This window comes from Agrococcus sp. GW821-FHT14H11 (assembly GCF_058803545.1).
In genome coordinates, this window is record NZ_JBXAPA010000010.1 from 1 (window position 1) to 56,089 (window position 56,089).

The following is a 56,089-nucleotide window of genomic DNA, read 5'->3' on the forward strand; positions in this document are numbered from 1 at the left end:
CGCTACATCGCCCGATCCATCTTCCGCCAGCTCAACGCCACCATGGCTTGACAGACGACCATAGAAGCGTCGACTCGCCGGCCTGCGGCCGGCGGCTCGACCAGCGGAGGTGGGGTGAGCCGGCGGCTCGACCAGCGGGACGCGGGGGTCGACCAGCGGGAGCGGGGTCAGCGGAGGGCCGACTCCAGGGAGACGACGCCCTCGCCGTAGATGTCGTCGACGGCCGCCTGCATCGAGCCGTCGTCGTAGAGCACCTGCAGCACCACGATGCCGTCCAGCCCGAAGTGCCCCAGCACATCCGGCCGGTCGAGCGTCATGAGGTCCTCCTGCACGGCGGCGATCGTCGCCTCGTCGAGGTCGCCGGTCGGGTGCTCGATCGCCGGCAGCGTGATCGCGGCGAGGTCGAGCAGCTCGCCGACCTGCGTGACCGTCTGCGACTCCGCGTCGTAGGTCGCCTGCATCGCGACGCCCTGCACCCATCGCACGCCCGACGTCTCCTGGTGCTCGACCGCCGCCCAGTCCCAGCCGGCGAGCGCCGGCCCGGCGCACTGGGGCGGTGCCGACTCCGCGACCGCGCCGAGGCACAGCATCGGCGTGCCGTCGGCGCCCTCGAGCACGGTGCCGATCGCGATCAGCGGCTCGACGGCGCTCGGCATGGGCAGGTCGGCGAGGCGGGCCTGCGCCTCCTCGCCCGTCACGACCGGCGGCGCGGGCGCGGTGGGGGAGTCGGATGCGGTGGGCTCGGTGCCGGGGCTCGCCCCGGGGTTCGCCGCGCAGCCCGCGACGGCGAAGACGACAGCGGCGGCGACGCAGCCGGCCAGCACGATGCTTCTCATGGCATCACGGTAGGTCTGCGGTGCCCGAACCACATCCCAACGTTCGGCGCGATTCGCGCGTCCGCGACCTGGGAGGATCGACGACGTGACCGACCGCGACGCCCTCTTCGCCCGCCTGCGCCGCAGGCCCGACGTGGAGGATCCGACGCTGCAGGCCCACGACGCATCCGACGCCCTCATCCTCGACGAGGCGATGCGCGGCGGCCGGCTGCCCGCGGACGTCGTCGTGATCGGCGACCGCCACGGGGCCCTCACGCTCGGCGCGCTGCAGGCGGGCGCCGAGCGCGTGCGCGTGCACCAGGACTCGATCGTGGGCGAGCGCGCGCTCGACGCCAACGCGGCCGAGCTCGGCATCGCCGGCTTCGCGCACCACGGCCTCGACGCATCCCTCGTCGAGGGCGCCCGGCTCGTGCTCCTGCAGCTGCCGCGCTCGCTCGACGCGCTCGACGAGATCGCCGAGCTCGTCGCCACCCACGCCGACGAGCGGGTGCGCGTCGTCGCCGGCGGCCGCGTCAAGCACATGACGATGGGCATGAACGCGCTGCTGGGCCGCAGCTTCCGCAGCGTGCACGCGTCGCTCGGCCGCCGCAAGTCGCGCGTGCTGCACGCCGAGGACCCCACCCGCCCCGGTATCTCGTGGCCCCGCACCAGGCGGCACGACCTCGACGGACTGCCGCTCGCCGTGGTCGCGCACGGCGCGGCGTTCGCGGGCACCGGCATCGACATCGGGGCCCGCGCGCTGCTCGCGCACCTCGACGCGATGCCGGATGCGCCCCACGCGATCGACCTCGCGTGCGGCACGGGGGTGCTCGGCGTCGCGCTCGCCCTGCGCCGCCCGCACGTGCGGGTGCTCGCGCTCGACGCCTCCGAGGCGGCGATCGCCTCGACGCGCGCGACCGCCGAGGCGAACGGCGTCGCCGACCGCGTCGGCGCGCACCGCGCCGACGGGCTCGAGGGCGTGCCCGACGCCTCGGCGCCGCTCATCCTGCTCAACCCGCCGTTCCACATCGGCGCCGCGGTGCACACAGGCGCGGCCGAGCGCCTCATCGCCGACGCCGGCCGCGCCCTCGCGCCGGGAGGCGAGCTGTGGTGCGTCTGGAACAGCCACCTCGGCTACCGGCAGCAGCTCGACCGCATCGGCCCGACGCGGCAGGTGCACCGCGACCCGAAGTTCACCGTCACGGCCACGCGGCGCGCCTGACCCCGGCCCGATTCACCGCGCGTTCACCCGCCCGTCACCGACACGCCGACCGCGCTCCACCGCGCAGTCGCATGCGCCTGCTCGAATGGAGGCACAGGAACCCGGCCACGTATGAGGTGGCCGGGCTTCGTGCTTCCGGGGGCTGGTGGGGCGTCCCCGAACAGGCGGAGGCCCCGAGCAGTATGAGTGCTCGGGGCCTCCGATCCTCCGAAGAGGATCCCCTTCCGAAGAAGGTGGGTTCATCATGCGCCCGGCCGAGGCGCGGCGCAAGGGGCCCCGTGGAAGTGGGTTCAACCTGCGGTCGAAGGTCTGGCGGCGGCGGCCCAGCAGCGCAGCATGAGCGCCGACCGGTGGCCGGCGCAGTCGGCCGCGAGCGCGGGCAGGTCGGCGACCCCGAGCCTCCCCGCGCCCTTCCGCACCGCGACGTCGCCGAGCAGCAGCACATCCGGGTCGCCCAGTCGCAGCGACAGGTACCCGACCGTCCACGGGCCGATGCCCTTGAGCCCCAGCAGCTGCCGCCGCATGGCATCGAGGTCGGATGCGGGGGAGACGTCGATCGCGCCGCTCGCGACCGCCTCCGCGGCCCGTCGCACGGCGGCCGTCTTCGCGGCCGGGCCGCGCAGCACGTCGGCCCCCGCCGCCACCTGCGCTATCGTCGGGAAGCAGCGGTCGACCCCCTCCTCGGCGAGTGCCGGCGGCAGCGGGTCGCCGAGCGCCGCGAGCAGCCCCAGCTGCAGCGTCGCCGCCGCGACGGTGATCTGCTGGCCGACGATCGCGCGCACGAGCATCTCGTGCGCGTCCGCGCAGCCGGGCTGCGCCAGCGCGGGGGCGGCCGCGATCGCGGCCGTCAGCGCCGGGACGCCGTGCCGCGCCGCGGCCCACGCGAGCCGCTCGTCGGCCTCCCGTCGCGCATCCGCCCCGCCGGTGCCGTCGGCGCCCAGGTCGAACACGCGCGCGAGGTCGGGATCGTCGGTGCGCGCGACTCCGTCGACGACCTCGGCGCGCGCCACCCGCGGGCCGGGGAGCGCGCGCCGGTAGCCGTCGGTCGCCACGGCCTCGACGCCCGGCACCGCGCGCGGCGCGAGCCACGCGAGGATGCCGGGCGCTCCGGTCACGGTCGGGTCAGACGTTGCGGTCGTCGCGCTCGTCGAGCTCGCGCTCGCCGAGGATGTGGCCCTCCGCGAGGCGCCGGCGCACCTCGTCGATGGCCTCCGGCTCCATGTCCTCGTGCGCCGCCTCGCGGAGCACGTCCTCGTGGAAGTCGGCGGCGGGCGCCTCCTTGCCCTTCGCGTCGACGACCTTGAGGCCGCCGGTGTGCGTCGACTCGACGCGCAGCGGGCGGTAGAACGTCGTGCCGGTGGCGTCGACGATGTGGTAGTGCCCGTCGGCGCCGAGCTCCGCCTCGGAGAGGCCGAGGTGCAGCGACGCGTCGCCGGTCTCCTTCGCCGCCACGCGCATCCGCACGAGCGATGCGACGGTCGCGATGACCATCGACGCGAGGATGACGATGAGCGAGTGCCAGGTCTCGATGTGGGGCACCCACTCGATCGGCTCGCCGTTGTTGAGGAACGGGAGCTCGTTGACCTCCATGGCGTGGAAGACGAGCTTCACGCCGATGAAGGCGAGGATCGCGGCGATGCCGTAGTGCAGGTACACCAGGCGGTCGAGCAGGCCGCCGAGCAGGAAGTAGAGCTGGCGCAGGCCCATGAGGGCGAAGATGTTGCAGGCGAAGACCAGGAACGGGTCGGTCGTCACCGAGAAGATCGCCGGGATCGAGTCGATCGCGAACAGCAGGTCGGTCGTGCCGAGCGCGATGATCACCATCAGGAACGGGGTGAAGTACTTCACGCCGTCGATCTGCATCGACGTCTTGCCGCCGTTCCACTGGTCGGTGAAGTTCACGCGGCGCTTCAGCAGCCGCACGATGAGGTTGTCCTTCTCGCCCGACTCGTCCTCGTCGCCGAAGGCCTGCTTCCAGGCGACGTAGACCAGGTAGGCGCCGAAGATGTAGAACACCCACGAGAACGACTCGATGATCTGCACGCCGACGAGGATGAAGATGCCGCGCAGCACGATCGCGATCATGATGCCGATCATGAGCACGCGCTGCTGCATCTCCTTCGGCACCGTGAAGCGGCTCAGGATGATGATGAAGACGAAGAGGTTGTCGATCGAGAGCGAGTACTCGAGCAGCCAGCCGGTGACGAACTCGCCGGCCTTGACGCCGTCGCCCATCACCCACAGCACGCCGGCGAACACGAGCGCGAGGCCGACGTAGACGCCGACCCAGGTCGTCGCCTCCTTCATGGAGGGCACGTGCGGCCGCTTCACGACGATCAGCAGGTCGAAGATGAGGATGGCGACGAGGATCGCCATGGAGGCGATCTCGAAGATCTGGTACGGAGTCAAGCGGAACGCCTCTCGGGTGGGGTGCGCGAACGGACGCGAACGTCTCTCCCGCGCAAGCTGCTGCGCCTCCGCGACCGGGAGCCCGAGGGCTCCGTGATGACGATCGCGGCGTGACGGGATACTCCCCTTCGCCAGGGGACGAGTCTACCCGGCCCGCCGCCTAGCATGGAGCCATGGCAGCGAAGTGGTCTCTCTCCGGCGCCCTGCGGGGCATGTTCCAGCGCGAGACCATCACGGAGGAGACCTGGGACGACCTCGAGACGGCCCTCATCACCGCCGACTTCGGCCCCGACATCACCGAGCAGCTCGTCGCCGCGCTCCGCGCCGACGTCGAGCGCCTCATGGTCGACGACCCGCAGGACCTCCGGCGCATGCTGCGGGAGCGGCTCGAGGAGCGGTTCGCGGCGTACGACCCGACGCTGTCGCTGCAGGAGCGCCCGGCCGTCATCCTCGTCGTGGGCGTCAACGGCGTCGGCAAGACCACCACGATCGGCAAGCTCGCCCGCTTCCTCGTCCGCAACGGCCAGTCGGTCGTCGTCGGCGCCGCGGACACCTTCCGCGCCGCCGCGGTCGAGCAGCTCGCCACGTGGGCGCAGCGCGCCGGCAGCGCGATCGTACGCCCCGAGCGGGAGGGCCAGGACCCGGCATCCGTCGCCTTCCAGACGGTCGAGGCCGCGAAGGCGCACGGTCACGCGATGTGCATCGTCGACACGGCGGGCCGCCTGCACACCAAGGGCGGGCTCATGGATGAGCTCGGCAAGATCAAGCGCGTCATCGAGAAGCAGTCGCCCATCTCGGAGGTGCTGCTCGTGCTCGACGCGACCACGGGCCAGAACGGCGTCAGCCAGGCGCAGGCCTTCATCGAGCACGCCGGCATCACGGGCCTCGTGATCACGAAGCTCGACGGCTCGGCCAAGGGCGGCTTCATCCTCGCCGTGCAGGAGCGCACCGGCATCCCCATCAAGCTCATCGGGCAGGGCGAGGGCATCGACGACCTGACAGGCTTCACGCCGCACGTGTTCGTCGAGCAGCTGGTCGGTTGAGCCTTCAGTCCGCCGTGTCCGGCCGCGTGAGCGGCCCGACGATCGTCAGCATGCCGTCCTCGATGCGCGCCTGGTCCTCCGTGATGACGGTCGCGTGCGCGCCCCGCACCCACAGCAGCCCGGTCGCGTCGCCGCGGCCCGCGTGCCCGACGATGCCGAAGTCGCTGCCCGGGAGGCGCCGGCCCGCGGTGCCCGGGTGCGACGAGAGCACCTCCGGCGTCGCGAGCGCGACCGTGCCGGTCTGCACCGATCCGTAGGCGGTGAGCACGATCGGCCCCCACACGGCGTGCAGGCGGCGCACGAGGTCGGCGTCGAGGTCCTGCCCGGCGACCAGGATGCGCCGCAGCCGGGGCGGCGCCTCGCCGGTGCGCTCGAGCTCGTCGAGGATGCCCGTGAGCTGCCCGGGCGACGCCGAGACGACCGAGACGAAGCGGTCGCGGATGATGCGGATGCGGTCGGCCGGCGGCGTGTGCGCGGCGCTCACGAGCGTCGCGCCGGTGAGCAGCGCCATGCCGAGCAGCTGCAGCCCCTTGCCGCGGTGGAGGGGAGCGCACGCGAGCATCACGTCGGTGCCCTCGACGCCCAGCCTGTCGTGGATGCCGGCGAGCTGGCGCAGGCCCTGCACGCCCATCGCCCCCTGCACGTGCGTCGTCACGGTGCCCGCGAGCGACCGCGACGGCAGCGCGATGCGCGCGCGGCGGCGCGTGCGCCCGAGCCCCGAGCCGTCGGCCGCCGACCACTCGAGGATCTGCGCGCCCGTGACCGTCGGCCCCCGGTGCCACTCGGGCGCGTCGCCGTCGTGCACGAGCAGTGCGTCGCGGGGGATCGCCGGGCGCAGCTCCTCGAGGGAGCCGGGGCTGATCGGCATGACGTCGAGGCCGAGCCGAGCCGCACCGAGGAGCGCGACGGGCATCGCCGGTCCCGCGACGGCGACCACGACGGGCCGCGGGCGGCGCTCGAGCGGATCGAGGTACAGCACGGCGGCTGCGCCCTCGGCGGCCCGCCAGAGCTCGCCGAACGTGGCGCTCCAGCCGTCGACCACCAGCCCCAGCCGGTCGCCGTGCACCCGCGCGGCGTGCCGAGCCAGCGCGGTGATCGTGAAGCCGTGGCGCCGCACGCTGCGCCACAGCGACCTCGCGTGCGTCGGCGGCATGCCTCTCAGGCGCATCCCGTCCTCCTCGTGGTGACGCATCCAGCATGCCAGGCGGCCGCGCCCGAGGTCGGCGCGGCGCGGCGGTAGACTCGGGCCCACCATGGCTGCGTTCGGTTCCCTCTCCACCCGCCTCACCGAGACCCTCGCCAAGCTCCGCACGAAGGGCAAGCTCTCCGCCGCGGACGTCGACGGGACGGTGCGCGAGATCCGTCGCGCCCTGCTCGACGCCGACGTGGCGCTCGAGGTCGTCAAGTCCTTCACCGCCGCGGTGCGCGAGCGCGCGCTCGGCGCGGAGGTGTCGGAGGCGCTCAACCCCGCGCAGCAGGTCGTCAAGATCGTCAACGACGAGCTCGTCACGATCCTCGGCGGCGAGAGCCGTCGGCTCGAGCTGGCGAAGACGCCGCCGACCGTGATCATGCTCGCCGGCCTCCAGGGCGCGGGCAAGACGACCCTCGCGGGCAAGCTCGCCAAGCACCTCGCGGGGCAGGGGCACACGCCGCTGCTCGTCGCGAGCGACCTCCAGCGCCCGAACGCCGTCACGCAGCTGCAGGTGGTCGGCGGCCAGGCGGGCGTGCCCGTCTTCGCCCCGGAGCCCGGCAACGGCGTCGGCGACCCCGTGCGCGTCGCGCGCGACGGCGTCGCCGAGGCGCGTCGCCGCCAGCACGACATCGTCATCGTCGACACGGCCGGCCGCCTCGGCGTCGACGCCGACATGATGCGCCAGGCCGCAGACATCCGGAAGGCCGTGCAGCCCGACGAGGTGCTGTTCGTCATCGACGCGATGATCGGCCAGGACGCGGTCGCGACCGCGAAGGCCTTCCAGGAGGGCGTCGACTTCACCGGCGTCGTGCTCACGAAGCTCGACGGCGACGCCCGAGGCGGCGCGGCGCTCTCGATCCGCGGCCTCACCGGCAAGCCGATCCTCTTCGCCTCCACGGGCGAGACGCTCGACGACTTCGAGCCGTTCCACCCCGACCGCATGGCGAGCCGCATCCTCGACCTGGGCGACATCCTCACCCTCATCGAGCAGGCGCAGAAGGCGTTCGACGAGGAGGAGGCGCACCGCCTCGCCGAGGCGATCGCCACCGACGGCTTCACGCTCGAGGACTTCCTCAAGCAGATGCAGCAGCTGCGCAGGGCCGGCAACTTCAAGCAGATGCTCGGCATGCTCCCGGGCGCGAAGGGCATGCGCGAGGCGATCGACTCGTTCGACGAGCGCGAGCTCGTGCGCACCGAGGCCATCATCCAGTCGATGACCCCGCAGGAGCGCAAGCAGTCGAAGATCCTCAACGGCTCGCGCCGGCTGCGCATCGCGCGCGGCGCGGGCGTCACCGTCACCGACGTCAACCAGCTCATCGCGCGCTTCGAGCAGGCCGCCAAGATGATGAAGACCGTCGCGAAGGGCGGCGTGCCGAACATGCCCGGCATGGGACCGATGCCGCCCGGCATGCGCCCGCCCAAGAAGGGCGGCAAGCCGCAGGGCAAGCAGCTGAAGCGCTCCGGCAACCCCGCGAAGCGCACCGACGCGCCCGCCGCGCAGCCGCAGGGCAGCGCGTTCGGCGCGCCGAAGCCCGACGGCGCGTTCGGCCAGCTCTCCGACACCGACCAGGAGGCGCTGCAGCGCATGCTCGGCAACCGCTGACCCAGGCGGCGCGCGCCCGCGGCGCGTACGGTGGGCGCATGGCACGCATCCTCGTCCTCGGCGCCCACGGCAGGGTCGCCCTCCTCGCCCAGCGCATGCTCAGCGACGCCGGGCACACCGTCCACGGCGCCATCCGCAACCCCGACCACGCGGCCGAGGTCGCCGAGTCCGGCGCCGAGCCGATCGTGCGCGACCTCGAGCGGCTCGAGCAGGCGGGCGTCGACGAGCTGCTGAAGGGCTTCGACGTCGTCGTCTGGTCGGCCGGCGCCGGCGGCGGCTCGCCCGAGCGCACGCGCGCCGTCGACCAGGACGCGGCGCTGCGGGTGCTGGATGCCGTGACGCGGTCGGGCGCGCGGCTCGTGATGGTGTCGTACTTCGGCGCGAGCCGCGACCACGGCATCGCCCGGGACGACCCGTTCTTCGCCTACGCCGAGGCGAAGTCCATCGTCGACGAGGCCATCCGCGACTCCGGCGCCGACTGGGTGATCCTCGCGCCGTCGACCCTGACGATGGACGACGAGACCGGCATCGAGCTCGATGCGCCGGCCGGGTCGGTGCAGCCGGGCGAGATCCCGCGCGCCACCGTCGCGCGGATGATCGCCGAGGTCGTCGCGCACCCCGCCGTGCGCGGGCTGACGCTCCGCGCGAACCGCGGGGGCACGCCCATCGCGGAGGCGCTCGGGTCGCTGCCCAACATGGGCTAGAGCTCGATCGACGCCATGTGCGAGCCGGAGACCTTCACGTAGCCGAGGCTCGCGTACAGCCCGTCGGCGCCCGTCGGGCTCGCGGTGTCGACGTCGAGCACAGCCGCCTCCATGCCGTCGGCCGCGAACGAGCGCATCCCGGCCGACAGCAGCGCGAGCGCGACGCGGCGGCCGCGGTAGGCGCGGCGCACGCCGAGCAGGTCGGTGTAGCCGAAGCGGTAGCCGCGCAGCGCGAAGTCGCCCTCGTAGCGGCTCGCGAGCTGGTACCCGACGACGAGCGGCGCGCCCGCCTCGAGGGCCGCGCGGGTGTCGTCGTCGGTCGAGGGGTCGGCGAGGAGCGCCGCGGTGTCGGGCGCGTCGTCGACGACGAGCCACGACCAGCCCGGGGCGAACTCGGTGCGGCCGCTCGTCCACTGCTCGGGCGTGGTCGGCTCGCTGCCCCAGTGGTCGCGGAACGCGTCGTTGTGCGCGAGCCTGGTGGGCTCGTCGAGCTCGGTGCTCCACGGCACGAGGCGCAGCGAGCCGGCGAGCTCGACCTCCGGGATGGGGTGCTCGGCGCCGAGCGGGCGCTTGAGGTCGGCGAACCACCGGCGCGGCTCGAAGCCGCCGGCCTCGTGCAGGCGCAGCTTCGACTCGGGCGCGTCGTCCTCGGCGAACGTCGCGATGCGCGCCGGCAGCTCCTTGCCGGAGGCCGCGAGCAGTTGCCGAGCGCGGGCGACGAGCCATGCCTGCAGCTGCGCGCCGATGCCCTCGCCGCGGCGCTCGGGGTGCACGTTGCCGAAGACGAAGGCGCGCACGGTGCGCGCGTCGCCGGGCCGGGTCTCGGCGAAGCCGGATGCGACGAGGCGGCCGTCGGGGTCGAAGCCCAGGATCGAGTCGGTCTCGAGCCGCTTCCAGGGTGCGGCGAGGCCGTCGCGCACCTCGTCGAGCGACTCGCGGTACGGCTCGCGGTCGGCCTCGCCGACGGCGCCGAGCAGCGCGGTGAGCGCCGGTGCGTCGTCGACGGTCGCCGGGCGCCACGTGAGGCCTCCGGCGGTGAGCGGCGGCAGGGTGTCGGGCGCGGCGGCGCGCTCGGCGATCGGGGCGAGGTCGGCGGTCACCGGACAAGGCTATGAGGCGGTGGCCCTAGGGTCGAGTCATGACCCACCGACCCACTCGCATCGGCGTGCAGCTCGCGCCGCAGCACACGACCATGCAGGCCACGATCGACGCCGCGCGGCGGCTCGAGGAGATGGGCGTCGACGCCGTCTTCGGCTGGGACCACTTCTTCCCGCTCTCGGGCGACGCCGACGGCGCGCACTTCGAGGCGACGGCGCAGCTCGCGGCGTGGGCCGTCGCGACGGAGCGCGTGCAGATCGGCCCGCTGGTCTTCTGCAACTCGTACCGCAACCCCGATCTGCTCGCCGATGTCGCGCGCACGATCGACCACATCTCGGGCGGCCGGTTCGTCTTCGGCATCGGCTCCGGATGGTTCGAGCGCGACTACCTGGAGTACGGCTACGACTTCGGCTCGGTCGGGTCGCGGCTCGACGCCCTCGCGGCGGCGCTCCCGCGCATCCGTGCCCGCTGGGAGCGGCTCAACCCGCCGCCCGTCGGCGCGATGCCCATCCTCATCGGCGGCAAGGGGGAGCGGAAGACGCTGCCGCTCGTCGCCCGGCACGCCGACATCTGGCACTCCTTCGTCGGCCCCGACGAGCTGCCGCACAAGCTCGACGTGCTGCGAGAGCAGTGCGACGCGCTCGGGCGCGACGTCGACGAGATCGAGGTGTCGAACGGCGCGAGCGTGCGCGACGGCGTCGGGGGCGTCGGCTTCGAGCGCCTCGACGCGCTGCACGCGGCGGGCACGCGGCTGCTGACGATCCCGCTCTCGGGCGACGACACGCCCGACGGCTACGCCCTCGACCGCGTGCCGACCTTCCTCGAGTGGCGCGACCGGAAGAACGCCTAGGCCCGCAGCTGCTCGAGCAGCTCGTCGAGCACCGCGCGGTGCCCGCCGCGCGCGAAGGCGGCGCGCTGCAGCGCGGCCGAGCCGCCGCGCTCGACGACGCGCGTGACCGCGGCGAGCGAGCGCGTCGCGCCGAGGTCGGCGGCGATCGGCGCGAGCCGCTCGACCGCGTCGCCGAGCGCGTCGCGCACCGGCTGCAGCGTGCCGTCGGCGTCGACGATCGCGGTCGCGTCGAGCCCGTCGCGGGCCGAGCGCAGCTTGTTCTCGCGCACGAGCCACGAGGGCAGGTGGGCCGGCTCGTGCCCGGCGTCGAGCGCCCGCGACGCCTCCTCGACGAGGCAGTGCGTGAGCGCGGTCACCGCGGCGAGGTCGTCGATCGACGGCGCGCCGTCGGCGATGCGCACCTCGAGCGTGCCGAGCGTCGGCGACGGCCGCACGTCCCAGCGCAGCTCGGCGAGGTCGTCGATCACGCCCGCGCGCAGCATGTCGGCGAGGGTGCGCTCGTACTCCGCCCAGTCCTCGAGCATCGGCGGCAGCCCGCCCGTCGGCAGCTGCTGGAACAGCATCGTGCGGTGCGAGGCGTAGCCCGTGTCGGCGCCCTGCCAGAAGGGGCTCGAGGCCGAGAGCGCGAGGATGAGCGGCAGCCGGTCGAGCATCGTGCGCAGCAGCGGCACGACCTTGTCGCGCTGCTCGACGCCGACGTGGTTGTGCACGCCGAAGATGACGAGGCGGCGGCCCCAGTCGCCGGCCTTCTCGATCACGCGCCGGTAGCGCGGGTCGTCGCCCTGGCGCTGGTCGCGCCACTGGCTCGTCGGGTGTGTGCCGGTGCCCACGAGGGCCGCGCCGATCCGTCCGGCCGCCTCGACGGCCGTGTCGCGCATCCGCCGCAGCTCGTCGACCGCGTCGTCGGTGGTGTCGTGCACGCCCGTGATGAGCTCGATCATGCTCGTGAGGAACTCGTGGTCGAAGCGGCGGTCGCCGATCGCCCGCAGCAGCTCCTCGGCCCGCGGCACCATCTCGCCCGTCGCCGGGTCGACGACGGCCAGCTCCCACTCGACGCCGAGCGTCGAGCGGGCGGACGGTGCGAACTCCATGGCTCGAGGGTAGGGCCGCGCGGCCGGATGTCGCGCGGGTCGTGCCAGGGTGTGCCAGAATGGGGGGTCGAGCACGCGCCCCGACCCTCTACTCCGGCGCGCGCCGCTCACCGAGCTTTGCGGGTCGCGCATCACCCACGTGCGCAGGCCGCGGTGCAACCACGAGAACACAAAGCAGGAGAACTGTGGCAGTCAAGATCCGTCTGAAGCGCTTCGGCAAGATCCGCGCGCCCTACTACCGCGTCGTCGTGGCGGACTCGCGCACCAAGCGCGACGGCCGCGTCATCGAGGAGATCGGCAAGTACCACCCGACCGAGCACCCGTCGCTCATCGAGATCGACAGCGAGCGCGCGCAGTACTGGCTCGGCGTCGGCGCGCAGCCGACCGAGCAGGTCGCGGCGCTGCTGAAGCTCACCGGCGACTGGGGCAAGTTCTCGGGCGAGGGCTCGACCGAGAACCAGGTCAAGCAGCCCGAGGGCAAGAAGGCGTTCGTCGCCGACGAGGCCAAGAAGCCGGTGCTGAAGCCCAAGGCCGAGAAGCCCGCCGAGGCGCCCGCCCCGGCCGCGACCGAGTCGACCGACGCCGAGGAGGCCGCCCCGGCCGCCGACGAGGCCGAGAAGACCGAGTCCTGAGCATGCTGCGCGATGCTCTCGAGCACCTCGTGAAGGGGATCGTCGATCGCCCGGACGAGGTGCGCGTCGGCGCGCGCGACTCGCAGCGCGGCGAGGTCCTCGAGGTGCGCGTGCACCCCGAGGACCTCGGCCGCGTCATCGGGCGCGGCGGTCGCACCGCCGGCGCCCTGCGCACCGTCATCGGTGCGCTCCCCGGAGGACGCCGCGTCCGCGTGGACGTGGTGGACACCGATCGCTAGGCCCGCCGTGCCCGCGCGCACGCAGCTGCGCGTCGGCCGGCTCGCCAGGGCCCACGGGCTGAAGGGCGCGATCAAGGTCGAGCTCTACACCGACGAGCCCGAGCGCCGCTTCGTGCCCGGCGCGCGCTTCGCGCTGCAGGTGCCGACGTCGTCGAAGTGGCACGGCAAGTCGATCGAGCTGCTCGAGCTGCGCGTCTACAACGGCAGCCCCGTCGCGTTCTTCGCCGGCGTCACCGACCGCACCGAGGCCGAGTCGCTCATCAAGGCCGTGCTGTGGGTCGAGCAGGACGCCACCGAGCTGCCCGCCGAGCCGGACGCCTGGTACGTGCACCAGCTCGCCGGCCTCGACGTCTGGCGCGACGGCGAGCGCATCGGCCGCGTCATCCGCGTCGACCCGCTGCCCGCGCAGGACATGCTGATCGTCGAGCACCGCGGCGAGGAGGTCATGGTGCCGTTCGTGAAGGCGATCGTGCCCGAGGTCGACCTCCGCGCGGGCCGCATCACCGTCACGCCGCCGCCCGGGCTCTTCGAGGAGCTCGAGGCCGCCGACGACGAGACGACCGCGCCGGCGACGTCCGACGACGCCGCGGCGGACGACGACGAGGCGCCGGCCGCAGCGACGGGTGCCGCGGCCGACGCGGCCCTCGCCGACGCGATGGTGGCCGACGTGCCCGCCGAGCCCGAGGCATCCGCCGACGGCGCCGGCGACCCGCCCGCGCGGGGCTGAGCCGTGCGCCTCGACATCGTCACGATCTTCCCGGAGTTCTTCGGGGTGCTCGACGTCTCGCTGCTCGGACGGGCCCGCCGCGACGGGCTGCTCGAGCTGGGCGTCCACGACCTGCGGCAGTGGACCCACGACCGGCACCGCACCGTCGACGACACCCCCTACGGCGGCGGCGCCGGCATGGTCATGCGGCCCGAGCCGTGGGGCGAGGCCTTCGACGCGCTCCTCGGCCCGTCGGACGACGGCGCGGAGTCGGATGCGCTGGTCGTGTTCCCGACGCCCGCGGGCGTGCCCTTCACCCAGGCGCTCGCCCGGCAGCTCGCCGCCGAGCCGCGCATCGTCTTCGCGTGCGGCCGCTACGAGGGCATCGACGCGCGCGTCGCCGAGCACGTCGCCGGCCGCGCCCGCGTGCTCGAGGTCAGCCTCGGCGACTACGTGCTCAACGGCGGCGAGGTCGCGGTGATGGCGATGATCGAGGCGATCGGCCGTCTCGTGCCGGGCGTCGTCGGCAACCCGGAGTCGCTCGTCGAGGAGAGCCACGAGGCGGGCCTGCTCGAGCACCCGTCGTACACGAAGCCGCAGACCTGGCGCGGGCTCGAGGTGCCGGAGGTGCTGCGCAGCGGCAACCACGCGGCGATCGCCGCCTGGCGCCACGAGCAGGCGCTCGAGCGCACGCGCCGCGTGCGCCCCGACCTGCTGCCCGCCGACGCGGCGGGGGAGGGCGACCAGCCCTCAGCGAACACCCGGGCGCGCCCTGCCGCCGATCGGTAGCCTCGGGGGCATGGCCACGAGCGCGAGCACCCCCGGCAGCCGGCGCCCGGCAGCGACCGGTGCCGACCGCCCCTGGCCGCTGCGCGCCTTCTTCTGGACGATGGTGGCCTCGATCATCGCGCTGCCCGCGTGGATCATGTTCGGCCGCGGGCTCGCCGGTGCGCCGCTCGGCGACGCGCTGCTGCTGCAGGCCTTCCTCGGCCCGGGCCTCGCGCTGCTCATCGGCCTCGTCGTGGGGCTCACCGTCGCGCGCAAGGAGGTGCGCCGGCCGCGCGCCGTCACGTGGCGCGACGTGCGCCTCATCGGCCCCTGGCTGCTCGTCATCGCGCTCATGGGCCTCACGGTGGTCGACACCGCCGGCGGCCGCACCGGCAGCGCGCTCACCGCGTGGCTCGGCGACGGCTGGCTCACCGCATCCCAGTCGTTCACCGCCATCGCCGTGATGGCGACCATCATCGGCGGCGCGGTGCTCGCGTGGCTCCAGGTGCTCGAGCTCGGCCGCGAGACGCGCGCCCGCGTCGAGCGCGTCGTCGCCGACCTGCAGGCGCCCGTCATCGAGCAGCGCGCCCGCCAGGAGGACGCCGCCTTCGAGCGCATCGACGGCCCGCAGGCGGGCCGCGTCATCCGCATCGAGGACGACGACCGGCGCTGACGCCGCGCTCGGGTTCGCGCCGGGCATCCGCGTGTGGCAGAATGGCCCGTTGGTGCCATGCACTGCTCCCGCTCTCGAGCGGCCTCTGCCACAGGGGAGAGCACACCGGCACCCCACCCCGAACCCAGAACGCGGCCGACCTGTGGCGGCTGCAGAGAGCGATACCGCCATGCACATCCTCGACAAGGTCGACGCAGCCAGCCTCCGCACCGACGTCCCCGACTTCCGCCCCGGCGACAACGTCAAGGTCCACGTCAACATCATCGAGGGCTCGCGCTCGCGCGTCCAGATCTTCCAGGGCGTCGTCATCGGCCGCTCGGGCCACGGCGTCCGCGAGACCTTCACGGTCCGCAAGGTGTCGTTCCAGGTCGGCGTCGAGCGCACCTTCCCCGTGCACTCCCCGGTCATCGACCGGATCGAGCTCGTCAGCCGCGGTGACGTCCGCCGCGCGAAGCTCTACTACCTGCGCGGCCTGCGCGGCAAGGCCGCCAAGATCCGCGAGAAGCGCGACCACTCCTGATCGACGCGAACGGGGCCGGCGGCATGCCGGCCCCGTTCGTCGTGCTCGTGGCCGAATCGTGATCGACGGCGGCGCGCGCGGCGCGGGGCGGGCACGCGCTCGCACCTAGACTTGCCGAGGGCGAAAGGGCGGGGATGACGGAGACGGTCGAGACCGGCGAGACGGGCCGGGGCGACGGCGGATCCGGGCGCGGCTTCCTGCTGTTCCTGCGCGACCTGGCCGTCATCTTCCTGGTCGCGCTGCTGATCTCGTTCCTCGTGAAGACGTTCCTGATCCGGCCGTTCTGGATCCCGTCCGAGTCGATGAACGACACCCTGCAGGTCGACGACCGCATCATCGTGAGCCTCCTGACGCCGACGGTCTTCGCGATCGACCGCGGCGAGGTCGTCGTGTTCGAGGATCCGGGCGGCTGGCTGCCCGAGCCGGAGCAGGAGGAGGAGACGGGCCTCGTCGGCGCGATCGACTGGTTCCTGACCTTCGTCGGCCTCGCGCCCGAGGACGACCACGGCTACCTCATCAAGCGCGTCATCGGCCTGCCCGGCGACCGCGTGCAGTGCTGCAACGAGTTCGGGCAGCTCACGGTCAACGGCGTGCCCATCGACGAGCCCTACCTCCACCTCGACCTCGCCGGCCAGCCCGCGAGCTCGATGTCGTTCGACGTGACGGTGCCCGAGGGCCACCTGTGGGTGCTCGGCGACAACCGCAACCACTCGGGCGACTCCCGCGCGCACATGGACGCCCCGGGCGGCGGCTTCGTGCCCATCGCCTCGGTCGTCGGCCGCGCCGTGCTCATCTCGTGGCCCGTCGAGCGCTGGACGTGGCTCGACAGCTACGACTCGTCCTTCGTCGGCGTCGAGCCGCAGGGTGCGGCGGTCGCCCGCGAGCTGCCGCTCGTCGTCCCGGGCTGATGCCTGCGGTCCCGACGCTCGAGCTCGAGCGGGAGCTGTGGGCGGATGCGTCCCTCGTCATCGGGATGGACGAGGTCGGCCGCGGCGCGCTCGCCGGGCCCGTCAGCGTCGGCGCGCTCGCGCTCGGCGCCGACTGCGGGCCGACGCCCGAGCACCTGCGCGACTCGAAGACGATGACGGTGCTGCGGCGCACCGCGACGGCGCCGCTCGTGCGCTCGTGGGGCGTGAGCGCCGTCGGCCACGCGACGAACGAGGAGATCGACCGGCTCGGCATCCAGCTGGCGCTCGGCCTCGCCGGCCGCCGTGCGCTCGTCGGGCTGCACGAGGCCGGCATCGACGTGCCGCGCGCCGCGATCCTCCTCGACGGCACGCACGACTGGCTCGCGCCGGCGCTGCGCGCCCCGGTGCGCACGATCCTGCGCGCGAAGGCCGACCGCGACTGCGCCTCCGTCTCGGGCGCCGCGCTCGTCGCGAAGGTCGAGCGCGACGGGCGCATGGTGGAGGCCGACGGCGTGCACCCCGGCTACGGCTGGCACTCGAACAAGGGCTACGGCTCGGCGGCCCACCTCAGCGCGATCGCCGAGCTCGGGCCGAGCGCGCTGCACCGGCGCACCTGGCTGCACTGACGCATCCGCGCCCGCAGGCGCAGCCGCGCCGCGCGCCGGCGCGCGGCGGGCTCAGACGTCGAAGGCGCGGCGGGAGCGCCGCTGCCACAGCCACACGACGAGCGCGATGATCGCGATGAGCACGGCGCCGATCGCGATGAGCACGCCGATGAGCGCCCACGGCACGGCCGTCTGCCCGGGCTCGACGCCCTCGGCGGCGACCGCGTCGTCGCCGCTCGGCGGAGCGCCGGAGAAGTCGGGCGCTGCCTGCGTGTCGCCGACCACCTCGATGGTGACCAGCAGGCGCGACGGTGTGGTGCCCGCGTCCGCGCCGAAGCCGACCGCGACGATGTGCTCGCCCGACATCACCGCGCGCCGCACGAGGCCCGGGTTCGCGTCGAAGCGCACCGGCGCGGTGGTCGCGGCGACCGCGGCGCCCGCCTCGGGCATCGCCTGCGACCAGCGCGTGCCGTCGGCCGTGGTCGCGAGCAGCGCCGCGACATCCGCCCCCACCGGGTCGAGCACCTGCAGGATGCCCCACGCATTGGCAGGCGCGGGCAGCGACGGATCGAGGCTCGCGTGCACGCGCACCGACTGGTCCCAGTCGGCCTGCACGCGGAAGAACTGGAACTCGCTCGGCAGCATCTCGGTCGTGTAGGAGCCGGGCTCGAGCAGCGGTGCGTCGTTGAGGCTCGAGCCGCCCACGACCGCGCCCGCGGCGCCGTCGGCGGGGAGCGCGAGCTCCCAGCCCCGCTCCGCGTCGATCGGCGGCGGCAGCTGCGCCGCGTTGCTCGGCCACGCGTGCTCGGCGATGCGCACCTCGAACGGCACCGGCGCATCCGGCGGCATCACCACCTCGAGCCGCAGCAGCAGCTGCTCGGCGGTCGCGCACGGGTGCTCCGGCGAGCCCTCGACGGCAGAGAGCCGGCCGGAGAAGACCGAGAAGCGGTCGTCGCCGAGCGCGATGATGTCGGTCGTGTCGCACGACTCGCCCGCGAGGGTGGCGAGCGTCGCGTCGACCTCGAGGCTGCCCTCGTGCGGCAGGCGGCCGGCGAGCCCGACGTGGAGGACCGAGCCCGGCTCAGCGCGCTGGATCAGGTAGTGCAGCGAGAGGCTGTCGCCGCCGAGCTCGTCGACGTACTGCGTGCCGGGCACGAGGGCGGGCGCGCCGTCCGCCGAGCCCGTCCCGTCGATCGGCTCGCCGACGACGTCGAACGGCCGGAACGCCCGGGTCGAGAGGCGCTCGAGCGCGTGCTGGAGGCTCGACGCCTCCGACACGTCGAGGTAGTCGCCGCGGCCGCGGTCGGCCACGCACTGCAGCTGCTCCCGCGCCGCGTCGTCGACGTCGAAGCCGATCACGTCGATGCGCAGCGCGATGTCGTTCGCGGTCAGGTCCGCCGCGACGACGCAGGGGTCGGGATCGCAGTTGGCGATGCCGTCCGAGACCAGCAGGATGGCGCGCTGGCCGGTGTCGCCGAGGTCGGCGTCGGCCTGCTGCAGCGCGTGCCCGATCGGCGTCTCGCCGGCGGGGGAGAGCGCGTCGACGGATGCGCGGAGCGCGTCGCGGTTGTCGGCGCCGATGGGCACGAGCTGCTGCGAGTCGGTGCAGGAGTCCGCGCTGCCGAGCGCCGACGCGCCGAAGACGCGCAGCCCGACGCGGTTGGCTTCGGGCAGCTCGCCGATGACGACGCCGAGGGCCGACTGCGCCGCGTCCATGCGCGAGGTGCCGTCGGTGGTGGCCTCGGCCATCGAGCCCGAGGAGTCGACGACGATCATGAGCCCGCCGTCGCCCGCGGAGGGCGACGTCGCGGTCGCGGGGACGGGCGTGAGCGCGCCCGCGCCGAGCGCGAGCGCGCCGCTGAGCGCGAGCGTCAGGACGATCCGCCGCATGGCAGCTCCGTTCCGTGCAAAGTTTCCGGTTCAGAATCTACGACCTCCGGGCTGTGCACGGTGCGCAGCGCGCCTCAGCATCTGCGAAGCGGTCGCCCTGGGTCCGGTGGACATACGATGGCGGCATGGAACCCGAGGACATCGAGGACTACGACCGCGAGGTCGAGCTGGCCCTCTTCAAGGAGTATCGAGACGTCGTCGGCATGTTCAAGCACGTGGTCGAGACCGAGCGCCGCTTCTACCTCGCGAACGACGTGAAGGTCACGCGGCACGACGCCGGCACCGACTTCTACTTCGAGCTCGAGCTCACCGACGTGTGGGTGTGGGACATCTACCGCTCCGACCGCTTCATCAAGTCGGCGCGGGTGCTGACGTTCAAGGACGTCAACGTCGAGGAGCTCGCCTCGCGCGACCTGGAGCTGCCGAAGGACCTCGCGATCGAGGAGTGACCGGCGACGGCCGCCCGGCGACGGCGGCCGTTCTCCACAGGCGGGCACCGTGCCCGCCCGCGCGCCGCCGCGCATCCGCTTCCATGCCCGCATGCGAGCGAAGGATCAGCTGGGCCTCGACGGCGAGGCGGCCGCGAGCGTGCACCTCGAGCGGGCGGGCATGCGCATCGTCGACCGGCGATGGCGCTGCCCGCACGGCGAGCTCGACATCGTCGCCCTCGACGGCGAGACGCTCGTCTTCGTCGAGGTGAAGACCCGCCGCGGGCTCGGCTTCGGGCACCCGTTCGAGGCGATCACGCCCGACAAGGTGCGGCGGCTGCGCACGCTCGCGGGGCTGTGGCTCTCGGCCACCGGGCATCGCGGCCCGATCCGCATGGATGCCGTGGGCGTCATCGCGCCCCGCTCGGGGACCTGGCGGGTCGAGCACCTGCGGGGCATCGAGTGAGCGGCTTCGGCCGCGCCGCGTGCGTCGCGCTGCAGGGGCTCGCGGGCGTCGGCGTGCAGATCGAGGTGCACGCCTCGGCGGGGCTGCCGCGCGTGCACATCGTCGGGCTGCCCGACCGCGCGGTGCAGCAGGCGCAGCACCGCACCTGGAGCGCCATCGCCCGCATGGGGCTCAGCGCGCCGCAGGGCAAGACCGTGATCAACCTCACGCCCGCGTCGCTGCCGAAGGCGGGCACCCACTTCGACCTGGCGATGGCCGTCGCGGTGCTGCGCACCTCCGGGGTGGTGCCGCCCGACGACGGCGAGACGGCGCTGCTGGGCGAGCTGGGGCTCGACGGCCGCCTGCGGCCGGTCGCGGGCACGCTGCCGCTCGCCCGCGCCGCGGCCGAGGCGGGCATGACCCGCATCGTCGTGCCCACGGCGTCCGTCGACGAGGCGTCGCTCGTGGCGGGCCTGCGCGTGCTCGGCGCGCCGAGCCTCGCCCATGCGGCGGCGCTGCTCGGCGCCGAGCTCGACCCGGAGCCCGTCGAGCCCGTGACGGCGGCGCCCGCGCCGCAGCGGGAGGCGGCGGCGCTCGACCTCGCCGACGTCGTCGGCAACCGCGACGCCGTCGCCGCGCTCGAGGTCGCCGCCGCCGGCGCGCACCACCTGATGATGGTCGGGCCGCCCGGCGCGGGCAAGACGATGCTCGCGATGCGGCTGCCGGGCATCCTGCCGCCGCTCGAGCCCGAGCAGGCGCTCGAGGTCGCGTCGCTGCGCTCGCTCGCGGGCGAGCCCCCGCCCTCGACGCTCGACGTCGTGCCGCCGTTCGAGCAGCCGCACCACTCGGCGACCGCGGCAGCGCTCATCGGCGGCGGCTCGGGCACGATCCGGCCCGGCGCCGCGGCCCGCGCGACGCACGGCGTGCTCTTCCTCGACGAGGCGCCCGAGTTCCCGCGCACCGTGCTCGACATGCTGCGCCAGCCGCTCGAGTCGGGCACCATCACGATCCACCGCGCGGCGGGCGTCGCCGCCTTCCCCGCGCGCTTCCAGCTGCTGCTCGCCGCCAACCCGTGCCCGTGCGGGCTCTTCGGCACCGGCGACTGCACGTGCGCGCCGCAGCAGCGGCGGCGCTACTTCGGCCGGCTCTCCGGTCCGCTGCTCGACCGCGTCGACCTCCACGTGCGCGTCGACCGCGTGGCGCCCGGGCTCGACGGCGACCGGCGGACGACAGCGGATGCGTCGGCGCGGGTCGCCGAGGCGCGCGCCCGCGCCGCGCGCAGGCTGGCCGGCACCGGCTGGACGGCGATGGGCCACGTGCCGGGCCCGTGGCTGCGCCGCAGCCTCCCGCTCGACGCGAGCCTGCTCGAGCCGCTGGTCGTCGCGGTCGAGCGGGGCGCGCTGACGATGCGCGGCATGGACCGCGCCGTGCGCGTCGCGTGGACGATGGCCGACCTCGACGGCGCCGACGCGCCCACGCGCGCCCACATCGGTCGAGCGCTCGCCCTCAGGAAGGGGATCCCGGCATGACGCCGTTCCGACTCGAGCCTGCGCGGCTGCGCGAGGCGGTCGTCCCGACGCTGCCGCCGGGCGCGGCCGAGCCCGATGACGCGGCCGTGGCCGCTCGCTTCGCCGCCGGTGCCTGGACGGTGCTGCCCGAGCCGGGCGACGGCGCCGCAGGCATCGTGCGCGAGCGGCTCGGCGCCGTGCGCGCGCTGCAGCTGCTGGTGGAGGGCGCCTCGGCCGCCGACTGGGGTCGCGAGCTCGACGACGCCGAGGATCGGCGGGCGGTGGCCGACGCGCTCGGCCGCTGGCAGCCCCGCCTCGCCGCCGAGCGCATCCTCGCCGCCTTCGCGCAGGGCGCCGCCTTCGGCCAGCGGCTCGTGACGCGCGACGACGCGCACTGGCCGGCCGGGCTCGATGACCTCGGCCCGCACGCGCCGGCCGCGGTCTGGGTGCGCGGCGACCCGGCGGCCCTGTCGGCCTGCGCGCGCTCGGCCGCGCTGGTCGGCTCGCGCGCGTCGTCGGGCTACGGCGAGCTCGTCACCGCGCAGCTCGCCTCCGGGCTCGTCGCGCGCGGGTTCGCGGTCGTCTCCGGCGGCGCCTACGGCATCGACGGCGCCGCGCACCGGGCCGCGCTCGCGGCGGGAGGCACGACGGTCGCGGTGCTCGCCGGCGGGCTCGACCGCTTCTACCCGGCCGGGCACGACGAGCTGCTGCGGCGGGTCGCCTCGAGCGGCTGCGTCATCGCCGAGGCGCCCAGCGGCGTGCCGCCCACCCGCTGGCGGTTCCTCGCGCGCAACCGGCTGATCGCGGCGCTCGCGAGCGCGACGGTCGTCGTCGAGGCGGGGCAGCGGTCGGGCTCGATCAACACGGCGGGGCACGCGGCGGCCCTCGGGAGGCCGCTCGGCGCGGTGCCAGGCCCGGTCACCTCAGGCTCCAGCACCGGCTGCCACCGGCTGCTGCGCGAGTACGGCGCGGCAGTGGTCGAGCGCGCGGAGCACGTCGTCGAGCTGCTCGACGGCCCGGGCGAGGAGCAGCACGCGCTCGGCGGGATGACGAGCGACGAGCTGCGGGTGCTCGACGCCCTGAGCGCCCGCGCGCCGCGGGGCGTCGACGAGCTGGCGGTGCGCACGGGCATGGCGAGGGGAGACGTCGTCGCGTCGCTCGCGCTGCTCGAGCTCGGTGCGCGGGCCCTCGAGCGGGCGAGCGGCTGGGTGCGGGCGGCGCCGCAGGGGAGCGGGTGAGCGGGCGCCCCGCCTCCTGCCGCGGCGCGCTGGGCGACGCCGGCGCGCCCGCTGGATAGCCTGTGCCCGTGAGCTACGGCATCCACCCCGAACCGGCCGCGGTGATCGCGCACCTGAGCGACACCCACCTGCTGGCCGGCGGCGCGCTGCTCGGCGGCCTCGTCGACACCGAGGCGCACCTGCGGCAGACCGCCGAGCGCCTGCGGGTCGCCGCTGCCGACGCGCACGCCATCGTCGTCTCGGGCGACGTCGCCGACCTCGGCGAGCCCGAGGCGTACGCGCTCGCGCGGGAGATCCTCGAGCCCGTCGCCGACGCGCTGGGCGCGCCCATCGTCTGGACGGCCGGCAACCACGACGAGCGCACCGCGATGCGCGCGGCGCTCGGCATGCGGGGAGCGCCGCGCGACCCGATCGACTCGGTCACCGAGGTGGCGGGGCTGCGCATCGTCGCGCTCGACACGAGCCTGCCGGGCTGGCACCACGGCGGCTTCGACGAGGGGCAGGCGGAGTGGCTCGCCGCCGCGCTCGGCGATGCGCCCGCGCTCGGCTCGGTGCTCGTGATGCACCACCCGCCGCTGCCGTACCGCAGCAGGCTCATGCGGCTGCTCGAGTTCCGCGACGAACTGCGGCTCACCGAGGTGCTCGACGGCGCCGACGTGCGCGCGATCCTCTCGGGCCACCTGCACGTCGACGGCTCCGGCACCTTCGCCGAGATCCCCGTCGTCCTCGCCGGCGCCACGAGCTACGCCGACGACCTCGCCGGCCCGCCGCCCGCGATGCACGGCATCGACGCCGCCCAGTCCTTCAACCTCGTCGAGGTCTACACCGACGCGATCGCCCACTCGGTCGTCCCGGCGCTCCCGCACCCGAGCCGCGAGACGATCCCGGCGCACCTCGCCGAGCAGGTCCATGCGCTCGACCCCGCCGAGCGGATGGAGCGGTTCAGCAGGAAGCCGGACTGAGTGCGCCTCGACGACGCGATCGACGGCTACCTCGCGCACCTCGAGCGCGAGCGGGGCTACTCCCCGAACACCGTCCGCGGCTACCGCGGCGACCTCCGCAGCCTCGCCGAGCACTGCGCCGCAGCCGGCATCGACGAGGCCGCGGCGCTCGACATCGAGGCGCTCCGCGACTGGCTCTACGCGAGCACCGAGGCCGGCATGGGCAAGGCCTCGATCGCGCGGCGCAGTGCCGCCGCGCGCGGCCTCAGCCGCTGGGTCGCGGCGCACGGCGGGCAGGACGTCGCAGGCCGCCTGCGCACGCCGAAGCGCGACCAGCACCTGCCCCGGGTGCTCTCGCGACAGGCGATGGACGGCGTGCTCTCGAGCCTCGCCGCCGCTGCCGCCGAGGGCGATCCCGTCGCGCTCCGCGACCTCGCCGTCGTCGAGCTGCTCTACGCGAGCGCGCTGCGCGTGAGCGAGCTCGTCGGGCTCGACGTCGACGACGTCGACCTCGAGCGGCTCACCGTGCGCGTGACGGGCAAGGGCGCCAAGGAGCGGGTCGTGCCGTTCGGGCGGCCCGCGCTCGACGCGGTGCTCGACTGGATGCGCGTCGGCCGCGACCGGCTCGCCGACCCGGCCAAGCCGCATCCGGCCCTCTTCCTCGGCGCGCGCGGCGGCCGCCTCGGCCAGCGCCGCGTGCACGAGCTCGTCACGGGACTGCTCGAGGCGGTGCCCGGCTCCGGCCCGCACGGGCCGCACACCCTCCGCCACACCGCCGCGACGCACCTGCTCGACGGCGGCGCCGACCTCCGCGCGGTGCAGGAGCTGCTCGGGCACGCGAGCCTCGGGACGACGCAGATCTACACGCACGTGTCGCTCGAGCGGCTCGCCGACGCCTACCGCACCGCCCACCCGCGGGCCTGATCGCTCCGCCCGCGGGCCGGCCGGCCGACCGCTTGACCGCGCGCATCGGCAGCAGCACCGGCCGCTCGACGCCCAGCAGCGGCAGCGGGTCGACGTAGGCGCCGTGCAGCCGCGCCCCGAGGTGCAGCCGCGCCCCGCCCGCCGCGTGGCCGGGCAGCAGCACGCCGATCCGCTGGCCGCGCTCGACGGCGTCGCCCGCAGCCACGGAGGGCTCGACGGGCTCGAAGCTCGACACGAGCCCGCCGGCGTGCTCGATCGACACCACGGGACGGCCGGCGACCGGCCCCGCGAAGCGGACGACGCCGTCGTCGGGCGCGAGCACCGCCGAGCCGGCCGGCGCGGCGATGTCGATGCCGCGGTGCCCCGGCCCGTAGGCGCTCGCCGGCGCGTCGAAGGCGCGCACGACCTCGTGCGGCTCGACCGGCCACGCCCACGGCGCGAGCGCCGCGGTGACGAGGAGGGCGAGGATGCGCATCCCGGCATGGTGCCGAGGATCGTCCGCTGCGCGTGCGGGGGAGCGGTCGCGCGGTGGAGAACCGCCCACGCGTGATGCGTCCGCCGAGCATGTAGCATGGGAGGGCATCGCGTGTGCGATGACTTCGCGTGCCCGTCACGACGACACCTCCTCCCGGTCCAGCAGCTCGAGCCCCGTGCCCGCGCGGCTGGCGGCGGTGCGTCAGGGCGCCAGGGGCTCGACCGACCGGTCGGGCCGGCAACCAGAACAGAAGAAGGAGGCGGCCATGGCCGTCGTCACGACTCGCCAGCTGCTCGACAGCGGCGTCCACTTCGGGCACCAGACCCGTCGCTGGAACCCCAAGATGAAGCGCTTCATCTTCACGGAGCGCTCCGGCATCTACATCATCGACCTGCAGCAGTCGCTCGCCTACATCGACAAGGCGTACGACTTCGTCAAGGAGACCGTCTCGCACGGCGGCACCGTGCTGTTCGTCGGCACGAAGAAGCAGGCGCAGGAGTCGATCGCCGAGCAGGCGACGCGCGTGGGCCAGCCCTACGTCAACCAGCGCTGGCTCGGTGGCCTCCTCACCAACTTCAACACGGTCTCGAAGCGCCTGAGCCGCATGAAGGAGCTCGAGGAGCTCGACTTCGAGGACACCACGCAGGGCTACACCAAGAAGGAGCTGCTGCTCAAGAAGCGCGAGCTCCTGAAGCTGCAGAAGTCGCTCGGCGGCATCCGCAACCTGCAGCGCACGCCCTCCGCGCTGTGGATCGTCGACACCAACAAGGAGCACCTCGCGGTCGACGAGGCGAAGAAGCTCGGCATCCCGATCATCGCGATCCTCGACACGAACTGCGACCCGGACGACGTGCAGTACCCGATCCCGGGCAACGACGACGCGATCCGCTCCGTCGCGCTGCTGACGAAGATCGTGGCCGACGCGGCCGCCGAGGGCCTCATGCAGCGCCACGGCGGCGGCGCCGACGCCGAGGCCGAGCCGATGGCCGAGTGGGAGCGCGAGCTGCTCGCCGAGCAGACGGCCGAGCAGGCCGCGCCCGCCGCTGAGGAGCCCGCAGCCGAGCAGGCCCCCGCCGAGGAGCCCTCCGCCGAGGCACCGGCAGCCGACGAGGCCGCCGCTCCCGCCGAGACCACCGAGGACGCCGCCGCGTCCGAGTCGAAGTAAGGACCAGCGCATGGCAAACATCAGCATCGCCGACCTCAAGATGCTGCGCGAGCAGCTCGGCACCGGCATGAGCGACACCAAGGCGGCACTCGAGGAGGCCGGCGGCGACGTCGACAAGGCCACCGAGATCCTGCGCCTGAAGGGCGCCAAGGGCAACGCGAAGCGCGCCGACCGCTCCACGAGCGAGGGCCTCGTCGCCGTCGCCGAGGGCGAGGGCGCCGTCACGATGATCGCGCTCGGCTGCGAGACGGACTTCGTCGCGAAGAACGAGAAGTTCATCGCGCTCGCCGACCGCGTCGTCGCCGCCGTCGCCGCGTCGCGCGCCGCCGACCTGGCCGCCGCGCTCGCCGCGCCGGCCGAGTCGGGCACCGTGCAGTCGATCATCGAGGAGCAGGCCGCGACCATCGGCGAGAAGATCGAGCTCACCAAGGTGGCCCGCCTCGAGGGCGCCGAGCACGCGGTCTACCTGCACCGCACGTCGAAGGACCTGCCCCCGCAGGTCGGCGTCGTGGTCGCCTACACGGGCGACGACGCCGAGACGGCCCGCGCGGTCGCGCAGCACATCGCCATGTTCGACCCCACCTACGTCTCCCGCGACGAGGTGCCGGCCGAGCAGGTCGAGAAGGAGCGCGAGCTCGTCTCGGAGATCGCGCGCGGCGAGGGCAAGCCCGAGGGCGCCCTGCCGAAGATCATCGAGGGCCGCCTCACCGGCTTCTTCAAGCAGATCGTCCTGCTCGACCAGGACTACGCCCGCGACAGCAAGCAGACCGTCGCCAAGGTGCTCGAGGCCGCAGGCCTCGCCGTCACCGGCTTCGCCCGCTTCAAGGTCGGCGCGTAGCCACTTGCGCGCGACGGAGGGCCGGGGGAGACCCCGGCCCTCCGTCGCGTCCCGGCCGGTGCGCGACAGGATAGGCTTCTGCACGGCCCGCGCTCGGGTCGAGACCCCCAGGAGGAGCCCATGCCAGCACAGCCGCGCCGCAGAGTCCTCCTGAAGCTGTCGGGCGAGGCGTTCGGCGGCGGCGCGCTCGGCGTGAACCCCGACGTGGTCTCCTCCATCGCCAAGCAGATCGCCGAGGCGGCCGAGACGGTCGAGATCGCGATCGTCGTCGGCGGCGGCAACTTCTTCCGCGGCGCAGAGCTCAGCCAGCGCGGCATGGAGCGCGGCCGCGCCGACTACATGGGCATGCTCGGCACGGTCATGAACGCGCTCGCGCTGCAGGACTTCCTCGAGCAGGCGGGCGCCGAGACGCGCGTGCAGTCGGCCATCCAGATGACGCAGGTGGCCGAGCCGTACATCCCGCGCCGCGCCGAGCGCCACCTCGAGAAGGGCCGGGTCGTGATCTTCGGCGCCGGTGCCGGCCTGCCGTACTTCTCGACCGACACGGTCGCCGCGCAGCGCGCGCTCGAGATCGACGCCGACCAGGTGCTGGTCGCGAAGAACGGCGTCGACGGCGTCTACTCCGCCGACCCCAAGCACGACCCCACCGCCACCCGCTTCGACGAGATCACCTACCAGGACGCGCTCGTCAGCGGCCTCAAGGTCGTCGACTCGACGGCCTTCAGCCTGTGCATGGACAACCGGATGCCCATGCGGGTGTTCGGGATGGACGGCGAGCGAGCGCTCACCAAGGCCATCCTCGGCGAGCCGGTCGGCACGCTCGTGCGCGCCTGACCGGCGCCCGCCCATAGAATCGACAGCGACGGAAGGAACCCTGTGATCAGCGACGTTCTGGCTTCGGCCAAGGAGAAGATGGCCCAGTCGATCGAGGTCGCGAAGGACGACTTCCAGACGGTGAGCGCGGGTCGCGCGAACCCGGCGCTGTTCCAGCGCGTGAACGTCGACTACTACGGCTCGCCGACGCCGCTGCAGCAGCTCGCGTCGTTCCAGCAGCCCGAGGCGCGCGTGCTCATCATCACGCCGTTCGACAAGGGCGCGCTCAAGGACATCGAGCGCGCGATCGTGAACGCGCCGCACCTCGGCGTCACGCCGTCGAACGACGGCAGCATCATCCGCATCACGATGCCGGAGCTCACCGAGGAGCGCCGCCGCGACTACGTGAAGATCGTCAAGGACAAGGCCGAGCAGGCCCGCGTCGCGATCCGCAACGTGCGCCGCCAGGCGATGACCGACCTCGACAAGCTCTCGGGCGAGGTGGGCGACGACGAGATCGCGCGCGCCGAGAAGGAGCTCGAGCTCGCGACGAAGCAGGCCGTCGACGGCATCGACGAGGCGGCGAAGAAGAAGGAGTCCGAGCTCCTCGAGGTCTGACCGAGGAGTCGGGAGGCGACGCGTGCGACGCGAGCATCGGAGCGCCGCCGAGATCGAGGCCCAGATCCAGGCGCAGATCCACGCGGCGAGGGACCAGATCGAGGCGACCCGCGCGCGGGTGAACAAGCGCACCGGTCGCGATCTCGCGGCAGCGGTCGCCATCGGCGTCGTGCTGGGCGCCATGCTGCTCGCGAGCCTGCTGTGGGTGAAAACGCTCTTCATGCTGTTCGCGACCGTCATGGTCGGGTTCGCGCTGTACGAGCTCGCGAGCGCGCTCCGCTTCGCGGGGCGCGACGTGCCGCGCATCCCGCTCGTGCTCCTCGGCAGCGCGATCGTGCCGATCACCTGGTACTTCGGCGCGGCGGGCCTGTGGTGGTCGACGCTCGGCGCGATCGGCATCGTGGCCGTCGTGCGCCTGGTGGAGCTCGCGTCGCCGACGACGCGCACGGGCCGCGGCGCGGTCTTCGCCGACATCACCGGCGGGGCGCTCTGCATCGGCTACGTCGCGGTGCTGGGCGCCTTCGCCGCGCTGCTGACGTCGCAGGAGGGCGGCCAGTGGTGGACCCTCGCGATGATCATCATGACGACGGTCATCGACACGGGGGCCCTCGCGGCCGGCGTCTGGCTCGGCAAGCACAAGCTCGCGCCGCGCATCAGCCCAGGCAAGACCTGGGAGGGCCTGCTCGGCGGGGCGCTGCTCGCGACCGCCGCGGGCATCGCGCTGTCGGTGTGGATGCTGCAGCAGGAGTGGTGGTTCGGCTTCATCCTCGCGGCGCTGCTCGTCGCGACCGCGACGGTCGGCGACCTCGCGGAGTCGATCATCAAGCGCGACCTCGGCATCAAGGACATCGGCTCGTTCCTGCCCGGGCACGGCGGCTTCCTCGATCGCCTCGACTCCATCCTGCCGAGCGCCGTCGTGATGATGGCGCTGTTCCAGGTGGTGCACGCGTGACGCACGGCCGCGCGCTGGCATCATGGATGCGATGAGCACGTTCCCGAGAGCCCGGCGGTCCCAGCCCGGCTACGACATCGAGCAGGTCGAGGACTTCCTCGAGGATGCTCGGCGCGCGTACGCGACCGACGCCCGGGCCGCGACCGCGATCGACTCGGCCACGATCCGCCGCACGAGCTTCCCGATGCAGAAGGGCGGCTACTCGCCCGCGCACGTCGACGCAGCGCTCGAGCGCCTCGAGGAGGCGTTCGCCCGCCGCGAGCACGAACGCGGCGTGCTCGAGCACGGCGAGGAGGCCTGGTACGCCCGGGTACGGGAGCGCGCGCAGGAGACGCTCGAGCAGCTGCGCCGCCCTGAGGGGGAGCGCTTCCGCCGCGTCAGCCGCATCTCGCGCGGCTACCGCGTCACCGACGTCGACCGCTTCGCGCAGCGCATCGCCGAGTACCTCTCGGACGGCCCCGAGATGACCGCGCGCGAGGTGCGCACGGCCCAGTTCGACGCCCAGTTCGGCGGCTACGACGAGGACGAGGTCGACCACCTGCTCGACACCGTCGTGAGCCTGATGCTGGCGGTGCGCTGACCGCCCGAGCCTGGGCGTCGTTACCGTTCCGTGATACGGTCGGTCCTCGTGTTCACCCGATCCTCCTCCGCCGGCGCGCGCTCGACGCGCACCCGCGGCGTGCTGTCGGGCCTGTCGCTGCTGGCCGCCGCGGGCTTCGTGCTCGTCTCGGTCGCCGCCGACCCGACGCAGCAGGTGATGGCCGAGCCGGCCTCCCTGCCGAGCGAGAACCGGCCCGGGCAGGACCTGGGCGAGATCACCGGCGAGCAGGCGTCGTTCGTGCGCGACGAGATCGTCGTGCACACGCCGACGCCGACGCCCACCCCCACACCGGAGCCCGAGCCCGCGGCCGCTGCCGAGGCATCCTCCTCCGGCCAGCAGGCCGCATCCATCAGCATCCCCGCCGTCGCCGCGCCCAACCCGGGCAGTGCGCAGGAGATCGCGCGGCAGATGGTGCTCAGCCGCGGCTGGGGCGAGGGGCAGTACTCGTGCCTCTACAGCCTGTGGCAGCGCGAGTCCAACTGGAACGTGTACGCGCAGAACAGCTCGAGCGGCGCCTACGGCATCCCGCAGGCGCTCCCGGGCTCGAAGATGGCGACGCACGGCGGCGACTGGCAGACCAACCCGGTGACGCAGATCAGCTGGGGCCTCGACTACATCGCGGGCCGCTACGGCACCCCGTGCGGTGCCTGGGGCCATTCCGAGCAGGTCGGCTGGTACTGATGCCCTCGCGGCGGCCGAGTCGCCGCGCGCAGCCGTACGTGCCGCTCGACGTCGACCGCCTGATGCAGGGCGCCGCCCGCGTCGAGCGACGCGCGGGCGCCGAGTGGCACGTGCAGCCGATGGCGCCGCGGAGCGCCGTCAAGGACTACGTGTGCCCCGGATGCGGCGGCACGGTCGTGCAGGGCACGGCGCACGTGGTCGTGTGGCGGGCCGACTCGATCTTCGGCGACCGCGCGATCGAGGATCGCCGCCACTGGCACACCGGCTGCTGGCGAGCCGCCTAGCAGCCCGGGGCTCGCGTCAGCGCAGGTCCTGCCTCGGGATGACGACCTCCTTGAGGATCAGCTGGATCGCCGCGGCGACCGGGATCGCGACGAGCGCGCCCAGGATGCCGAGCAGCGTGCCGCCGATGAGCGCCGAGAGCACGACGACCACGCCGGGCACCTTGACCGCGCGGTTCATGATCTGCGGGCTGATCACGTAGGCCTCGAGCTGCATGTAGATCAGGTACCAGATCGCCACCGGCAGCGCCGTCTCGGGGCCGTCGAGCAGCAGCACGAGCAGCGAGATGATGACCGACGCCGAGATGGTGCCGACGAGCGGGATCGTCGAGGCGATGAGCGCGAGGAACGCGTAGACGCCGGCGAGCTCGGAGCCCACGATCGACAGCACGATGAACGAGAGGATGCCGTTCAGCACGCCGAGCGCGCCCTGGCCGAGCACGAAGCGCCCGACCGACTTCATGATCTGCTCGGCGATCTCGATGAACTTCGGCCGCGACGAGGCGGGCACGAGCCGGTACATGCCCGACTTGAGCGACGGCAGCGAGCCGGTGAAGTAGAGCATCAGCACGACGACGATCAGCAGCCCGCCGAGCGCGAAGAGCACCTGCACGGCGCCGCCGACGATGCCGGCCGCGATGTCGGCCACCCACGGCGGGAGGCTCGACCAGGTGTCGAAGTCGCTGAGCGCGCCGCCGAGCTGCTCGAGCGAGCCGTCGACGTCGAACTGCGGGAAGGTCTCGCGCACCCAGTCGAGCACGCTCTCGAAGGCGCCGCCCTCGATCTCGGCGACGATCGACTGCACGAGCACCGCGAACTGCGCCACGATCGTCGGCACGATCAGCCACGTGGCGCCGGTGAGGCCCGCGACGATGACGAGGAAGATGAGCAGCACCGCGGCCCAGCGCGGCACCTTGCGGCGGATGAGGAACTGGATGACCGGCTCGACGCCGAGCGCGAGGAAGATGCCCGCGAACGCCCAGACGAGCACGGTGCTGATCTGCTGCACCGAGGCGCCGATGGCGATGGCGAGCAGCACACCGAGGCCGCCCACGAGTCCCAGCAGGAAGCCGTTCCGAATCTTCACACTGCGGATCCTATGGCGGCGTCGAGGAGGCGGCCGCCAGGCGCGCGGCCGCGGGGGGCTTGGCACAGCGGCCCCTGTCTCGGTACCCTGGAGGCTTGCCCGCTCATCGTCGTCCCCTCCGGGCGGCGTGCCGGATCCCTCGGCGAGCGTGAAAGGACCTCTGACCCGTGCGATACATCCTCGCGGCCGTGAGCCTCGTGCTCTCGCTCGTGCTGCTCGGACTCGCGATCGGCCAGCGCACCGTCTGGGCCCCGCCGGACACGATCGTCTCCCAGCTCGAGGAGTCCCCGGACTCGCAGCTGCTGCTCATCTCGGGCGAGACGATGAACGCGCACGACGGCCGCCAGACGGTGACCATCACGGCGGATGGCCCGATCAACGCCGTGGTCGGACGCGATCACGACGTGCTCGGCTGGGTCGGCGACGCGGCCCACTCCGTCGCGAGCATCGACGACACGCAGACGATGGCGCTCGAGGAGCAGGCCGGGAACGAGGAGCCGCTGCCGGAGCTCGCGGGCGGCGACCTCTGGATCGAGGAGCACCTCGGCGAGGGCGAGGTGCGGATCCCGATCGACCTGCCGGTCGGCTACTCGCTGCTCGTCGCCGGCGAGCCCGGCCAGGCCGCGCCCGCCGATGTGCGGGTGGAGTGGCCGTTCGACGCCAAGACGCCGCTGTTCGGGCCGCTGCTCACCGCGGGGCTCGTGCTGCTCGCGCTCGCGCTGCTGCTGTTCCTGCTGGCGCTCCGGCGCCACCGCCGCAGCCGGGGGCCGCAGCGCCGCTCGCACCGCGAGCTCTCGCGCGCCGAGCGCCGGGCGCTGCGCCGCGAGGCGCGCGAGGGGCTGCCGCGTCCGCAGGGCGCCGTCGCCGCGGGCGACGCGCGCCCCGCGCTCGAGCCGGCTGACGCCGAGGGCTCGGATGCCTCGGCGGCGGACGCCTCGGACGGCACGCCCGTCGACGGCACCGACGGCAGCGCGCCCGCCTCGACCGACGAGGGCACCGCATCCGCCCCCGACGACGCCGAGCAGGACCGCGGCCGTGCCGAGCGCACCGTCGCCGCGCCGCGCCGTCGCCGCCTGGGCCTCGTCGCCCTGCCCGTGATCGCCGTGGTCGGGCTCACGGGCTGCGGCCCGCAGTACTGGCCGAGCGCCGAGCCGGCGGCGACGAGCGACGCGGCGCCGCAGCCGACGAGCCTCGAGGAGACGCTGCCCCCGGTCGCGCTCACCGAGTCGCAGTTCACGCGCGTGCTCGAGTCGACCCGCGAGGCGGTGGCCGAGGCCGACGAGGCGCTCGACATCGAGCGAGCCGCCGATCGCCTGGCGGGCCCTGCGCTCGACGCGCGCCGCACGAACTACGAGGTGCGCTCGCAGAACGGCGAGCTCCCGGCGCTCCAGGGCATCCCCGACGGCGACGTCGAGCTGCTGCTGCCGCAGCAGACCGAGGTCTGGCCGCGCACGGTGATGGCCGTCGTGGGCTGGGAGGACGGCGCGCAGGCGCAGTCGACCCTCGTCTTCCAGCAGACCGACGCGCGCGCCGACTACCGCCTCGTCTACCAGATGACGCTCGCCTCGGGCGTGCAGCTGCCGGCGGTGGCGAGCCCGACGATCGGCGCCGCGAGCCTGCCGGGCGACACCCCGCTGCTGCTGCACCGTCCCGACGAGATCACCTCGGGCTACGCGAGCGTGCTGCTGCGCGGCGACGAGTCGGAGTACGCCTCCTGGTTCCAGGAGGAGGGCGACGCGCTGCGCGAGGCCGTCGGCCGCGCCGCGAAGGACGAGCTCGTGCAGCGCCCGGAGTTCGAGCTGTCGCTGCTCGAGTGGGGCGCCTCCGACGACGAGCAGGCGCCGCTCATGCTCGTCACGAACGAGGGCGGTGCGCTGCTCGCGACCTCCTTCACCGAGACGCAGCGCGCGACGCCGCGCGAGGAGGGCGTCGAGATCGAGGCCCGTGACGGCGCGGGCATCCTCGCCGGGGTCGAGCAGTCGGACACCGGCATCGAGACGACGTATCAGATCCAGGTGCTCTTCGCCGTGCCGCCGGCCGGCGCTCCGGAGGGCACGCAGATCCAGGTGGTGGGCTACAGCCAGTCGCTCCTGGACGCGAGGGAGGTCGGCTGATGAGCCAGGAGCACGTGCCAGCATCGCTCGGGGGAGCCGTCGACCTGTCGGCGCTCGCCGCCCGGCACCAGCAGGCGGCATCGCCGCAGCCCGAGGCCGCGCCCGCCGCGCAGGGCGCCGCGACCGGCGTCGTCATCGACATCACCGACGCCGACTTCGGCGCCGTCGTCGAGCTCTCCGAGCGAGTGCCGGTCATCATCGACATCTGGGCGGAGTGGTGCGGGCCGTGCAAGCAGCTCTCGCCCGTGCTCGAGCGCCTCGTCGAGGCGCAGCGCGGCCGGCTCGTGCTCGCGAAGGTGGACGCCGACCGCAACCCGCAGCTCGTGCAGGCGTTCAACGCGCAGTCCATCCCGACGGTCGCCGCGGTGATCGGCGGGCGCCCCGCGCCGCTGTTCACCGGCGCGCTGCCCGAGGAGCAGGTGCGCGACGTGCTCGAGCAGGTGCTCGCGTTCGCCGAGCAGCAGGGCATCACCGGCAGCGTGCCCGTCGGCGACGGCGAGCCCGCGACGGAGCCGCAGCCCGAGCCCGTGCCGCCGCTGCACCAGGAGGCGTTCGACGCCATCGAGCGGGGCGACTACGAGACCGCGATCGCCGCGTTCGAGAAGGCGATCGCGCAGAGCCCCCGCGACGCGGAGGCGATCGCCGGGCTCGCGCAGGTGCGGCTGCTGGCGCGCCTGCAGGGCCGCACGGCGGACGAGATCCGCGCGGCCGCGGCCGAGCGGCCGGGCGACCCGGAGGCGCAGATGCTCGCCGCCGACCTCGACCTCTCGGGCGGGCACGTCGAGGACGCCTTCCTGCGCCTGCTCGACCTCATCGGCAGCCTGACCGGCGACGCGAAGCAGGACGTGCGGCTGCGCCTGCTCGACCACTTCGAGATCGTCGGCCTCGACGACCCGCGCGTGCACGCGGCGCGCCGTCGCCTCACGACGCTCCTGTACTGACCCGCAGCACCTGACGCCGAAGGGCGCCTCCCCTGGGAGGCGCCCTTCGCGCGTCAGGCCTCAGCGCCTCCGCGCCTCAGGCGGCCGGCGTCGCCTTCGGGCGCAGCAGCAGGCCGGCGAGCGGCGGGATCGTGACCGTCGCGGACGCGGGGCGGCCGCCCCACGGCTCCTCGAGCGCGCGGACGGCGCCGAGGTTGCCGACGCCGGAGCCGCCGAACTCGACCGCGTCGGAGTTCACCACCTCCTCCCACTCGCCCGCGAACGGCAGCCCCATCCGGTAGCCCTCGATGGGACGGCCGGAGAAGTTGACGATCGCCGCGAGCGGGTCGCCGTTCGCGCCCCAGCGGAGGAACGCGATGACGTTGTCGGAGGAGTTGCCGCCGTCGATCCACTCGAAGCCGCCGGGCTCGTTGTCGCGCAGCCACAGCGCCTCGGTCTCGCGGTACACCCGGTTCAGCTGCGACACGAGCGCCATGAGCCCGCGGTGCACGGGCTGGTCGAGGATCCACCAGTCGAGCCCGCGCGCCTCGCTCCACTCGCTCGGCTGCCCGAACTCCTGGCCCATGAACAGCAGCTGCTTGCCCGGGTGCGCCCACATGAAGGTCAGGTACGCGCGCACCGAGGCGAGCTTCTGCCACTGGTCGCCCGGCATCTTGCCGAGCAGCGAGCCCTTGCCGTGCACGACCTCGTCGTGGCTGATCGGCAGCACGAACTGCTCGCTGAACGCGTAGAGGAACGAGAACGTGATCTCGCCGTGGTGGTGCGAGCGGTACATCGGGTCGACCGCCATGTACTGGAGCGTGTCGTGCATCCAGCCCATGTTCCACTTCATGCCGAAGCCGAGCCCGTCGGCGCTCGTGGGCTTCGTGACGCCGGGCCACGAGGTCGACTCCTCGGCGATCATGACGATGCCGGGGCAGCGGCGGTAGACGGTCGCGTTGACCTCCTGCAGCAGCGCGATGGCCTCGAGGTGCTCGCGTCCGCCGTGCACGTTCGGCAGCCACTCGCCGTCCTTGCGGGAGTAGTCGAGGTAGAGCATCGAGGCGACCGCGTCGACGCGCAGGCCGTCGATGTGGAACTCCTCCATCCAGTACACGGCGTTCGCGACCAGGAAGTTCTTCACCTCCGGGCGGCCGAAGTCGAACACGTGCGTGCCCCAGTCGGGCTGGTCGCCGCGCCGCGGGTCGGGGTGCTCGTAGAGCGCGCGGCCGTCGAAGCGGGCGAGCGCCCACTCGTCCTTCGGGAAGTGCCCGGGCACCCAGTCGACGAGCACGCCGTAGCCGGCGCGGTGCAGCCGGTCGATGAGGTAGCGCAGGTCGTCGGGGTGGCCGAAGCGGCTCGTCGGCGCGAAGTAGCCGGTCACCTGGTAGCCCCAGGAGCCGCCGAACGGGTGCTCGGCGAGCGGCATGAACTCGACGTGCGTGAAGCCCGTCTCCTCCAGGTGCTCGATGAGCGCATCCGCCATCTCGCGGTAGCCGAGGCCCGGCCGCCACGAGCCGAAGTGCAGCTCGTAGATCGACATGGGGGAGTTGTGCACGTCGCGCGCGGCACGGGAGCGCATCCACTCGTCGTCGCTCCACGCGAAGCGGCTGCGGCCGACCTTCGAGGCCGTGGCGGGCGGCACCTCGGTGTAGCGCGCCATCGGGTCGGCGCGCGTCACCCAGCCGTGGTCGGTGAGGATCTCGTACTTGTAGGCGCTGTGCTCGAGGTCGCCGGGCACGAAGAGCTCCCAGACGCCGCTCGCGCCCATGGTGCGCATCGCGTGCGCGCGGCCCGACCAGTCGTTGAAGTCGCCGATGACGCGCACCGCGCGGGCATTGGGCGCCCAGACCGCGAACGAGGCGCCCGCGACCCCCTCATGCTCGCGCAGCCGGGAGCCGAGCACCTGCCAGGCCTGCTCGTGCCGGCCCTCGCGCCACAGGTGCAGGTCGAGCTCGCCGAGCGTGGGCGTGAAGCGGTACGGGTCCTCGTCCTCCCAGCTGCCGCCGTCGCCGTAGGTCGTGCGCAGGCGGTAGGGGCGGATGGGCCCGGGCACGACGGCCTCCCACACGCCGGCGCCGAGGTGCTCCATGGGCGTCGTCGCCTCGCCGACGACCGCGACCGCGTCGGCCAGGTGCCGCACGGCGCGCACGACGTGCGACGCATCCGCGCCGTCCGCCGGATGCGCGCCGAGCAGGTCGTGCGGCGCGGGGTGCTCGCCCGCGGCGAGGCGGTGGAGGGTGGCGTCGTCGAGCATCATGCCCCCGATCGTCGCACGTGGATCACGTGCACCGGCTCGACGAACGCGTCGAGCCGCACGAAGCTGTGGTCGCTCCAGGTCCACGTCTGGCCGGTGATGAGGTCGTGCGCCTCGAACGACTCGCCGTGCCGCAGGCCCAGCTTCGTCAGGTCGAGGTGCACGGTCGTCTCGCGCGCCGAGTGCGGGTCGACGTTCGCGACGACGATGATCGTGTCGTCCTCGCCCGACTCGGTGAAGCGGCCCTCGACGTGCTTCGAGTAGACGAGGATCGCGTCGTCGTCGGACCAGTGCACGTCGAGCGCCCACAGCTGCCGGATGGCGGGATGCTCGCGGCGGATCTCGTTGAGGCGGGCGATGTACGGCGCGATGGTCGTGCCGTTGCGCGCCGCCTGCTCCCAGTCGCGCGGCCGGTACTCGTACTTCTCGTTGTCGATCGCCTCCTCGGCGCCGGGGCGCGCGACGTCCTCGATGAGCTCGTAGCCGGCGTACATGCCCCACGTGGGCACCGCGGTCGCGGCGATCGCCGCGCGCAGCTTGAAGGCGGGCACGCCGCCGAACTGCAGGAACTCGGTGAGGATGTCGGGCGTGTTCACCCAGAACGCGGGCTTGAACCACGCGGCCTGCGGGCCGGTGACCTCGCGCAGGTACTCCTCGAGCTCGGCCTTCGTGTTGCGCCACGCGAAGTACGTGTACGACTGCTGGAAGCCGACCTTGCCGAGCGCCTGCATCATCGCCGGGCGCGTGAAGGCCTCGGCGAGGAAGACGACGTCGGGGTGCTTGGCGTTCACGTCGCGGATGAGCCGCTCCCAGAACCACAGCGGCTTCGTGTGCGGGTTGTCGACGCGGAAGATCTGCACGCCGCAGCCGACCCACAGGTCGATGATGCGCAGCACCTCGTCGAGGATGCCCTGGGGGTCGTTGTCGAAGTTGACCGGGTAGATGTCCTGGTACTTCTTCGGCGGGTTCTCGGCGAAGGCGATCGTGCCGTCGGGGAGGGTCGTGAACCACTCGGGGTGCTCGGTGACCCACGGGTGGTCGGGGGCCGCCTGGAGGGCGAGGTCCATCGCGACCTCGAGCCCCGCATCCGCCGCCCGGCGCACGAACTCGCGGAAGTCGTCGATCGTGCCGAGGTCGGGGTGGATGGTGTCGTGGCCGCCCGCCTTCGAGCCGATCGCCCACGGGCTGCCGGGGTCGCCCGGCTGCGGCGTGAGGGTGTTGTTGGGGCCCTTGCGGTTGACCTCGCCGATGGGGTGCACCGGCGGCAGGTAGAGCACGTCGAAGCCCATCTCGGCGACGCCCGGCAGCCGCTCGGCGGCGGTCGCGAACGTGCCGGAGCGCCAGCTGCCGTCCTCGAGCCGCACGGCGCCCTCGGAGCGCGGGAAGAACTCGTACCAGGCGCCGACGGCGGCGCGGGTGCGCTCGACGCGGAGCTTGAGGGTCTCGGATGCGGTGACGAGCGAGCGGGGACGGTGCCGGTCGACCGCGGCGAGCACGTCGGGGTCGTTGACCGCCGCCCAGCGGGCGAGCGGCGGCACCGCGGTGTCGGCCATCGCGGCGGCTGCGCGGCTGAGCAGCAGCGCGTCAGGCCCCTTCGCGGCGCCCGCGGCGCGCGCGAGCAGCTGCGAGCCCATGGTCGCCATGAGCTCGACGTCGATGCCGGCGGCGATCTTGATCTCGGCGTTGTGGTGCCACGTGGCCCACTCGTCGGCCCACGCCTCGACGTGCCAGCGCCACAGGCCCTGCTCGTCGACCTGCGCGAGCGCGCGGTGCCGGTCGAGGCCGTCGTGCAGCGGCTCCATCGGCACGCGGCGGCGCGCGCCCGAGGGGGCGCGGAGCACGAGCGTCACGCCGATGCGGTCGTGGCCCTCGCGGAACGCCACCGCCTCGAACGGCACGACGTCGCCGACCACCGCCTTCGCGGGGAATCGGTTGCCGGGCTGCTGCGGGGCAAGGTCGAGCACCGGGATCCGGCCGGACAGGACATCCATCTGCTTCACCACGCGACCAACCTACCCAGGCGCGCCTGCGAGGAGGGAGGGACGCGGCACTAGGCTCTGTGCTCGTGAGAGCGATCCGCAAGTTCACCGTCCGCACGTCCCTGCCCGAGCGCCTGCGCCGGCTCGAGACGCTCGCCTCCAACCTGCGCTGGTCGTGGCACGAGCCGACGCGCGAGCTGTTCCGCGAGATCTCGCTCGACGGCTGGCGCGAGACCGGCCACGACCCCGTGCAGCTGCTGGGCTGGGTGGGCACCGAGCGCCTCGCGCAGCTCGCCGCCGACGACGACTTCGTCGCGCGCGTCGACGCGCTCGCCGACGACCTCGACGACTACCTGTCGCAGGCGCGGTGGTACCAGTCGCTCGAGGACGCGCCGGAGTCGATCGCGTACTTCTCGCCCGAGTTCGGCATCACGAGCGCGCTGCCGCAGTACTCCGGCGGCCTCGGCATCCTCGCGGGCGACCACCTGAAGGCGGCGAGCGACCTGGGCGTGCCCATCGTCGGCGTCGGCCTCTTCTACCAGGCGGGCTACTTCAAGCAGGCGATCTCGCGCGAGGGCTGGCAGGAGGAGTCCTACCCGGTGCTCGACCCCGACGGGCTGCCGCTCACGATCCTCCGCCGCGCCGACGGCACGCACGCGACCGTGTCGCTCGCGCTGCCCGGCGGCCGCACGCTCCACGCGCGCATCTGGCAGGCCACGATCGGCCGCGTGCCGCTGCTGCTGCTCGACACGAACATCCACGAGAACGACGACGAGCTGCGCGGCGTCGCCGCTCGCCTCTACGGCGGCGGCGGCGAGCACCGCCTGCGCCAGGAGCTGCTGCTCGGCATCGGCGGCGTGCGCGCGCTCGGCGTCTTCTCCGAGCTCACCGGGGCGCCAGCGCCCGCGGTGTTCCACTCCAACGAGGGCCACGCCGGCTTCCTCGGCATCGAGCGGATGTCGCAGCTGATCGGCCGCGGCCTGTCGTTCGACGAGGCGCTGCAGGTGGTGCGCGCCGGCACCGTCTTCACGACGCACACGCCCGTGCCGGCCGGCATCGACCGCTTCGACATCGAGCTCGTGCGCCGCCACCTCACCGGCGAGCTCGTGCCCGGCGTCGACGTCGAGCGGGTGCTGCAGCTCGGCCGCGAGGAGGATCCGGGCATCTTCAACATGGCGCAGCTCGGCTTCTCGATCGCGCAGCGCGCGAACGGCGTCTCGAAGCTGCACGGCGCGGTCTCGCGCAGCATGTTCCAGTCGCGATGGCCCGGCTTCGACACCGTCGAGGTGCCGATCACGTCGGTCACCAACGGCGTCCACGCGCCGACCTGGACGTCGCCCGTGCTCAAGCACCTCGCCGAGCGCGAGCTCGGCACGCTCGACACGACGCGCTGCGACTGGGCCTCGGACGCGGTCTCGGACGAGACGATCTGGCGCGCCCGCACCGAGATGCGCGCGCACCTCATCGAGGACGCGCGCATGCGCACGCGCCGCAAGCACGAGCGCAACGAGGGCGTGGCGCCGGCCTGGATCGACGACATGCTCGACCCCGAGGCCCTCACGATCGGCTTCGCCCGCCGCGTGCCGACCTACAAGCGGCTCACGCTCATGCTCCACGACCGCGACCGCCTGCGCGCGATCCTCACGAACGCCGAGCGTCCCGTGCAGCTCGTGATCGCCGGCAAGTCGCACCCGGCTGACGAGGCCGGCAAGGCGCTCATCCAGGAGCTCGTGCGCTTCTCGCAGGAGCCCGACGTGCGCGGCCGCATCGTGTTCCTCGAGAACTACGACATCTCGATGGCGAAGTCGCTCTACCCGGGCTGCGACGTGTGGCTCAACAACCCGCTGCGCCCGCTCGAGGCGTGCGGCACGAGCGGCATGAAGGCGGCGCTCAACGGCTCGCTCAACCTGTCGATCCTCGACGGCTGGTGGGAGGAGTACTTCGACGGCCACAACGGCTGGGCGATCCCCTCGGCCCACGAGCAGATGGATGCCGCGGCGCGCGACGCGTTCGAGGCGAACGCGCTCTACGAGCTCATCGAGCACCAGGTGGCGCCGCGCTTCTACGACCGCGACGAGCGGGGCCTCCCGACCGCGTGGATCGCGTCGATCCGCCACACGCTCGCGACGCTGAGCCCCGGCCTCTCGGCCGAGCGCATGCTCGGCGAGTACGTGACGCGGCTCTACGCGCCCGCCGCCGCCGCATCGGCCGCGGCGCTCGCGGACGACGCGGCGCCCGCCCGCGCCTTCGCGGCGTGGACGCGGCGGATGCGCGACGCGTTCGGTGCGATCGAGGTGCGGCACGTGGAGGTCGACGGCGTCGACACGCCGCCGATCGTGGGCGACGAGGTGCGCGTGCGCGCCTTCGTGCACCTCGGCTCGCTGACGCCCGAGGACGTCACGGTCGAGGTGATCGCGGGCTCGATCACGGAGGAGGGCGACCTGCGCCGCACCCGTCGCTTCGCGCTCGAGCCCGCCGAGGTCGAGGGCGGCGTGCACCGCTTCGAGTCGGCGATCCCGCTCGCGCTCGCCGGCACGTTCGGCTACACCGTGCGCGTCGTGCCGCGCCACCCGATGCTCGCGTCCGTCGCCGAGCTGGGGCTCGTCGCCTACGCCCGGGGCTGACGGGCGGCTCGACGCAGCCTCGGACCTGACGAGGACTCCGTGCTCATGGCGACGGTGGACCGCAGCACGGTCGAGCTTGAACCCGATCAGACCCTGCGGACGTGTCCCGAGAGGGCACTCATATTGAGGGGTGTCAGGATCGGGTCGGCGGGGTAGCCTCCGATCAACAGCGGGAATCCCTGGCGATCGAGAGGGATTCAGAGGAGTTCGGTCGACCGTCAGCAAGGGTTCCGAGGATGGCCTTCAAGTCGGGAATCCAGTACAGCTAGGGCAGGGATGCGATGCAGCGCAAGATGAAGTTCGCCGCTCTCAGCGGAGCTGTGCTCGTGGTCGCAGGCCTTGGATTCGGCGCCGGAGCAGCGGCCGGAGTAGCGCCCGTGCTCTTCGCTCCGCTCGGCGTGTCGACGGATACCAGAACGCAGCCGATGCCGGCTCCTGACTACGCGGAGAACGACTCCGGCCTCACCTACGGGTCAGCCGCCGAAGCCGCGTCACCGGATCAGGAGCCTGATCTCATCGCTGCCATGGCGACGAACGGACGCCAAGGCTACGTGAGGAAGACCGACCTCGACGGCGCGAATGGCTCTGCGGCAGCTGCCGGCTTCAGGTCGCCGGAGGAGGCGCTCGCCTGGCAGGCCGAGCGAGCGGCAGAGGTTGCACGAGGTGTGGCCGACCCTACGATCCCCGTGTACGCCCAGGACGGCTTCACGGTGATCGGTGAGTTCCTGGTCGCTGGGCCGTAGCGCCCAGAGCGGCTACCGACCACCGACACCGCAGGCGTTCGCGCTGACCGTGGTTCGATGCGGAGTGCTGCTCGGCGCGCAGCTCGTCTACGGTCAGGTTGGCGCCGCGCCTCGGCTTGACGCAGACTAGGCCGGATCGGCCGCCGGCGGCGAGGCAGGGGTGCGCAGGCGCACCACCGTCGCCTCCGGCGCGCCGGCCGCGGGCATCCCGTGCACGGCGTACACGCGCATGCTCATCGCCGGCATCGGCACCCGCTCGGCGGGGACCGCGAGCGCGTCGTCGATGCGGTCGGAGGCCGAGTCCCACAGCAGGGCGTAGCCGGTGGCGCCGTCGGCCTCGGGCAGCGTGACGACCGCCTCGCGCGGCGAGCCGTGGAAGACCACGAGCACGCGCGAGTAGGGCTCCTCGATCGGCGTCGACTCGGCGAGCATCTGCATCGTGCGGTCGTGGGAGTGGTCCCAGTCGTCGATCGTCATGCGCAGCCCCGCGGCGTTGTACCAGTCGAGCCGCGACGAGCCGGCCACGCGCTGCCCGGTCTGGCCGTACTCGAGCGGGCGGAGCGCCGGGTGCTCGCGCCGAAGCTGCAGGAGCCGCCGCGTCTGCGCGTGGAACGCGTCCTGCCAGTCCTTCCGGTCCCACCGCATCCATGTCAGCGCCGAGTCCTGGCAGTAGGCGTTGTTGTTGCCCCGTTGCGTGCGGCCGAACTCGTCGCCCATCGTGAGCATCGGCACGCCGGCCGAGACGAGCAGGGTGCCGAGCAGGTTGCGCATCGACCGGCGGCGGTCGAGCTGGATCGCGACGTCCTCGGTGCGGCCCTCGACGCCGTGGTTGTACGAGCGGTTCTCGTCGGCGCCGTCGCGGTTCTCCTCGCCGTTGCCCTCGTTGTGCTTCTGGTCGTAGCGGGTGAGGTCGGTGAGCGTGAAGCCGTCGTGGGCGGTGATGAGGTTGACGCTCTCGAGCGGCCCGCGCCCGCTCGCGAAGAGCCCCTCCGAGCCCGAGACGGCGTGCGCGAGCGGGCCGACCCCGGTCGCGCCCTGCCCGCCGTGGCGGAACGAGCGGTAGTCGCTGAGCCAGAACTGCCGCACCGTGTCGCGGTAGCGGTCGTTCCACTCGCTGAAGCCGTCGGGGAAGCGGCCGGTCTGCCAGCCGTCGGGGCCCACGTCCCACGGCTCGGCGATCATCGTCGCGTCGGTGAGCGCGGGGTCGGTGAGGATGCGCCGCAGCAGCGGGTGCTGCGGGTCGAAGGCGCCGTCGGCGCCGCGGCCGAGCACCGGGGCGAGGTCGAAGCGGAAGCCGTCGATCTGCAGGTCCTGGTGCCAGTAGCGCAGCGAGTCGATGACGAGCTGCTGCGCGGCCGGCACCGAGAAGTCGACGGTGTTCCCGCAGCCGGTCCAGTCGACGAGCCCGCCGTCGTCGGCGACGCGGTAGTAGGAGGCGTTGTCGATGAGCCGCAGGCTCGAGGGCGGACCGCCCATGCCCTCCTCGGAGGTGTGGTTGTAGACCACGTCGAGGAACACCTGCAGCCCCGCCTCGTGCAGCAGCCGCACCATGCCCTTGAACTCGCGCAGCACGCCGCCGGTGCCGTCGAACTGCGCGCGCCGCGACGCGTAGGCGCCGTGGGGCGCGAAGAAGCTGAGCGTGTTGTAGCCCCAGTAGTTGACGCGGCCCTGCTGCAGGAGCCTCTGCTCGGAGACGAACAGGTGGATCGGCAGCAGCTGCACCGTCGTCACGCCGAGGTCCTGCAGGTAGGCGATCGTCGACGGATGCGCGAGGCCGGCGTACGTGCCGCGCAGCTCGGCGGGCAGGTGGGGGCTGAGCTTCGTGAGCCCCTTCACGTGCGCCTCGTAGATCACCTGCTGCGACAGCGGCACCGTCGGCCGCGCGACGCCGCCCCAGTCGAAGGCGGGGTCGATGACGGTCGCGCGGTGCTGGCCGTGCGGGGTGCGCACGATGCCGCGCGCGTGCGGCGGCACGGCGTGGCGCTCGGGGTCGAACGCGTGGCCCGGCCCGCTCGGCCCGTGCACGCCGACGGCGTACGGGGTGCCGAGCTGCAGCAGCTCGGAGTCGATCGTGAAGTCGTCGCCGACCCGCTCCATCGGCACCGAGTGCAGCAGCCAGTCGGGGTCGTCGCGGTCGAAGACGCGCAGCTCCATCGCGGTCGCGTGGCGCGACCACACGGTGAGCCGGTGCCCGGCTGCGGTGCGCTCGATGCCCCGCGCTCGGACTGGCTGATCCACGCGCTCTAGGGTAGGGGAGCATGCGCCTGTTCGATCACGCCGCGGCGACCAGCATGCGGCCGTCAGTGCGGCGGGCGCTCGCAGAGGCTGCGCCCCTGGCCAACCCGGCCTCGACCCATCGCGAGGGGCAGCGCGCGCGGGCGGTGCTCGAGGATGCGCGGGAGCGGCTCGCGGCGGTGCTCGGGGCGCACCCGACCGAGGTCGTCCTCACCTCGGGCGGCACCGAATCCATCAACCTCGCCCTCAAGGGCGCCTGGTGGGCGGCGCGCGACGCGGGCGAGCCCGGAGCGCTCGTGGTGCCGGTCGCCGAGCACCACGCGACGCTCGACGCCGTCGCCTGGCTCGAGCGGCAGGGCGCGCCGGTGCGCTGGGTGGGCGTCGACGCGCACGCGGTCACCGATGCCGAGGCGCTCGCGGCGGCGCTCGTCGACGGCGGCCGCGCGTCGGTCGCGACCATGCTCGTCGCGAGCAACGAGGTGGGCTCGCTGCAGCCGGTCGAGGCGGTCGCGGATGCGTCGGCGCGCGCAGGCGTGCCGCTGCACCTCGACGCCGTGGGCGCGATGGGCCACGTGCCGCTGCGGTTCGCCGAGACGGGCGCGGCGCTCATGAGCGTCGCGAGCCACAAGATCGGCGGACCGCACGGCGTCGGCGCGCTCGTCGTGCGGCGCGACGCGCGCCTCGAGGCGCTGCACCACGGCGGCGGCCAGCAGCGCGGGCTGCGGTCGGGCACGCAGGATGCGCTCGGCGCGTCGCTCTTCGCGCTCGCCGCGGAGGAGGCGCTCGCCGAGCTCGACGCCGAGGCGGCGCGGCTGCGGGCGCTCACGGAGCGCATGCTGACGGCCGCCGCGGCGATCGAGGGCGTGCGACTGCTGGTCGCCGAGCCGCGCCTGCCGCACATCGCGCACCTCGTGGTCGAGGGCGCGGAGGGTGAGGCGCTGCAGTTCCTGCTCGACGAGGCGGGCTTCGCGGTCTCCAACGGCTCGGCGTGCTCGGCGGGCGTCGCCCGCGAGTCGCACGTGGTGCGCGCGTGCGGGCTCACCGGCGTCGCGCCGCTGCGGCTCTCGCTCGGGCGCACGACGACCGAGGAGGACGTCGAGGCGCTGCTCGGGGCACTGCCGGCCGCGGTGGCGCGGGCGCGCGCGCTGCGCTGACGCTCGCTTCGTCGCGCCTCAGCGCACCGCACGGCGCGGGGCCGCGACGCGCTCGGCGACGACGGCCGCGGCCAGCGCGCCCGCGCCGTCGGCGAGCAGGTCGGTGAGGGTGTCCTCGTAGCCGACGCGGATCGTCTCCGTCAGGAGCGCGTGCCCCGCCCACTCGCCGAGCTCCCACAGCAGCCCCAGCACGACGACCGCGCTCGTGACGTGCAGCACCCGCGCCACCGCATCCCGCCGCCCCGGCTCCGACGGCACCAGTCGCAGCTGCAGCAGCACGTCGCGCATCAGCAGCGCGAGAACCGCGCCGCTGCCGACGTGCGCGGCGACGTCGAGCCAGGGCACGACCTCGTAGGCGCCGGTGACCGCGAACCACGCCGAGGCGAGCAGCATCGCCTGGCCGACGAGGTCGGTGACGGTCGGCACCCGGGCGAAGCGCAGCGCCATCGCGCCGCCGAGCGTGAGGAGCATCGCGGCGGCCGATGGACCGCCCGCGACGGCGCCGGCGAGCGGCACCGAGGCCGCGACCACGAGCCGCAGCGCGTCGCCCGGCAGCCAGCGACCCTGCGAGGCGAGCCAGGTCACGCGCGGGCGCGCAGGTCGGGGCCGCCCGCGCGCAGCACCCAGCGGCGGCCGGGAGACCCCTCCGTCTCCCAGTTGCGGCGGAACGTGCGCATCGCGACGGCGACGCGGTCACGAGCGTCGTCGCGGCTGCGGAAGATGCGGCCCTCCACCTCGACGCGCAGGTCGCGGTCGAACCGCAGCCGCGCGCACGGGCCGAGCCGCATCGTGAGGTCGAGGTCGTCGTGCAGGGCCGGGTCGTCGCGCTCGACGAGCGGCGAGACGGCCGTCCACGTCGAGCGGCGCAGCGCCATGTTCGAGCCCCACAGCGGCACGTTCGCGATCGCGGCGCCGCCCGCGACGAAGGTGCCGAGCGCGTAGGCGGTGCTCGCGATGGCCGTCCAGCGCGGCGGCAGGTCGTGGAACCGGCCGGGCCCGGTGAGCCCCTGGAGCGCCGGGTCGGCGGCGAAGGCGGCGCGGATGCGCTCGATCCAGTCGGCGGGCACGACCGAGTCGGCGTCGCAGCGCGCGATGACGTCGCCCGCGGCGGCGTCGTAGCCGGCCGCGGCGGCCGCGGGGATGCCGGGCCGCGGCTCCTGCACGACGCGCGCGCCGGCCGCGAGCGCGACCGCGGCCGAGTCGTCGAGGCAGCCGTTGTCGACGACGATCACCTCGAGCGGCGCGACCGTCTGCGCGCGCAGCCGCTCAAGGCAGCGGGCGAGCGCGGGGGCGTCGTCGAGCACCGGGATCACGACGGAGACGCGCAGGGGGCTCGAGCTGGGCGCATCCGTCACGTCACCAGAGTGCCACGAGCCGCCGGGCCGCGCCCGCCGATCGGTAGCCTGGATGCGAGGGGGAGCGCATGAAGGTGCTGGCAGCCATGTCGGGCGGGGTCGACTCGGCCGTCGCCGCCGCGCGCGCCGTCGACGCCGGCCACGAGGTCGTCGGCGTGCACCTCGCGCTCAGCCGCATGCCGGGCACCCTCCGCACCGGCAGCCGCGGCTGCTGCACCGTCGAGGACGCGATGGATGCGCGCCGGGTCGCCGACCGGCTCGGCATCCCGTTCTACGTGTGGGACTTCTCGGAGCGCTTCCACGCCGACGTCGTGCAGGACTTCGTCGACGAGTACGCGGCCGGCCGCACGCCGAACCCGTGCCTGCGCTGCAACGAGCGCATCAAGTTCGAGGCGCTGCTCGACCGCGCGATCGGCCTCGGCTTCGACCGCGTCGTCACGGGCCACTACGCGCGCGTCGAGCACGGCGACGACGGGCCGCAGCTGCACCGCGCCGCCGACTGGGCGAAGGACCAGTCGTACGTGCTCGGGGTGCTCACGGAGGAGCAGCTGCGGCACTGCTGGTTCCCGCTCGCCGACACGCCGACCAAGGGGGCGGTGCGCGCGGAGGCGGCCGAGCGAGGCTTCCTGCTCGCGCAGAAGCCCGACAGCCACGACATCTGCTTCATCCCCGATGGCGACACGCGCGGCTTCCTCGCCGAGCGGCTCGGCGCCGAGCCCGGCGAGATCGTCGACCGCGACGGCGCCGTGGTGGGCCAGCACGCCGGCGTGCACGGCTACACCGTCGGCCAGCGCCGCGGGCTGTCGCTCGGCGTGCCCTCGCCCGACGGCCGGCCGCGCTTCGTGCTCGAGGTCAAGCCCTCGACGCGGCAGCTCGTCGTCGGGCCCGAGGAGGCCCTGGCCGTGTCGCGGCTGGCCGGCACCCGCGTCTCCCACGCCGGGCCGGCGCATCCGGGCCTCGCCGAGGGCCTCGACGTCGAAGTGCAGATCCGCGCGCACGCCGACCCCGTGCCCGCGCGGGCGCGGATGGTGGGCGACGAGCTCGTGATCGATCCGGCCGCGCCGCTGCGCGGCGTGGCGACGGGGCAGTCGGCGGTGCTCTACCTCGGCACGCGGGTGCTCGGGCAGTGCACGATCGACCGCACGGTCGCGGCCGACGCCGTGCCCGCCTGACGCGTCAGGTCGGCCCGGCAGCGGCAGGGAGGCCTCAGTGGCCGCTGTGCTCCACGAGCACGGGGCCCTCGAGCGCCGGCTCGTCGGCGGGGGCGTCGACGGCCGCGCCGTGCTCGCCGTGGGGCTGCGCGAAGGCGCCCGCGTTCGTGCCCGCGAGGGCCGCAGTGGCGACGGTGGCGACGACGGCCGCCGAGGCCGCGACGGCCAGCAGCGCCGGCAGCGCCCGCGGCTCGGCGCTCGTGCGGCGGCCGAGGGCGAGCAGCGCGGCGGCGCCGAGCGCGAGCCCCGTCTCGGCGAGCATCGGTCCGAGGGGGAGGGACGACGCCGCGGCAGGGGCGGCGACGAGCGCCGCGAGCCAGACCGCGGTCGGTGCCGCGAAGGGGGCGAGGATCGCCGGCCCCGGCAACGGGCCGCCCCGCAGGGCGAGCACCGCGACCGCGAGCTGCGCGGCGCCGGCGGCGAGCACGAGCACCGCGATCCAGACGGGTGCCGCGGCGCCCACCGCGAGTGCGATGAGCGCCGCGCCGAGCGCTGCCACGGCTCCGCAGATCCGCATCAGCGCATCCATGGTCGGTCCTACGCCGCCGCGTGGCGGGTCGCGGTGCTGCGGTCGAGGGCGAGGCCCGTGCCGAGCAGCACGATCGCCGAGGCGAGGTGCAGGATGTGGTCGGCCGTGTTGAGCGCCAGGATGTTGAGCGCCGTGCCGACCAGGAAGAAGCCGACGATGCCGAGCAGCAGGTAGACGGCGCCGACGGTGACGTTGACGCGCTTCGCTGCGGCGGTGCTGCGCAGGCCGGCGGCCAGCAGTGCGGCGCCGATCAGCAGGTGGGCGATGTTGTGCAGGTGGTTCACCTGGAAGATGCCGAGCAGCAGCCCGCCCTCCTCACCGGCGAAGTTCGAGCCGGCCACGAAGAGGCCGAGGACGCCGACGAGCAGGTAGACGGCGCCGAAGACGGTGGCGACGAGGCGGTTCGGGGACTGGGACATGACTTCTCCTTGTGTCTGGGCCGTTGCCGGCCTGCGCCGGGTCGGCGCGGGATGTCGATCAGGGTTCGGAGCCCCGCGCCGCGCGGATTGGCCGGATGCGAGGAATCGCAGTGCGGATCGACAGCCGTTGCATAGGGACGCTGCGGGACAGCCCGGCTGTCAGCACCCGAGTGCAGAATGGGCGCATGGTGGGAATCGAGGCCGAGGCCTCCCTCAGCGACGCGAACGCCAGGGCGCAGGAGCTGCGCTCGCAGATCGAGGAGGCGAGCGCCGCCTACTACGACCGCGACCAGTCGCTCATCGACGACGCGACCTACGACGCCCTCGTGCAGGAGCTCGACGCGCTCGAGCGCGAGCACCCCGAGCTGCAGAGCCAGGACTCGCCGACCCAGGCGGTGCAGGGCGGCACCGGCAGCGGCCTGCCGACGATCGAGCACCGCGAGCGCATGCTGAGCCTCGACAACGTCTTCTCGGTCGACGAGCTGCGGGAGTGGTGCGCGAAGGCCGAGGCCGCGGCGGGCCGGCGGGTGCGATGGCTGACCGAGCTGAAGATCGACGGGCTCGCGGTCTCGCTGCGCTACGAGCACGGCGAGCTGACCTCCGCCGCCACGCGCGGCGACGGCCGGGTCGGTGAGGTCGTGACGGTCAACGCGCTGCGCGTCGCGGGCGTGCCCGAGCGGCTCGCGGGCACGGGGCATCCCGCGCTCGTCGAGGTGCGCGGCGAGGTCTTCATCCCCGTCGAGGCCTTCGAGCGGCTGAACGCCCTCCAGGCCGAGCTGCGGGGCCGCTCGGTCGAGGAGGATCGCGCGAAGCACGCGCGTCGCCCGGCGCCCGGCCGAGCGGAGTTCGACGAGGAGCGCGCGGCCGAGCGCGCAGCGCGCCGGTTCCCCGCGTTCGCCAACCCGCGCAACGCCGCCTCGGGCGGCCTGCGGCAGCAGCTCGAGAAGAAGACCGGGCTCGAGCGCGAGGCGGGCGAGGAGCGCATCGCGGCGCTCGCGATGTACGTGCACGGCTTCGGCGCCTGGCCCGATCCGCCGGTCGCGGCGCAGAGCGAGGTCTACGGGCTCCTCGCCGACTGGGGCCTGCCGACGAGCCCGCACGTCGAGGTGCTGGAGGGCATCGACGACGTCGTCGCCTACGTCGAGCGCTTCGGCGAGCGCCGGCACGCGGTCGAGCACCAGCTCGACGGCATCGTCGTGAAGGTCGACGAGCTCGCGCTGCACGACGAGCTCGGGCAGACGTCGCGCGCGCCCCGCTGGGCGATCGCGTACAAGTACCCGCCGGAGGAGGTGCACACGAAGCTCCTCGACATCGTGGTGAGCGTGGGCCGCACGGGGCGCGCGACCCCGTACGCGAACATGGAGCCGGTGCACGTGGCCGGCTCGGTCGTGCGGCAGGCGACGCTCCACAACCAGGACGTCGTGCGCGTCAAGGGCGTGCTGATCGGCGACACGGTCGTGCTGCGGAAGGCCGGCGACGTGATCCCCGAGGTGCTCGGGCCGGTCGTCGAGCTGCGCGACGGCACCGAGCGCGAGTTCGTGATGCCGACCGCGTGCCCCGAGTGCGGCACGACGCTCCGCCCCATGAAGGAGGGCGACGTCGACCTGCGGTGCCCCAACGCGAAGGACTGCCCGGCCCAGGTGCGCGGCCGCGTCGAGCACATCGGCAGCCGCGGGGCGCTCGACGTCGAGGCGCTCGGCGAGGTGACGGCGGCGGCGCTGACGCAGCCGAGCGTGCCCGCCGAGCCGCCGCTCGCGACCGAGGCGGGCCTGTTCGCGCTCACGCTCGAGCAGCTCGTGCCGATCGAGGTGATCGTCCGCGACGCCGAGACGGGGCAGCCGAAGCTCGACGACGAGGGCGCGCCGGTCGTGCGCCGGCCCTTCCAGCGCGCGTCGAGCGCCGCCGAGCGGAAGGCGGGCGCCAAGGGGCCGCAGCCGTCGAAGCAGGCCGAGACGCTGCTCGCCGAGCTCGAGCGCGCGAAGACCAAGGATCTGTGGCGGCAGCTGGTCTCGCTGAACATCCGGCACGTGGGGCCCGTGGCGGCGCGCGCGCTCGCCGACTGGTTCGGCTCCCTCGCGGCGATCGAGGCGGCGACCCCCGAGGAGCTGGCGGAGGTCGAGGGCGTGGGCCCGACCATCGCCGAGGCGGTGGTCGAGTGGCTCGCCGTCGACTGGCACCAGGAGATCGTGCGCGCGTGGCGCGACGCGGGCGTGCGGTTCGCGACGCCCGGTCACCCCGGCCCCGGCAAGGCGGGCGAGCGCGGCGGCGTGCTCGCAGGCCTCACCGTGGTCGCGACCGGCACGCTCGAGGGCTACACGCGCGAGGGCGCGCAGGAGGCGATCATCGCGGCCGGCGGCAAGGCCGCGTCGAGCGTCTCGAAGAAGACCGACTTCGTCGCCGCCGGGCCGGGCGCGGGCTCGAAGCTCGCGAAGGCCGAAGACCTCGGCATCCGCATCCTCGACGCCGCGCAGTTCCGCCTGCTCGTCGAGCAGGGGCCGGATGCGCTGCCCGCGGCCGAGACGGGAGCCGAGGCCTGATGGACGCGGTCGCCGTGCTCGCCGAGGCGTTCTCGCGCATCCCCGACGAGGCCCGCCGCGCGGTGCGCGGCCTCACGCCCGAGCAGCTCGTCGAGGCGCCGGGCGGGAGCGCGAACCCGATCGGCTGGCTCGTGTGGCACCTCGCCCGCGGGCAGGATGCGCAGGTCGCCGCGGTCGCCGGCACCGAGCAGGTCTACCTGCAGGGCGACTGGGCGGCGCGCTTCGGGCGCGACCCGGATCCCGCCGACACCGGCTACGGCCACGAGCCCGACGACGTGCGCGCGGTGCGCCCCGAGTCGGCCGAGGCCCTGCTCGACTACCTCGACGCCGTGCACGCCGCGACGCAGCGGTACCTCGGCACGCTCGACGCCGACGACCTCGACCGCGTCGTCGACGAGGCGTGGGATCCGCCGGTGACGCTCGGCGCGCGCCTCGTGAGCATCGTCGACGACGACGTGCAGCACGCCGGCCAGGCGGCGTACGCGCGCGGGCTGCTCGGCGCGTGATCTCGCGGCTCGCGATCGAGGGCTACCGCTCGATCCGGTCCCTCGTGGTCGACCTCGCGCCGCTGACGGTCGTGACGGGCGCGAACGGCTCGGGCAAGTCGAGCCTGTACCGGGCGCTGCGGCTGCTCGCCGACTGCGGCGAGGGGCGCGTGATCGCGTCGCTCGCAGGCGTCGGCGGGCTCGACGCCGTTCGGTGGGCGGGGCCGGAGCGCGGCACGGCGGGCGGCCAGCGCACCGAGGGCACCGTGCGGTCAGGGCCGGTCGCGCTGCGCCTCGGCGTCGCGACCGACGTCCTCGGCTACGCGATCGACCTGGGCCTGCCGGTCGCGCAGCGCAGCGCCTTCGACCTCGATCCCGAGATCAAGCAGGAGCACGTCTTCGCAGGCTCCGACCCGCGGCCGGCGGGCGTGCTCGTCGAGCGGCGGCGGGGCGCCGCGCGCGTGCGCCTCGACGACGGCTGGAGCGACCTCGCCGCGGGCATGCACCCGTGGGCGTCGGTGCTCGACGAGTTCGCGGGGCGGGCCGACGCCGCCGAGCTCGCGGGCACGCGCCGCATGCTGCGCGGCTGGCGGTTCCACGACGCGCTGCGCACCGACGCGGGCGCTCCCGCCCGGCAGCCGCAGGTCGCGACGCGCGCGGCGAGGCTCGACGACGACGGCGCGAACCTCGCGGCGGTGCTGCAGACGTCGATCGAGATGGGCTGGGATCGCGAGCTCGAGCGCGCGGTCGACGACGCCTTCCCCGGCTCCCGCCTGCGCCTGCCGGTGGTCGACGGCCGCATGACGGTCGCGCTCGAGCAGCCGGGGATGCTGCGGCCGCTGTCGGCGCCCGAGCTCTCCGACGGCACGCTGCAGTACCTGCTGCTCACCGCGGCGATGCTCTCCGCCGAGAAGCCGGGGCTCATCGTGCTCAACGAGCCGGAGCGCAGCCTCCACGCCGACCTCCTGCCCGCGCTCGCCGCGCGCATCCGCGACGCCGCGCGCGAGACGCAGGTGCTCGTCGTCACGCACCAGGCGGCGCTCGCCGACGAGCTCGGAGGGCTGCGCGTCGAGCTCGAGAAGGTCTCGGGCGAGACCCGCGTCGCGGGCCGCGAGGGCACGCTCGACCAGCCCTCCTGGCACTGGCCGCGTCGCTAGAAGAGGGTGGGCACCGCGGGGGCGGGCACGGGGACGGCCACCGGCCCGCTCGTCGACGGCAGCTGCGTCGCCCGGCGCGGGGGAGCGGCGAGCCCCGTGCCGGCGCTCGTGCGCACCGGGGCCAGCCGGTGCTCGCGCAGCAGCGGGCGGATGCGGGCGCGCAGCCAGTCGCGGTAGTCGCGGTGCGCGTAGGTGCCGCCGCCGTAGACGCGCCCGTAGAGCGGCACGAGGTGCGGATGCTCCTGCCGCAGCCAGGCCATGTACCACTCGCGGGCGCCCGGCCGCAGGTGCAGCGCGCTCGCGATCGCGCTCGTCGCGCCCGCCTCCGCGATCGCGGCGAACGCCGGCTCGAGGTGCGCCCGCGTGTCGGTGAGGCCGGGCAGGATCGGCATCGCGAAGACGGCGCAGTCGAGGCCCGCGTCGCGCACCGCGCGCACGGTGTCGAGCCGCGCGCGGGTGGTGGGCGTGCCGGGCTCGACCTGCTGCTGCAGCTCGTCGTCGAAGATCGCGATCGACATCGCGATCGACACCGGCACATCCCGGGCGATCGCGGCGAGCAGCGGCAGGTCGCGGCGCAGCAGCGTCCCCTTCGTGAGGATCGAGATGGATGCGCCGTGGCGGGCGAGCGCGCGCAGCACGCCGGGCATGAGCCGGTAGCGGCCCTCGGCCCGCTGGTAGGGGTCGGTGTTGGTGCCCAGCTGCACGGCGGCGACCTCGCGGCGCGGGCCGGCGAGCTCGCGCTCGAGCACCTCGACGAGGTTGGCCTTGACGACGATGCGGGAGTCGAAGTCGGCGCCCGCGTCGAGGTCGAGGTAGGTGTGCGTCTTCCGCGCGAAGCAGTAGCGGCACGCGTGCTGGCAGCCGCGGTAGGGGTTGATCGTCCACGCGCCGCCCATGAAGCCGTCGCCGGCGACGTGGTTGAGCGCGCTCCTGGCCGTCACCTCCAGGAACGACGCGCCGTCGAAGCCCGGGGTCGGCCACGCGTCGAGCACGCTCCCGCGCTCCTCGAGCCCCGGCAGCGCATCCGCGTCGACGTGGGTCGCCGTCTGCCCGTCCCATCGCATGATACCCATTCGAACACACGTTCGATCAGCGCGCAAGCGGCCGCGCCGGGCGGGCTAGGGTGCTGACCGTGAGGGGCGGACGACGGATGCGGCTGGTCCGGCCCGCGCTCTGGGCCGCGATGATCGTCACCGCGGGCACGCTGCTGCTCACGCGCGTGCTGCGCCGGCCGGTCGCCGCCTGGCTCGACGTGCCGGCGGCCGAGGGCGGCTGGGCGCTGCTCGCCGCCGCGGCGCTCGTGGCGACGCTGGGGCTCGGCGGCGCGTCGCTCTGGCACGCGCTCATGCTGCCGAGGCTCGTGCGCGTGCGGCGCATCGACGTGCTCATCGCCGGGCTCGGCGCCGGGATGCTGCTGCTCGCCGCGACGATCGTGGCGCTCGTCGCCGTCGCGCCGGCGCTCGGGCGCGCGGCGCTGCTGCTCGCGCTGCCGCTGTGGGCGGCGGGGCTCGCGGCCGCGGTGCTCGCGATGGCCATGCTCATCCACGGCCGCGCGAGCCGCGCCGCCCCTGCGCCCGGCACCGTGCTCATCCTCGGCGCGGGCCTCCGTGGCCGCGAGGTGGGGCCGCTGCTGCGCCGCCGCGTCGAGCGCGGCGCGGCGGTGTGGCGCTCGGCCCGCGCCCGTCGCCCCGACGCGCGCATCGTCGTCGCCGGCGGGCAGGGCCCCGACGAGGTGCGCACGGAGGCCTCGGCGATGGCCGAGCACCTCGAGCGGCACCTCGGCGTGCCCGCCGACGCGATCGACCTCGAGCAGGCCTCGGCGACGACGCGCGAGAACCTGCGGCTGTCGCGCCCGCTCGTGACGGGCCCCGGGCGCGCGCCGCTCGCGGTGGTCACGAGCGAGTACCACGCGTTCCGCACCGCCTGGCTGCTCGCCGACGAGGGCATCGACGGCACGGTGGTCGGCGCCTGGACCCGGCCCTCCTACCGGCCCGGCGCGGTCGTGCGCGAGGCCCTCGCCGTCGCATCCGACCTCCGGTGGTGGTGCATCGCCGCGGCCGTCGTCCTCGAGGCGCTCGCGGCCTGGCTGCTCGTGGCGCGCCCGTAGGATTGGGGCGACCCCCACGCATCCCGGCCGCGCCGGGGACGACCGAGGAGACGCATGTCCGAGATCACCCGCGAGGAGGTCCAGCACCTGGCTGGACTGGCCCGCATCGCGCTCACCGACGACGAGGTGACGAGCCTCACCTCCGAGCTGTCGAAGATCGTCGACGCCATCGCCGAGGTGCGCGAGGTCGCCGGGCCCGACGTGCCCGCCACGAGCCACCCCGTGCCGATGGCCAACGTCATGCGCGACGACGAGGTGGGCGAGACGCTCACGCGCGAGCAGGTCTTCGCCGGCGCCCCG

53 protein-coding genes and 2 pseudogenes (1 of these 55 cut by a window edge) are annotated in these 56,089 nt (G+C 74.0%); 38 read left to right on the forward strand and 17 right to left on the reverse strand.

Translation table 11 applies throughout. The annotated features are described in order from the left end of the window. Positions 1-167 precede the first annotated feature (167 nt). Positions 168-836, reverse strand: coding sequence for a hypothetical protein (locus AC1RNL_RS11525; RefSeq protein ID WP_128190733.1), 669 nt, complete (start codon positions 834-836; stop codon positions 168-170). A gap of 85 nt (positions 837-921) precedes the next feature. Here AC1RNL_RS11525 and AC1RNL_RS11530 point away from each other — a divergent pair, with 85 nt between their 5' ends. Then, positions 922-2,037: a class I SAM-dependent methyltransferase gene (locus tag AC1RNL_RS11530; protein ID WP_492935313.1), complete on the forward strand. Its 1,116-nt coding sequence runs from the start codon at positions 922-924 to the stop codon at positions 2,035-2,037. A gap of 290 nt (positions 2,038-2,327) precedes the next feature. Here AC1RNL_RS11530 and AC1RNL_RS11535 read toward each other — a convergent pair whose 3' ends face one another. Next, the gene (locus AC1RNL_RS11535; protein WP_492935314.1) at positions 2,328-3,152 is read right to left on the reverse strand and encodes a DNA glycosylase family protein; all 825 of its coding nucleotides are present in this window, start codon (positions 3,150-3,152) and stop codon (positions 2,328-2,330) included. A gap of 337 nt (positions 3,153-3,489) precedes the next feature. Beyond that, positions 3,490-4,413 (reverse strand): annotated as a pseudogene (locus AC1RNL_RS11540) (TerC family protein); the annotation flags it as partial. Between the two features lie 206 nt (positions 4,414-4,619). On the opposite strand from AC1RNL_RS11540, the gene ftsY reads away from it, so the two are divergent. Beyond that, complete coding sequence (ftsY, locus tag AC1RNL_RS11545; RefSeq protein ID WP_128188728.1) at positions 4,620-5,489, forward strand: signal recognition particle-docking protein FtsY; 870 nt, start codon at positions 4,620-4,622, stop codon at positions 5,487-5,489. Between the two features lie 4 nt (positions 5,490-5,493). Here the strand turns inward: ftsY and AC1RNL_RS11550 are convergent, their stop codons facing one another. Then, positions 5,494-6,657, reverse strand: coding sequence for an AMP-binding protein (locus AC1RNL_RS11550; protein ID WP_164877047.1), 1,164 nt, complete (start codon positions 6,655-6,657; stop codon positions 5,494-5,496). Between the two features lie 85 nt (positions 6,658-6,742). Between AC1RNL_RS11550 and ffh the strand changes: the two genes are divergently transcribed. Both ffh and AC1RNL_RS11560 read left to right on the forward strand, forming a co-directional pair. Beyond that, positions 6,743-8,284 carry a signal recognition particle protein gene (gene ffh, locus AC1RNL_RS11555; protein WP_492935315.1) on the forward strand — a complete coding sequence of 514 codons (1,542 nt, stop codon included), beginning with the start codon at positions 6,743-6,745 and terminating at the stop codon, positions 8,282-8,284. A 38-nt stretch (positions 8,285-8,322) separates the two neighbouring features. Continuing rightward, positions 8,323-8,988 (forward strand): NAD(P)H-binding protein, encoded by a 666-nt coding sequence (locus AC1RNL_RS11560; RefSeq protein ID WP_128188725.1) that lies wholly within the window; start codon positions 8,323-8,325, stop codon positions 8,986-8,988. Here AC1RNL_RS11560 and AC1RNL_RS11565 read toward each other — a convergent pair. Then, entirely contained in the window at positions 8,985-10,088 is a 1,104-nt protein-coding gene (locus AC1RNL_RS11565; RefSeq protein WP_492935316.1) for a GNAT family N-acetyltransferase, read from the reverse strand. The genes AC1RNL_RS11560 and AC1RNL_RS11565 overlap by 4 nt on opposite strands. Positions 10,089-10,126: 38 nt before the next feature. On the opposite strand from AC1RNL_RS11565, the gene AC1RNL_RS11570 reads away from it, so the two are divergent. Then, entirely contained in the window at positions 10,127-10,936 is an 810-nt protein-coding gene (locus AC1RNL_RS11570; protein ID WP_492935317.1) for an LLM class F420-dependent oxidoreductase, read from the forward strand. Here AC1RNL_RS11570 and AC1RNL_RS11575 read toward each other — a convergent pair. After that, complete coding sequence (locus AC1RNL_RS11575) at positions 10,933-12,027, reverse strand: glutamate--cysteine ligase 2 (RefSeq protein WP_164877046.1); 1,095 nt, start codon at positions 12,025-12,027, stop codon at positions 10,933-10,935. The two genes, AC1RNL_RS11570 and AC1RNL_RS11575, sit on opposite strands and share 4 nt — an antisense overlap. A 185-nt stretch (positions 12,028-12,212) precedes the next feature. Between AC1RNL_RS11575 and rpsP the strand changes: the two genes are divergently transcribed. The 8 genes from rpsP to rnhB all read left to right on the forward strand — a co-directional run bounded on the left by rpsP (position 12,213) and on the right by rnhB (position 17,099). Further along, on the forward strand, positions 12,213-12,659 hold the full coding sequence (gene rpsP, locus AC1RNL_RS11580) for a 30S ribosomal protein S16 (protein ID WP_128188721.1): 447 nt from the start codon (positions 12,213-12,215) through the stop codon (positions 12,657-12,659). Positions 12,660-12,661: 2 nt separating this feature from the next. Beyond that, positions 12,662-12,898: an RNA-binding protein gene (locus AC1RNL_RS11585; RefSeq protein ID WP_128188720.1), complete on the forward strand. Its 237-nt coding sequence runs from the start codon at positions 12,662-12,664 to the stop codon at positions 12,896-12,898. Between the two features lie 7 nt (positions 12,899-12,905). Next, positions 12,906-13,625 carry a ribosome maturation factor RimM gene (gene rimM / locus AC1RNL_RS11590; RefSeq protein ID WP_492935318.1) on the forward strand — a complete coding sequence of 240 codons (720 nt, stop codon included), beginning with the start codon at positions 12,906-12,908 and terminating at the stop codon, positions 13,623-13,625. 3 nt (positions 13,626-13,628) lie between these two features. Further along, positions 13,629-14,393: a tRNA (guanosine(37)-N1)-methyltransferase TrmD gene (gene trmD, locus AC1RNL_RS11595; protein WP_492935319.1), complete on the forward strand. Its 765-nt coding sequence runs from the start codon at positions 13,629-13,631 to the stop codon at positions 14,391-14,393. Positions 14,394-14,403: 10 nt separating this feature from the next. Further along, positions 14,404-15,045 (forward strand): hypothetical protein, encoded by a 642-nt coding sequence (locus tag AC1RNL_RS11600; protein WP_310124600.1) that lies wholly within the window; start codon positions 14,404-14,406, stop codon positions 15,043-15,045. A gap of 169 nt (positions 15,046-15,214) precedes the next feature. After that, positions 15,215-15,565, forward strand: coding sequence for a 50S ribosomal protein L19 (gene rplS / locus AC1RNL_RS11605; protein WP_128188717.1), 351 nt, complete (start codon positions 15,215-15,217; stop codon positions 15,563-15,565). Between the two features lie 134 nt (positions 15,566-15,699). Further along, positions 15,700-16,473, forward strand: coding sequence for a signal peptidase I (gene lepB, locus AC1RNL_RS11610; RefSeq protein ID WP_146356877.1), 774 nt, complete (start codon positions 15,700-15,702; stop codon positions 16,471-16,473). Beyond that, positions 16,473-17,099 carry a ribonuclease HII gene (gene rnhB / locus AC1RNL_RS11615; RefSeq protein ID WP_492935320.1) on the forward strand — a complete coding sequence of 209 codons (627 nt, stop codon included), beginning with the start codon at positions 16,473-16,475 and terminating at the stop codon, positions 17,097-17,099. The genes lepB and rnhB overlap by 1 nt, the downstream gene beginning before the upstream one ends. Before the next feature lie 51 nt (positions 17,100-17,150). On the opposite strand, the gene AC1RNL_RS11620 is transcribed toward rnhB, so the two are convergent. Next, entirely contained in the window at positions 17,151-18,968 is a 1,818-nt protein-coding gene (locus AC1RNL_RS11620; RefSeq protein WP_492935321.1) for a VWA domain-containing protein, read from the reverse strand. A 125-nt stretch (positions 18,969-19,093) separates the two neighbouring features. Between AC1RNL_RS11620 and AC1RNL_RS11625 the strand changes: the two genes are divergently transcribed. From AC1RNL_RS11625 to AC1RNL_RS11650, 6 genes are all read left to right on the forward strand, one after another. Continuing rightward, positions 19,094-19,417, forward strand: coding sequence for a DUF2469 domain-containing protein (locus AC1RNL_RS11625; protein WP_123698192.1), 324 nt, complete (start codon positions 19,094-19,096; stop codon positions 19,415-19,417). Between the two features lie 91 nt (positions 19,418-19,508). Beyond that, positions 19,509-19,862, forward strand: a complete 354-nt coding sequence (locus AC1RNL_RS11630) for a YraN family protein (RefSeq protein ID WP_128188714.1) — start codon at positions 19,509-19,511, stop codon at positions 19,860-19,862. Next, entirely contained in the window at positions 19,859-21,370 is a 1,512-nt protein-coding gene (locus tag AC1RNL_RS11635) for a YifB family Mg chelatase-like AAA ATPase (protein ID WP_492935322.1), read from the forward strand. Before AC1RNL_RS11630 ends, AC1RNL_RS11635 begins: the two co-directional genes overlap by 4 nt. Continuing rightward, positions 21,367-22,587, forward strand: coding sequence for a DNA-processing protein DprA (gene dprA / locus AC1RNL_RS11640; RefSeq protein ID WP_364197176.1), 1,221 nt, complete (start codon positions 21,367-21,369; stop codon positions 22,585-22,587). The genes AC1RNL_RS11635 and dprA overlap by 4 nt, the downstream gene beginning before the upstream one ends. A 68-nt stretch (positions 22,588-22,655) precedes the next feature. Continuing rightward, a complete protein-coding gene (locus AC1RNL_RS11645) occupies positions 22,656-23,549 on the forward strand; it encodes a metallophosphoesterase (RefSeq protein ID WP_492935323.1) in 894 nt (297 codons plus the stop codon). Next, positions 23,550-24,452: a tyrosine recombinase XerC gene (locus AC1RNL_RS11650; protein ID WP_310124632.1), complete on the forward strand. Its 903-nt coding sequence runs from the start codon at positions 23,550-23,552 to the stop codon at positions 24,450-24,452. 145 nt (positions 24,453-24,597) lie between these two features. On the opposite strand, the pseudogene AC1RNL_RS11655 reads toward AC1RNL_RS11650, so the two are convergent. Beyond that, positions 24,598-25,035, reverse strand: a pseudogene (locus AC1RNL_RS11655) (murein hydrolase activator EnvC family protein); the annotation flags it as partial. 157 nt (positions 25,036-25,192) lie between these two features. Between AC1RNL_RS11655 and rpsB the strand changes: the two are divergent. The 8 genes from rpsB to AC1RNL_RS11695 all read left to right on the forward strand — a co-directional run bounded on the left by rpsB (position 25,193) and on the right by AC1RNL_RS11695 (position 30,879). After that, positions 25,193-26,092, forward strand: a complete 900-nt coding sequence (gene rpsB / locus AC1RNL_RS11660) for a 30S ribosomal protein S2 (protein ID WP_492935324.1) — start codon at positions 25,193-25,195, stop codon at positions 26,090-26,092. Between the two features lie 10 nt (positions 26,093-26,102). Next, a complete protein-coding gene (gene tsf / locus AC1RNL_RS11665; RefSeq protein WP_492935325.1) occupies positions 26,103-26,930 on the forward strand; it encodes a translation elongation factor Ts in 828 nt (275 codons plus the stop codon). 120 nt (positions 26,931-27,050) lie between these two features. Next, positions 27,051-27,764, forward strand: a complete 714-nt coding sequence (gene pyrH / locus AC1RNL_RS11670; protein ID WP_128188707.1) for a UMP kinase — start codon at positions 27,051-27,053, stop codon at positions 27,762-27,764. A 42-nt stretch (positions 27,765-27,806) separates the two neighbouring features. Next, entirely contained in the window at positions 27,807-28,361 is a 555-nt protein-coding gene (frr, locus tag AC1RNL_RS11675; RefSeq protein ID WP_128188706.1) for a ribosome recycling factor, read from the forward strand. Between the two features lie 22 nt (positions 28,362-28,383). Then, positions 28,384-29,313 carry a phosphatidate cytidylyltransferase gene (locus tag AC1RNL_RS11680; protein WP_492935326.1) on the forward strand — a complete coding sequence of 310 codons (930 nt, stop codon included), beginning with the start codon at positions 28,384-28,386 and terminating at the stop codon, positions 29,311-29,313. 31 nt (positions 29,314-29,344) lie between these two features. Next, positions 29,345-29,893 carry a DivIVA domain-containing protein gene (locus AC1RNL_RS11685; RefSeq protein ID WP_128188705.1) on the forward strand — a complete coding sequence of 183 codons (549 nt, stop codon included), beginning with the start codon at positions 29,345-29,347 and terminating at the stop codon, positions 29,891-29,893. A gap of 30 nt (positions 29,894-29,923) precedes the next feature. After that, positions 29,924-30,595: an aggregation-promoting factor C-terminal-like domain-containing protein gene (locus AC1RNL_RS11690; RefSeq protein WP_310124646.1), complete on the forward strand. Its 672-nt coding sequence runs from the start codon at positions 29,924-29,926 to the stop codon at positions 30,593-30,595. After that, positions 30,595-30,879: an Rv1322 family protein gene (locus tag AC1RNL_RS11695; protein ID WP_128188703.1), complete on the forward strand. Its 285-nt coding sequence runs from the start codon at positions 30,595-30,597 to the stop codon at positions 30,877-30,879. The genes AC1RNL_RS11690 and AC1RNL_RS11695 overlap by 1 nt, the downstream gene beginning before the upstream one ends. Positions 30,880-30,895: 16 nt before the next feature. Here AC1RNL_RS11695 and AC1RNL_RS11700 read toward each other — a convergent pair whose 3' ends face one another. Next, complete coding sequence (locus AC1RNL_RS11700) at positions 30,896-31,963, reverse strand: AI-2E family transporter (RefSeq protein ID WP_146356897.1); 1,068 nt, start codon at positions 31,961-31,963, stop codon at positions 30,896-30,898. Between the two features lie 188 nt (positions 31,964-32,151). On the opposite strand from AC1RNL_RS11700, the gene AC1RNL_RS11705 reads away from it, so the two are divergent. Together AC1RNL_RS11705 and AC1RNL_RS11710 are read left to right on the forward strand one after the other, a co-directional pair. Continuing rightward, complete coding sequence (locus AC1RNL_RS11705) at positions 32,152-34,077, forward strand: DUF8094 domain-containing protein (protein ID WP_492935327.1); 1,926 nt, start codon at positions 32,152-32,154, stop codon at positions 34,075-34,077. Continuing rightward, positions 34,077-35,018: a tetratricopeptide repeat protein gene (locus tag AC1RNL_RS11710; protein ID WP_492935328.1), complete on the forward strand. Its 942-nt coding sequence runs from the start codon at positions 34,077-34,079 to the stop codon at positions 35,016-35,018. Before AC1RNL_RS11705 ends, AC1RNL_RS11710 begins: the two co-directional genes overlap by 1 nt. Positions 35,019-35,094: 76 nt before the next feature. Here AC1RNL_RS11710 and glgB read toward each other — a convergent pair whose 3' ends face one another. Both glgB and AC1RNL_RS11720 read right to left on the reverse strand, forming a co-directional pair. After that, positions 35,095-37,257: a 1,4-alpha-glucan branching protein GlgB gene (gene glgB / locus AC1RNL_RS11715; RefSeq protein ID WP_146356903.1), complete on the reverse strand. Its 2,163-nt coding sequence runs from the start codon at positions 37,255-37,257 to the stop codon at positions 35,095-35,097. Beyond that, on the reverse strand, positions 37,254-39,245 hold the full coding sequence (locus AC1RNL_RS11720; protein ID WP_492935348.1) for an alpha-1,4-glucan--maltose-1-phosphate maltosyltransferase: 1,992 nt from the start codon (positions 39,243-39,245) through the stop codon (positions 37,254-37,256). Before AC1RNL_RS11720 ends, glgB begins: the two co-directional genes overlap by 4 nt. 74 nt (positions 39,246-39,319) lie before the next feature. Between AC1RNL_RS11720 and glgP the strand changes: the two genes are divergently transcribed. Both glgP and AC1RNL_RS11730 read left to right on the forward strand, forming a co-directional pair. Beyond that, positions 39,320-41,857 carry an alpha-glucan family phosphorylase gene (gene glgP / locus AC1RNL_RS11725; RefSeq protein WP_492935329.1) on the forward strand — a complete coding sequence of 846 codons (2,538 nt, stop codon included), beginning with the start codon at positions 39,320-39,322 and terminating at the stop codon, positions 41,855-41,857. Positions 41,858-42,138: 281 nt separating this feature from the next. Then, positions 42,139-42,600, forward strand: a complete 462-nt coding sequence (locus tag AC1RNL_RS11730) for a hypothetical protein (RefSeq protein WP_310124662.1) — start codon at positions 42,139-42,141, stop codon at positions 42,598-42,600. A gap of 126 nt (positions 42,601-42,726) precedes the next feature. Here AC1RNL_RS11730 and glgX read toward each other — a convergent pair whose 3' ends face one another. Continuing rightward, complete coding sequence (gene glgX / locus AC1RNL_RS11735; RefSeq protein WP_492935330.1) at positions 42,727-44,838, reverse strand: glycogen debranching protein GlgX; 2,112 nt, start codon at positions 44,836-44,838, stop codon at positions 42,727-42,729. Between the two features lie 20 nt (positions 44,839-44,858). Between glgX and AC1RNL_RS11740 the strand changes: the two genes are divergently transcribed. Further along, positions 44,859-45,989: a cysteine desulfurase family protein gene (locus AC1RNL_RS11740; protein ID WP_492935331.1), complete on the forward strand. Its 1,131-nt coding sequence runs from the start codon at positions 44,859-44,861 to the stop codon at positions 45,987-45,989. 18 nt (positions 45,990-46,007) lie between these two features. Here the strand turns inward: AC1RNL_RS11740 and AC1RNL_RS11745 are convergent, their stop codons facing one another. Both AC1RNL_RS11745 and AC1RNL_RS11750 read right to left on the reverse strand, forming a co-directional pair. Then, entirely contained in the window at positions 46,008-46,574 is a 567-nt protein-coding gene (locus AC1RNL_RS11745; protein WP_492935332.1) for a DUF2238 domain-containing protein, read from the reverse strand. Further along, positions 46,571-47,344 carry a glycosyltransferase family 2 protein gene (locus AC1RNL_RS11750; RefSeq protein ID WP_310124673.1) on the reverse strand — a complete coding sequence of 258 codons (774 nt, stop codon included), beginning with the start codon at positions 47,342-47,344 and terminating at the stop codon, positions 46,571-46,573. The genes AC1RNL_RS11745 and AC1RNL_RS11750 overlap by 4 nt, the downstream gene beginning before the upstream one ends. A 68-nt stretch (positions 47,345-47,412) precedes the next feature. Between AC1RNL_RS11750 and mnmA the strand changes: the two genes are divergently transcribed. After that, positions 47,413-48,516: a tRNA 2-thiouridine(34) synthase MnmA gene (gene mnmA, locus AC1RNL_RS11755; protein ID WP_492935333.1), complete on the forward strand. Its 1,104-nt coding sequence runs from the start codon at positions 47,413-47,415 to the stop codon at positions 48,514-48,516. 34 nt (positions 48,517-48,550) lie between these two features. On the opposite strand, the gene AC1RNL_RS11760 is transcribed toward mnmA, so the two are convergent. Continuing rightward, positions 48,551-49,072: a hypothetical protein gene (locus AC1RNL_RS11760; protein ID WP_492935334.1), complete on the reverse strand. Its 522-nt coding sequence runs from the start codon at positions 49,070-49,072 to the stop codon at positions 48,551-48,553. A gap of 20 nt (positions 49,073-49,092) precedes the next feature. Beyond that, complete coding sequence (locus AC1RNL_RS11765) at positions 49,093-49,503, reverse strand: DUF4383 domain-containing protein (protein WP_492935335.1); 411 nt, start codon at positions 49,501-49,503, stop codon at positions 49,093-49,095. Between the two features lie 185 nt (positions 49,504-49,688). On the opposite strand from AC1RNL_RS11765, the gene ligA reads away from it, so the two are divergent. From ligA to AC1RNL_RS11780, 3 genes are read left to right on the forward strand one after another with little or no spacing between them, the layout of a single operon-like run. Continuing rightward, the gene (gene ligA / locus AC1RNL_RS11770; RefSeq protein ID WP_492935336.1) at positions 49,689-52,040 is read left to right on the forward strand and encodes an NAD-dependent DNA ligase LigA; all 2,352 of its coding nucleotides are present in this window, start codon (positions 49,689-49,691) and stop codon (positions 52,038-52,040) included. Next, a complete protein-coding gene (locus tag AC1RNL_RS11775) occupies positions 52,040-52,546 on the forward strand; it encodes a mycothiol transferase (protein WP_128188691.1) in 507 nt (168 codons plus the stop codon). Before ligA ends, AC1RNL_RS11775 begins: the two co-directional genes overlap by 1 nt. Next, positions 52,543-53,682: an AAA family ATPase gene (locus AC1RNL_RS11780; RefSeq protein WP_492935337.1), complete on the forward strand. Its 1,140-nt coding sequence runs from the start codon at positions 52,543-52,545 to the stop codon at positions 53,680-53,682. The genes AC1RNL_RS11775 and AC1RNL_RS11780 overlap by 4 nt, the downstream gene beginning before the upstream one ends. On the opposite strand, the gene AC1RNL_RS11785 is transcribed toward AC1RNL_RS11780, so the two are convergent. Next, complete coding sequence (locus AC1RNL_RS11785) at positions 53,679-54,746, reverse strand: Rv2578c family radical SAM protein (protein ID WP_492935338.1); 1,068 nt, start codon at positions 54,744-54,746, stop codon at positions 53,679-53,681. The two genes, AC1RNL_RS11780 and AC1RNL_RS11785, sit on opposite strands and share 4 nt — an antisense overlap. A gap of 68 nt (positions 54,747-54,814) precedes the next feature. Between AC1RNL_RS11785 and AC1RNL_RS11790 the strand changes: the two genes are divergently transcribed. Both AC1RNL_RS11790 and gatC read left to right on the forward strand, forming a co-directional pair. Continuing rightward, positions 54,815-55,789, forward strand: a complete 975-nt coding sequence (locus tag AC1RNL_RS11790; protein ID WP_492935339.1) for a YdcF family protein — start codon at positions 54,815-54,817, stop codon at positions 55,787-55,789. A 54-nt stretch (positions 55,790-55,843) separates the two neighbouring features. Continuing rightward, positions 55,844-56,089: the 5' portion of an Asp-tRNA(Asn)/Glu-tRNA(Gln) amidotransferase subunit GatC gene (gene gatC / locus AC1RNL_RS11795; protein ID WP_146356921.1), read on the forward strand. 54 nt of this gene lie beyond the right edge of the window; the window shows 246 of its 300 coding nt (coding positions 1-246); it begins with the start codon at positions 55,844-55,846; its stop codon lies off the right edge, out of view.

Bases quoted from the DNA above. Each gene is read 5' to 3' on its own strand.
- AC1RNL_RS11525 (WP_128190733.1), bottom strand. From the start codon at position 836: ATGAGAAGCATCGTGCTGGCCGGCTGCGTCGCCGCCGCTGTCGTCTTC.
- ftsY (WP_128188728.1), top strand. From the start codon at position 4,620: ATGGCAGCGAAGTGGTCTCTCTCCGGCGCCCTGCGGGGCATGTTCCAG.
- AC1RNL_RS11550 (WP_164877047.1), bottom strand. From the start codon at position 6,657: ATGCGCCTGAGAGGCATGCCGCCGACGCACGCGAGGTCGCTGTGGCGC.
- ffh (WP_492935315.1), top strand. From the start codon at position 6,743: ATGGCTGCGTTCGGTTCCCTCTCCACCCGCCTCACCGAGACCCTCGCC.
- AC1RNL_RS11560 (WP_128188725.1), top strand. From the start codon at position 8,323: ATGGCACGCATCCTCGTCCTCGGCGCCCACGGCAGGGTCGCCCTCCTC.
- AC1RNL_RS11570 (WP_492935317.1), top strand. From the start codon at position 10,127: ATGACCCACCGACCCACTCGCATCGGCGTGCAGCTCGCGCCGCAGCAC.
- AC1RNL_RS11575 (WP_164877046.1), bottom strand. From the start codon at position 12,027: ATGGAGTTCGCACCGTCCGCCCGCTCGACGCTCGGCGTCGAGTGGGAG.
- AC1RNL_RS11585 (WP_128188720.1), top strand. From the start codon at position 12,662: ATGCTGCGCGATGCTCTCGAGCACCTCGTGAAGGGGATCGTCGATCGC.
- AC1RNL_RS11600 (WP_310124600.1), top strand. From the start codon at position 14,404: ATGGCCACGAGCGCGAGCACCCCCGGCAGCCGGCGCCCGGCAGCGACC.
- rplS (WP_128188717.1), top strand. From the start codon at position 15,215: ATGCACATCCTCGACAAGGTCGACGCAGCCAGCCTCCGCACCGACGTC.
- lepB (WP_146356877.1), top strand. From the start codon at position 15,700: ATGACGGAGACGGTCGAGACCGGCGAGACGGGCCGGGGCGACGGCGGA.
- rnhB (WP_492935320.1), top strand. From the start codon at position 16,473: ATGCCTGCGGTCCCGACGCTCGAGCTCGAGCGGGAGCTGTGGGCGGAT.
- AC1RNL_RS11620 (WP_492935321.1), bottom strand. From the start codon at position 18,968: ATGCGGCGGATCGTCCTGACGCTCGCGCTCAGCGGCGCGCTCGCGCTC.
- AC1RNL_RS11625 (WP_123698192.1), top strand. From the start codon at position 19,094: ATGGAACCCGAGGACATCGAGGACTACGACCGCGAGGTCGAGCTGGCC.
- AC1RNL_RS11630 (WP_128188714.1), top strand. From the start codon at position 19,509: ATGCGAGCGAAGGATCAGCTGGGCCTCGACGGCGAGGCGGCCGCGAGC.
- dprA (WP_364197176.1), top strand. From the start codon at position 21,367: ATGACGCCGTTCCGACTCGAGCCTGCGCGGCTGCGCGAGGCGGTCGTC.
- rpsB (WP_492935324.1), top strand. From the start codon at position 25,193: ATGGCCGTCGTCACGACTCGCCAGCTGCTCGACAGCGGCGTCCACTTC.
- tsf (WP_492935325.1), top strand. From the start codon at position 26,103: ATGGCAAACATCAGCATCGCCGACCTCAAGATGCTGCGCGAGCAGCTC.
- pyrH (WP_128188707.1), top strand. From the start codon at position 27,051: ATGCCAGCACAGCCGCGCCGCAGAGTCCTCCTGAAGCTGTCGGGCGAG.
- AC1RNL_RS11685 (WP_128188705.1), top strand. From the start codon at position 29,345: ATGAGCACGTTCCCGAGAGCCCGGCGGTCCCAGCCCGGCTACGACATC.
- AC1RNL_RS11695 (WP_128188703.1), top strand. From the start codon at position 30,595: ATGCCCTCGCGGCGGCCGAGTCGCCGCGCGCAGCCGTACGTGCCGCTC.
- AC1RNL_RS11710 (WP_492935328.1), top strand. From the start codon at position 34,077: ATGAGCCAGGAGCACGTGCCAGCATCGCTCGGGGGAGCCGTCGACCTG.
- glgB (WP_146356903.1), bottom strand. From the start codon at position 37,257: ATGATGCTCGACGACGCCACCCTCCACCGCCTCGCCGCGGGCGAGCAC.
- AC1RNL_RS11720 (WP_492935348.1), bottom strand. From the start codon at position 39,245: ATGGATGTCCTGTCCGGCCGGATCCCGGTGCTCGACCTTGCCCCGCAG.
- AC1RNL_RS11730 (WP_310124662.1), top strand. From the start codon at position 42,139: ATGCAGCGCAAGATGAAGTTCGCCGCTCTCAGCGGAGCTGTGCTCGTG.
- AC1RNL_RS11740 (WP_492935331.1), top strand. From the start codon at position 44,859: ATGCGCCTGTTCGATCACGCCGCGGCGACCAGCATGCGGCCGTCAGTG.
- mnmA (WP_492935333.1), top strand. From the start codon at position 47,413: ATGAAGGTGCTGGCAGCCATGTCGGGCGGGGTCGACTCGGCCGTCGCC.
- AC1RNL_RS11760 (WP_492935334.1), bottom strand. From the start codon at position 49,072: ATGCGGATCTGCGGAGCCGTGGCAGCGCTCGGCGCGGCGCTCATCGCA.
- AC1RNL_RS11765 (WP_492935335.1), bottom strand. From the start codon at position 49,503: ATGTCCCAGTCCCCGAACCGCCTCGTCGCCACCGTCTTCGGCGCCGTC.
- ligA (WP_492935336.1), top strand. From the start codon at position 49,689: ATGGTGGGAATCGAGGCCGAGGCCTCCCTCAGCGACGCGAACGCCAGG.
- AC1RNL_RS11775 (WP_128188691.1), top strand. From the start codon at position 52,040: ATGGACGCGGTCGCCGTGCTCGCCGAGGCGTTCTCGCGCATCCCCGAC.
- AC1RNL_RS11785 (WP_492935338.1), bottom strand. From the start codon at position 54,746: ATGCGATGGGACGGGCAGACGGCGACCCACGTCGACGCGGATGCGCTG.